The organism is Novacetimonas hansenii, from assembly GCF_014843995.1.
In the GTDB taxonomy this organism is placed as follows: domain Bacteria; phylum Pseudomonadota; class Alphaproteobacteria; order Acetobacterales; family Acetobacteraceae; genus Novacetimonas; species Novacetimonas hansenii.
Genome location: NZ_CP062147.1, coordinates 1,082,501 through 1,140,171, shown reverse-complemented (window position 1 = coordinate 1,140,171; position 57,671 = coordinate 1,082,501). Strand labels below are relative to the sequence as shown.

General features: G+C 60.8%; 49 protein-coding genes, 2 rRNA genes and 1 other RNA gene (2 of these 52 running past the window's edge). 18 read left to right on the top strand and 34 right to left on the bottom strand.

The window, feature by feature from the left end; translation table 11 throughout:
* Positions 1-192, bottom strand: partial view of a serine hydrolase domain-containing protein gene (locus IFJ82_RS04895; RefSeq protein WP_192265793.1) — the beginning only. Its footprint begins 978 nt before the window's first position; 192 of the gene's 1,170 nt are visible here — the first part of the coding sequence; its start codon is at positions 190-192; its stop codon lies off the left edge, out of view.
* A 116-nt stretch (positions 193-308) separates the two neighbouring features.
* Between IFJ82_RS04895 and IFJ82_RS04890 the strand changes: the two genes are divergently transcribed.
* The gene (locus IFJ82_RS04890; RefSeq protein ID WP_408901710.1) at positions 309-3,005 is read left to right on the top strand and encodes a M16 family metallopeptidase; all 2,697 of its coding nucleotides are present in this window, start codon (positions 309-311) and stop codon (positions 3,003-3,005) included.
* Between the two features lie 199 nt (positions 3,006-3,204).
* Here IFJ82_RS04890 and rpsA read toward each other — a convergent pair whose 3' ends face one another.
* Both rpsA and cmk read right to left on the bottom strand, forming a co-directional pair.
* The gene (gene rpsA / locus IFJ82_RS04885; protein ID WP_048858863.1) at positions 3,205-4,920 is read right to left on the bottom strand and encodes a 30S ribosomal protein S1; all 1,716 of its coding nucleotides are present in this window, start codon (positions 4,918-4,920) and stop codon (positions 3,205-3,207) included.
* A 274-nt stretch (positions 4,921-5,194) separates the two neighbouring features.
* On the bottom strand, positions 5,195-5,833 hold the full coding sequence (gene cmk, locus IFJ82_RS04880) for a (d)CMP kinase (RefSeq protein WP_003621210.1): 639 nt from the start codon (positions 5,831-5,833) through the stop codon (positions 5,195-5,197).
* 309 nt (positions 5,834-6,142) lie between these two features.
* On the opposite strand from cmk, the gene IFJ82_RS04875 reads away from it, so the two are divergent.
* Positions 6,143-6,475 (top strand): TIGR02300 family protein, encoded by a 333-nt coding sequence (locus tag IFJ82_RS04875; RefSeq protein ID WP_003621212.1) that lies wholly within the window; start codon positions 6,143-6,145, stop codon positions 6,473-6,475.
* A gap of 100 nt (positions 6,476-6,575) precedes the next feature.
* On the opposite strand, the gene IFJ82_RS04870 is transcribed toward IFJ82_RS04875, so the two are convergent.
* The 9 genes from IFJ82_RS04870 to IFJ82_RS04830 form a co-directional block, all read right to left on the bottom strand.
* Positions 6,576-6,983 carry a dihydroneopterin aldolase gene (locus IFJ82_RS04870; RefSeq protein WP_192265789.1) on the bottom strand — a complete coding sequence of 136 codons (408 nt, stop codon included), beginning with the start codon at positions 6,981-6,983 and terminating at the stop codon, positions 6,576-6,578.
* Between the two features lie 5 nt (positions 6,984-6,988).
* Positions 6,989-7,804 carry an SDR family oxidoreductase gene (locus tag IFJ82_RS04865; protein ID WP_003621217.1) on the bottom strand — a complete coding sequence of 272 codons (816 nt, stop codon included), beginning with the start codon at positions 7,802-7,804 and terminating at the stop codon, positions 6,989-6,991.
* Entirely contained in the window at positions 7,801-8,397 is a 597-nt protein-coding gene (recR, locus tag IFJ82_RS04860) for a recombination mediator RecR (protein ID WP_003621218.1), read from the bottom strand. The genes IFJ82_RS04865 and recR overlap by 4 nt, the downstream gene beginning before the upstream one ends.
* Before the next feature lie 19 nt (positions 8,398-8,416).
* Positions 8,417-8,740: a YbaB/EbfC family nucleoid-associated protein gene (locus IFJ82_RS04855; protein WP_003621220.1), complete on the bottom strand. Its 324-nt coding sequence runs from the start codon at positions 8,738-8,740 to the stop codon at positions 8,417-8,419.
* 22 nt (positions 8,741-8,762) lie between these two features.
* A complete protein-coding gene (locus IFJ82_RS04850; protein WP_192265787.1) occupies positions 8,763-10,835 on the bottom strand; it encodes a DNA polymerase III subunit gamma/tau in 2,073 nt (690 codons plus the stop codon).
* A gap of 73 nt (positions 10,836-10,908) precedes the next feature.
* An RNA gene (gene ffs, locus IFJ82_RS04845) (signal recognition particle sRNA small type) lies at positions 10,909-11,005 on the bottom strand.
* Positions 11,006-11,101: 96 nt separating this feature from the next.
* Positions 11,102-12,847, bottom strand: coding sequence for a gamma-glutamyltransferase (ggt, locus tag IFJ82_RS04840; RefSeq protein ID WP_408901709.1), 1,746 nt, complete (start codon positions 12,845-12,847; stop codon positions 11,102-11,104).
* 100 nt (positions 12,848-12,947) lie between these two features.
* A complete protein-coding gene (map, locus tag IFJ82_RS04835) occupies positions 12,948-13,757 on the bottom strand; it encodes a type I methionyl aminopeptidase (RefSeq protein WP_003621225.1) in 810 nt (269 codons plus the stop codon).
* 163 nt (positions 13,758-13,920) lie between these two features.
* On the bottom strand, positions 13,921-15,069 hold the full coding sequence (locus IFJ82_RS04830; RefSeq protein ID WP_040512541.1) for a D-alanyl-D-alanine carboxypeptidase family protein: 1,149 nt from the start codon (positions 15,067-15,069) through the stop codon (positions 13,921-13,923).
* Positions 15,070-15,359: 290 nt separating this feature from the next.
* Here IFJ82_RS04830 and clpS point away from each other — a divergent pair, with 290 nt between their 5' ends.
* Both clpS and clpA read left to right on the top strand, forming a co-directional pair.
* The gene (gene clpS, locus IFJ82_RS04825; protein WP_225578786.1) at positions 15,360-15,818 is read left to right on the top strand and encodes an ATP-dependent Clp protease adapter ClpS; all 459 of its coding nucleotides are present in this window, start codon (positions 15,360-15,362) and stop codon (positions 15,816-15,818) included.
* Positions 15,819-15,973: 155 nt separating this feature from the next.
* Positions 15,974-18,313, top strand: a complete 2,340-nt coding sequence (gene clpA / locus IFJ82_RS04820; RefSeq protein WP_062809939.1) for an ATP-dependent Clp protease ATP-binding subunit ClpA — start codon at positions 15,974-15,976, stop codon at positions 18,311-18,313.
* Positions 18,314-18,580: 267 nt separating this feature from the next.
* Here the strand turns inward: clpA and IFJ82_RS04815 are convergent, their stop codons facing one another.
* A complete protein-coding gene (locus IFJ82_RS04815) occupies positions 18,581-19,150 on the bottom strand; it encodes a YqgE/AlgH family protein (RefSeq protein ID WP_225578785.1) in 570 nt (189 codons plus the stop codon).
* A 195-nt stretch (positions 19,151-19,345) separates the two neighbouring features.
* Between IFJ82_RS04815 and IFJ82_RS04810 the strand changes: the two genes are divergently transcribed.
* The 3 genes from IFJ82_RS04810 to IFJ82_RS04800 all read left to right on the top strand — a co-directional run bounded on the left by IFJ82_RS04810 (position 19,346) and on the right by IFJ82_RS04800 (position 21,647).
* A complete protein-coding gene (locus tag IFJ82_RS04810) occupies positions 19,346-20,104 on the top strand; it encodes an SDR family NAD(P)-dependent oxidoreductase (RefSeq protein ID WP_003621234.1) in 759 nt (252 codons plus the stop codon).
* A gap of 9 nt (positions 20,105-20,113) precedes the next feature.
* Complete coding sequence (locus tag IFJ82_RS04805) at positions 20,114-21,055, top strand: polyphosphate kinase 2 family protein (RefSeq protein WP_003621236.1); 942 nt, start codon at positions 20,114-20,116, stop codon at positions 21,053-21,055.
* Between the two features lie 94 nt (positions 21,056-21,149).
* Entirely contained in the window at positions 21,150-21,647 is a 498-nt protein-coding gene (locus IFJ82_RS04800; protein WP_003621238.1) for a DUF3465 domain-containing protein, read from the top strand.
* 440 nt (positions 21,648-22,087) lie between these two features.
* On the opposite strand, the gene IFJ82_RS04795 is transcribed toward IFJ82_RS04800, so the two are convergent.
* The 7 genes from IFJ82_RS04795 to IFJ82_RS04765 form a co-directional block, all read right to left on the bottom strand.
* Positions 22,088-22,966, bottom strand: coding sequence for a TIGR01459 family HAD-type hydrolase (locus tag IFJ82_RS04795; RefSeq protein WP_075631660.1), 879 nt, complete (start codon positions 22,964-22,966; stop codon positions 22,088-22,090).
* The gene (locus IFJ82_RS04790) at positions 22,963-24,039 is read right to left on the bottom strand and encodes a quinone-dependent dihydroorotate dehydrogenase (protein WP_040512551.1); all 1,077 of its coding nucleotides are present in this window, start codon (positions 24,037-24,039) and stop codon (positions 22,963-22,965) included. Before IFJ82_RS04790 ends, IFJ82_RS04795 begins: the two co-directional genes overlap by 4 nt.
* A 46-nt stretch (positions 24,040-24,085) precedes the next feature.
* Positions 24,086-25,294 carry an L-dopachrome tautomerase-related protein gene (locus IFJ82_RS04785; RefSeq protein ID WP_192265784.1) on the bottom strand — a complete coding sequence of 403 codons (1,209 nt, stop codon included), beginning with the start codon at positions 25,292-25,294 and terminating at the stop codon, positions 24,086-24,088.
* 310 nt (positions 25,295-25,604) lie between these two features.
* Positions 25,605-26,957, bottom strand: a complete 1,353-nt coding sequence (locus tag IFJ82_RS04780; RefSeq protein ID WP_192265782.1) for a c-type cytochrome — start codon at positions 26,955-26,957, stop codon at positions 25,605-25,607.
* Positions 26,954-28,750, bottom strand: a complete 1,797-nt coding sequence (locus tag IFJ82_RS04775; RefSeq protein WP_225578784.1) for a GMC family oxidoreductase — start codon at positions 28,748-28,750, stop codon at positions 26,954-26,956. Before IFJ82_RS04775 ends, IFJ82_RS04780 begins: the two co-directional genes overlap by 4 nt.
* 1 nt (position 28,751) lies before the next feature.
* Positions 28,752-29,447: a gluconate 2-dehydrogenase subunit 3 family protein gene (locus tag IFJ82_RS04770; protein ID WP_192265781.1), complete on the bottom strand. Its 696-nt coding sequence runs from the start codon at positions 29,445-29,447 to the stop codon at positions 28,752-28,754.
* Between the two features lie 276 nt (positions 29,448-29,723).
* Positions 29,724-30,650 carry a hypothetical protein gene (locus IFJ82_RS04765; protein ID WP_192265779.1) on the bottom strand — a complete coding sequence of 309 codons (927 nt, stop codon included), beginning with the start codon at positions 30,648-30,650 and terminating at the stop codon, positions 29,724-29,726.
* Positions 30,651-30,677: 27 nt separating this feature from the next.
* On the opposite strand from IFJ82_RS04765, the gene IFJ82_RS15880 reads away from it, so the two are divergent.
* Together IFJ82_RS15880 and cbiB are read left to right on the top strand one after the other, a co-directional pair.
* Positions 30,678-30,800, top strand: coding sequence for a hypothetical protein (locus IFJ82_RS15880; RefSeq protein WP_003621260.1), 123 nt, complete (start codon positions 30,678-30,680; stop codon positions 30,798-30,800).
* A gap of 352 nt (positions 30,801-31,152) precedes the next feature.
* A complete protein-coding gene (gene cbiB, locus IFJ82_RS04760) occupies positions 31,153-32,205 on the top strand; it encodes an adenosylcobinamide-phosphate synthase CbiB (protein ID WP_192265777.1) in 1,053 nt (350 codons plus the stop codon).
* On the opposite strand, the gene IFJ82_RS04755 is transcribed toward cbiB, so the two are convergent.
* From IFJ82_RS04755 to cobU, 3 genes are read right to left on the bottom strand one after another with little or no spacing between them, the layout of a single operon-like run.
* Complete coding sequence (locus IFJ82_RS04755; protein ID WP_192265775.1) at positions 32,165-33,628, bottom strand: cobyric acid synthase; 1,464 nt, start codon at positions 33,626-33,628, stop codon at positions 32,165-32,167. The two genes, cbiB and IFJ82_RS04755, sit on opposite strands and share 41 nt — an antisense overlap.
* The gene (gene cobO, locus IFJ82_RS04750; protein WP_192265773.1) at positions 33,628-34,236 is read right to left on the bottom strand and encodes a cob(I)yrinic acid a,c-diamide adenosyltransferase; all 609 of its coding nucleotides are present in this window, start codon (positions 34,234-34,236) and stop codon (positions 33,628-33,630) included. The genes IFJ82_RS04755 and cobO overlap by 1 nt, the downstream gene beginning before the upstream one ends.
* Positions 34,233-34,772 (bottom strand): bifunctional adenosylcobinamide kinase/adenosylcobinamide-phosphate guanylyltransferase, encoded by a 540-nt coding sequence (gene cobU, locus IFJ82_RS04745; protein WP_192265772.1) that lies wholly within the window; start codon positions 34,770-34,772, stop codon positions 34,233-34,235. The genes cobO and cobU overlap by 4 nt, the downstream gene beginning before the upstream one ends.
* Positions 34,773-34,825: 53 nt before the next feature.
* On the opposite strand from cobU, the gene cobT reads away from it, so the two are divergent.
* Both cobT and cobS read left to right on the top strand, forming a co-directional pair.
* Positions 34,826-35,884: a nicotinate-nucleotide--dimethylbenzimidazole phosphoribosyltransferase gene (gene cobT / locus IFJ82_RS04740; protein WP_192265770.1), complete on the top strand. Its 1,059-nt coding sequence runs from the start codon at positions 34,826-34,828 to the stop codon at positions 35,882-35,884.
* Positions 35,881-36,660, top strand: a complete 780-nt coding sequence (gene cobS, locus IFJ82_RS04735; RefSeq protein ID WP_192265768.1) for an adenosylcobinamide-GDP ribazoletransferase — start codon at positions 35,881-35,883, stop codon at positions 36,658-36,660. Before cobT ends, cobS begins: the two co-directional genes overlap by 4 nt.
* 49 nt (positions 36,661-36,709) lie before the next feature.
* Here cobS and IFJ82_RS04730 read toward each other — a convergent pair whose 3' ends face one another.
* Positions 36,710-37,393: a histidine phosphatase family protein gene (locus IFJ82_RS04730; RefSeq protein WP_225578783.1), complete on the bottom strand. Its 684-nt coding sequence runs from the start codon at positions 37,391-37,393 to the stop codon at positions 36,710-36,712.
* Positions 37,394-37,588: 195 nt separating this feature from the next.
* On the opposite strand from IFJ82_RS04730, the gene IFJ82_RS04725 reads away from it, so the two are divergent.
* The gene (locus tag IFJ82_RS04725) at positions 37,589-38,902 is read left to right on the top strand and encodes a restriction endonuclease (RefSeq protein WP_192265766.1); all 1,314 of its coding nucleotides are present in this window, start codon (positions 37,589-37,591) and stop codon (positions 38,900-38,902) included.
* 132 nt (positions 38,903-39,034) lie between these two features.
* Positions 39,035-39,343, top strand: a complete 309-nt coding sequence (locus IFJ82_RS04720) for a putative quinol monooxygenase (RefSeq protein WP_003621278.1) — start codon at positions 39,035-39,037, stop codon at positions 39,341-39,343.
* A 252-nt stretch (positions 39,344-39,595) separates the two neighbouring features.
* On the opposite strand, the gene IFJ82_RS04715 is transcribed toward IFJ82_RS04720, so the two are convergent.
* Complete coding sequence (locus IFJ82_RS04715; RefSeq protein ID WP_040512565.1) at positions 39,596-40,471, bottom strand: hypothetical protein; 876 nt, start codon at positions 40,469-40,471, stop codon at positions 39,596-39,598.
* Between the two features lie 51 nt (positions 40,472-40,522).
* Between IFJ82_RS04715 and IFJ82_RS04710 the strand changes: the two genes are divergently transcribed.
* The 3 genes from IFJ82_RS04710 (at position 40,523) to IFJ82_RS04700 (ending at position 44,189) form a co-directional block, all read left to right on the top strand.
* Positions 40,523-41,446, top strand: a complete 924-nt coding sequence (locus IFJ82_RS04710) for a GntR family transcriptional regulator (protein WP_192265765.1) — start codon at positions 40,523-40,525, stop codon at positions 41,444-41,446.
* A complete protein-coding gene (locus IFJ82_RS04705; RefSeq protein ID WP_003621283.1) occupies positions 41,443-42,849 on the top strand; it encodes an amino acid permease in 1,407 nt (468 codons plus the stop codon). Before IFJ82_RS04710 ends, IFJ82_RS04705 begins: the two co-directional genes overlap by 4 nt.
* Before the next feature lie 347 nt (positions 42,850-43,196).
* Complete coding sequence (locus tag IFJ82_RS04700) at positions 43,197-44,189, top strand: hypothetical protein (RefSeq protein ID WP_408891887.1); 993 nt, start codon at positions 43,197-43,199, stop codon at positions 44,187-44,189.
* Positions 44,190-44,625: 436 nt separating this feature from the next.
* On the opposite strand, the gene IFJ82_RS04695 is transcribed toward IFJ82_RS04700, so the two are convergent.
* The 4 genes from IFJ82_RS04695 to IFJ82_RS04680 all read right to left on the bottom strand — a co-directional run bounded on the left by IFJ82_RS04695 (position 44,626) and on the right by IFJ82_RS04680 (position 49,525).
* On the bottom strand, positions 44,626-45,639 hold the full coding sequence (locus tag IFJ82_RS04695; protein WP_192265763.1) for an asparaginase: 1,014 nt from the start codon (positions 45,637-45,639) through the stop codon (positions 44,626-44,628).
* 38 nt (positions 45,640-45,677) lie between these two features.
* A complete protein-coding gene (locus tag IFJ82_RS04690; RefSeq protein ID WP_040512575.1) occupies positions 45,678-46,766 on the bottom strand; it encodes an anhydro-N-acetylmuramic acid kinase in 1,089 nt (362 codons plus the stop codon).
* Between the two features lie 221 nt (positions 46,767-46,987).
* Positions 46,988-48,253 (bottom strand): acyl-CoA dehydrogenase family protein, encoded by a 1,266-nt coding sequence (locus tag IFJ82_RS04685; RefSeq protein WP_003621291.1) that lies wholly within the window; start codon positions 48,251-48,253, stop codon positions 46,988-46,990.
* Positions 48,254-48,298: 45 nt separating this feature from the next.
* Positions 48,299-49,525, bottom strand: a complete 1,227-nt coding sequence (locus IFJ82_RS04680; protein WP_003621292.1) for an MFS transporter — start codon at positions 49,523-49,525, stop codon at positions 48,299-48,301.
* Between the two features lie 403 nt (positions 49,526-49,928).
* On the opposite strand from IFJ82_RS04680, the gene IFJ82_RS04675 reads away from it, so the two are divergent.
* Positions 49,929-50,333: a DUF4870 family protein gene (locus tag IFJ82_RS04675; protein ID WP_003621294.1), complete on the top strand. Its 405-nt coding sequence runs from the start codon at positions 49,929-49,931 to the stop codon at positions 50,331-50,333.
* Between the two features lie 504 nt (positions 50,334-50,837).
* Here the strand turns inward: IFJ82_RS04675 and IFJ82_RS15875 are convergent.
* The 3 genes from IFJ82_RS15875 to IFJ82_RS04665 form a co-directional block, all read right to left on the bottom strand.
* Complete coding sequence (locus IFJ82_RS15875; protein ID WP_003621297.1) at positions 50,838-50,969, bottom strand: hypothetical protein; 132 nt, start codon at positions 50,967-50,969, stop codon at positions 50,838-50,840.
* A 90-nt stretch (positions 50,970-51,059) separates the two neighbouring features.
* A complete protein-coding gene (locus tag IFJ82_RS04670; RefSeq protein WP_143456069.1) occupies positions 51,060-51,308 on the bottom strand; it encodes a hypothetical protein in 249 nt (82 codons plus the stop codon).
* Positions 51,309-51,430: 122 nt separating this feature from the next.
* Positions 51,431-53,137, bottom strand: coding sequence for an alpha-keto acid decarboxylase family protein (locus IFJ82_RS04665; protein WP_225578781.1), 1,707 nt, complete (start codon positions 53,135-53,137; stop codon positions 51,431-51,433).
* Between the two features lie 910 nt (positions 53,138-54,047).
* On the opposite strand from IFJ82_RS04665, the gene IFJ82_RS04660 reads away from it, so the two are divergent.
* A complete protein-coding gene (locus IFJ82_RS04660; RefSeq protein ID WP_003621304.1) occupies positions 54,048-55,238 on the top strand; it encodes an MFS transporter in 1,191 nt (396 codons plus the stop codon).
* 375 nt (positions 55,239-55,613) lie between these two features.
* On the opposite strand, the gene rrf is transcribed toward IFJ82_RS04660, so the two are convergent.
* Together rrf and IFJ82_RS04650 are read right to left on the bottom strand one after the other, a co-directional pair.
* Positions 55,614-55,729 (bottom strand): 5S ribosomal RNA (rrf, locus tag IFJ82_RS04655).
* A 102-nt stretch (positions 55,730-55,831) separates the two neighbouring features.
* A 23S ribosomal RNA gene (locus IFJ82_RS04650) occupies positions 55,832-57,671 on the bottom strand (it continues 901 nt past the right edge of the window).

Below are 57,671 nucleotides of genomic sequence, written 5' to 3'. Positions count from 1 at the left end.
CAGCCGGAAACAGGTATCCAGATGCATCGGAATGGCGGATTCGCGATCGCGCATTCCTGCCGCATGACGCAGCACGATGCGACCATCCACCGCGACCACCACGACCGCCCCAACCACACGCCCACTGGCGATCGCATCATCCATGACACGCACCACACGTGCGTGCATGGCATCACTCTGCATCTGTGTCATCACGGCGGCCTTTCGCGTCTTTCGGGCACTTCCCTGACATAGGCCATATTCCCCCTGTCACGCAAAGGGCGGGCATGAACTGGTCCCACCGCACAAAGCGGCGTAACCTGTCGTGCATGAACAAACGCCTGTTTCCCACGTTGTTTACCCTCCTCATGGCGGGCAGCAGCCTCCTGTCCACACCCGGATGGACAGCCCCCCCGGCACGGCAGGCCCCTGCCACGCCCATACAGCCCACGGCCGAAGCCCCGGTACGCACGACGCTGCCCAATGGCATGCGCATCATTATCGTGCCTGATCGCCTGGCCCCGGTCGTCACGACGGAAATGAACTACCTTGTCGGTTCCGCCGCTGCGCCGCGCGGATTTCCCGGCACCGCACACGCGCTGGAACACATGATGTTCCGTGGCAGCAAGGGACTGGACAAGGACCAGCTTGCGGCCATCGGCGCGCGGATGGGGGGCAATTACAACGCCGACACCACCGAAAGCACGACGCAGTTTTTCTATACCGCCCCGGCCGAAGACCTCGACATCGCACTGCGGATCGAGGCACTGCGCATGAACGGCCTGACCCTGTCGGACGCGGACTGGAAACATGAACGTGGCGCCATTGAACAGGAAGTCTCACGCGATCTGTCCAGCCCCGGATATCAGTACCTTTCCCGCCTGCAATCCATCCTGTTCGCGCATACACCCTATGAACATGACGCACTGGGGACACGCCCTTCATTCGATCGTACGGATGCGGCGATGCTACGCCGGTTCTATCGTGACTGGTATGCGCCCAACAACGCCATCCTGATCATTACCGGCAATGTCGATGCGGATCAGGCCCTGGCCCACGCACGCGACATCTTCTCCCCTTTGCCCGCGCGTTCCCTGCCCCCCCGCCCAACGATCGAACCGGGCGCGGTGCAGCCGCAACTGCTGCACTTCCCCACCGATTATCCCATCGGGCTGATCGCGATCGCCAGCCGCATGCCCGGACAGCGCGCCCGCGATTACGCCACGGCACAGATCCTGTCCGACGTGCTGTCCAGCCAACGCGGCGCACTTTATGACCTGGTGCCAGAGGGCAAGGCACTGCTGACCGGGTTCGATTACGCGCCCAAGGCGGATGCCGGAATTGGAATCGCACTGGCGGCCTTCCCTGCGGGGCAGGACCCGTCCACCTTGTTGCAGACACTGCGTGACACGCTGGCCTTGTTACAGGCACATGGCGTTCCGTCCGACCTGGTGGATGCCGCGCGGCGCAAGGAACTGGCACAGCTTGGCTATGCCGCCAACAGCATTTCAGGGCTTGCTGAAAGCTGGTCCGAGGCCGTGGCGGTCATGGGCCTTGATTCCCCCGACGCGTTGGCAAGTGCCTATTCCTCGGTCACACCAGAGGACGTGAACCGTCTGGCCCGGCAGGTACTGGACCCTGCACAGGCCGTGACGGCCATCCTGACACCGCGCAGTTCCGGCCATCCGGTGGCGGGCAAGGGGTTTGGTGGCTCTGAATCCTTTGCTGCCCCGCCTGACCATCCGGTGGTCCTGCCGCAATGGGCACAAAAGGAGCTGATGACGCTGTCGCCCCCCACCCCGATTCCCGCCCCCTTCAGTTATGTGCTGCCCAATGGGCTGCACCTGATCGTGCGACCCGCCCATGTCAGCCATACCGTCAGCCTGTATGGCATGGTGCGCCAGAACTCCGACATGCAGGAACCCGCGGGGCAGGAGGGGATTGCCGATATTACCGATGAACTGTTCCATTACGGCACCACGACCCATGACCGCGTCAGCTTCCAAAAGGCGCTTGACGATATTGCCGCAACCGAAAGTGCCGGGTCGGATTTCAGCCTGAACGTGCTGGCACAGGATTTCGACAAGGGCCTGCGCCTGTTGGCCGACAATGAACTGCATCCTGCCTTCCCCGAAAAATCGTTTGCGGTGGTACGCATGAATACGGCCTCCTCCCTGGCGGGGATGCTGCAATCACCGGATTACCTGCTGGGACGCGCGGTGAAAGCCGCAATTTCCCCCCCGCATGACCCGTCATTGCGCCAGGCGGACCCGGCACGGGTCATGAAGCTGACGCTCAAGGATTGCCGGGCTTTTTATAATGCGGCCTATCGCCCGGACCTGACGACCATCATCATCACCGGCGACATCACCCCGCAAAAAGCGTTGCAGGCGGTGCGCGCGACATTTGGCGCATGGCATGCAACAGGCCCCACCCCCACGGTGGACCTGCCACCACGCCCGGACAGCCATGCCTCCGTCGCCCGCGTGCCGGACGAATCCAGCCTGCAGGACAGCGTGACCCTTGCCGAAAGCCTTGGGCTGACGGCGCGTGATCCAGATCATTTCGCCCTTACATTGGGGAATGAGGCGCTTGGCGATGGTTTCTCCTCGCGGCTCTATCGTGATCTGCGGGTGCGCACGGGATACGTTTATACCGTGCGCAGCCATCTTGCATGGAACCGGCAACGCGCGGCCTATACCATCACTTTCGGTGCAGACCCGTCGAAGGTCGCCCCCGCCCGCGATGCCGCAATCCATGATGTGGCCGACATGCAGGCCCATCCGCTGGGCGAAGATGAGCTGACGATGGCCAAGGCCAGCCTGCTGCATGGCCTGTCGCTGCAACAGGCCAGCCTGGATTCGATTGCCGCAACCTATCTGCACCTCAGCAATCTTGGCCTGCCACTTGATAACGGGAATATGGCTGCCAGCGCTTATTACAACATGACGGCGCAGGATGTGCAGAAGGCCTTTGCCCGCTGGCTGCGGCCCGCCGACATGGCCGAGATCATCAAGGGGCCGTAAGTAACTGATAACGCCAAAAGTTTTTGGGTGCCGCCTTTTTCCAAAAAGGCGGCATCGTTGAAGCTTTTTGAAAAAGCTTCACCAGAAACTTATTTATGATCCAGGTCTGTCGAACGTGACGGACAATAAAAAAGGGCGGTACCAGAAGGTACCGCCCTTTTCGCATTCCCTACCCCGAAGGGCAGGGAACGGACCGATATCAGTTCTCGGCGTTACGACGACGGATCGCAGCACCCAGAATATCGCCCAGCGACGCGCCGCTGTCGGACGAGCCGTATTCATTGATCGCCTGCTTGTCTTCCTCGACCTCACGGCCGCGGATCGTCAGCGCCAGCTTGCGGGCCGCACGATCAACAGACACGATCTTCGCATCGACGCGTTCGCCAACCGCGAAACGCTCCGGACGCTGATCCGCCTTGTCACGGGCCAGCTCGGCGCGACGGATGAAGCCGGTCAGCACGTCGTCAACCTTGACTTCGATGCCGTTGGACTGAACCGCCGTGACGATGCAGGTCACGATCGCGCCCTTCTGCACCTTGCTCAGGGTGTCGGCCGCCGGATCTTCATGCAACTGCTTGATACCAAGCGAGATGCGTTCCTTTTCCACATCCACGTCCAGGACCTTGGCCTTGACGACCTGACCCTTTTCGTAATGCGTCATGGCGACTTCGCCCGTCTCGTCCCAGGACAGGTCGGACATGTGAACCATGCCGTCGATGTCCGCGGACAGGCCGATGAACAGGCCGAATTCCGTGATGTTGCGGATTTCGCCCTCGACCACGGAACCGACCTTGTGCTCCTCGGCGAACTGCTCCCACGGATTGCGCTGGACCTGCTTCAGGCCAAGCGAAATGCGACGCTTCGCGCTGTCCACATCAAGGACCATGACGTCGACTTCCTGCGAAGTGGCGACGATCTTGCCCGGATGGACGTTCTTCTTCGTCCAGGACATTTCGGACACATGCACCAGACCTTCGACGCCCGGCTCAAGCTCAACGAACGCACCGTAATCGGTGATGTTCGTGACGCGACCGGTATAGCGGGCACCCGGCGGATACTTGATCGCCACGTTCTCCCACGGATCGGCCTCAAGCTGCTTCATGCCCAGCGAGATACGCTGCGTGTCGGGGTTGAAGCGGATGACCTGCACGCGGACCGGCTGACCGATCTGCAGGGCCTCGGACGGGTGGTTGATACGCTTCCACGCGATGTCCGTGACATGCAGCAGGCCGTCAACGCCGCCGAGGTCAACGAACGCACCGTAATCGGTGATGTTCTTGACCACACCGTCGAGGATCATGCCTTCCTTCAGGCCCTGGATCAGCTCGCTGCGCTGTTCGGCGCGCGTCTCTTCGAGGACGGCGCGGCGCGACACGACGATGTTGCCACGCGCACGGTCCATCTTCAGGATCTGGAACGGCTGCGGCACACCCATCAGCGGGGTGACGTCACGCACGGGGCGAATGTCCACCTGGCTGCCGGGCAGGAACGCCATCGCACCGCCAAGATCGACCGTAAAGCCACCCTTGACGCGGCCATAGATCGTGCCGTTGACGCGCTGGTTGCTTTCGAACGCCTTTTCAAGGTTCGTCCACGCTTCCTCGCGCCGCGCCTTTTCACGCGACAGCACGATGGAACCGTCACGGTCCTCGTAACGCTCGACAAACAGTTCGATGACATCGCCCGGCTTCACGTCGGGGGTCACGCCCGGCGGGCCGAATTCCTTAAGGGCGACGCGCCCTTCGCTCTTGAGCCCGACATCGACGATCGCGAATTCATCCGTCAGGCGGACGACGCGACCGGTAACGACGGAACCGTCAAATGCGCTGTCGCGGCCCAGGGTCTCTTCGAGAAGGGCTGCGAAGTCCTCGCCACCCGCGTATTCGGCGGTAGGCTGTGTTGTGGCTGAAGCCATGAGTTACTTGTAAATCCCGTATCCGGTCGGCCCCAGCGGGAAGGACCGGAAAATCCTGCGCCCCGCCTCATGATCCTGTATGACCCTGATCGGAACGTCTTGCCCGGCTGCGATCCATGACACGGTCATGGCATGCCTGACGGCCAACACGAAAACACGCCCCACACCGCCACGGATGACGGCACGGCAACATTTCCAAGCACAGACACCCTATGACCCGTCCGTGTCAATAAAAACGTAAGGGGCGCGCAGAAATACCGCCCACAAATGCGTGTCAGCGCGTCATGCGCGCCACGATGCGCAGCGCCTCGGCCAGGACTTCGTCCGCGCTCATGCTGTCGGTTTCGATATGGACCGCGTCAGGGGCCGCACGCAATGGCGCCGCCGCGCGCGAGGAATCGGCCGCGTCACGGTCCTCAAGCTCCCGCGCGACGCGGGCGATCTGTTCCTCCCGATCGGGGGCATTGGGGTCGGTGGCCATCTGTTCCCACCGTCGCCGGGCACGCGCGTCCAGCGATGCGGTCACAAACAGTTTTACCCGCGCATCGGGAAAGATCACGGTTCCGATGTCACGCCCGTCCAGCACCGCGCCATGGCGGGCCGCGAAATCACGCTGTATCCCCACAAGGATGCGCCGCACCGCAGGTTGCGCCGCGACAAGGCTTGCCGCGCGATCCACCGGCGGGACACGCAGGTCGGTACGCGACAGATCCGCCAGCGTGACGCGGCGGGCCTGATCATCGGCAGGGGCGGTGGGGTCAAGTCCGGCATCGAGCATGCGCCGCCCCGTCGCACGGTACAGCAGCCCGGTATCGAGGTATGGCAGGTCGAGCGCGCGCGCCAGCCGCAACGCCAGCGTGCCCTTGCCCGCCGCCGCGGGACCATCAACGGCAATGACCAGCGGCGCGGTCATACCATCATTCCCACGTCATGCCCACGCCCGCCCCGGGGCGACAGGAACGGGGAACAGGACGGCGGACGGCCACAAACAGGGGGCGTCACACCCCGAAGCGGTAACATCTGGGCTGTTTTCATACCCTTCCAATTCCGAATTCCTGCGTCGGGTGTCAATCCGATATTGACACAAAAACGTCCCCTCCCCCATTGCATGGGGCGCATCGTTTGACATACGCCAAACAAACTGGCATGGGGCTGCGCCCTTTTGCCACATCGCGACGGTGGCTTTAATTCCTTTGCACAGAACAGGATCGACAGGTTCAAGATGGCCCAGCCCAACCTCGGCACCAAGCGCGTCTGTGTCTCCTGCAGCGCCCGCTTTTATGACCTGAACAAAAACCCGGCAGTCTGCCCGAAATGCGGCGCGGAACAGCCCGTTGAACTGCCGCGCGTGCGGCGTCCCGTGGAACCGGCCACGCCCGATTCCGCAAAGAAGTCGGCCCCCGATGACCTCGATTCCGATACGGATCTGGACACCGACGCCGATGCCGACGCGGATGACGTGATGGAAGACGAAGTCGGCCTTGACGACGATGACGACGATATCAGCAGCGCCGACATCGACCTGAAGACCGACAAGGAAGACCACGACAACTGATCCCCGCCCTGACGGCGGCGGTGGCGCCACCGGCACGACATGCCGGTGGCCAGCCCCATGGCGGCGATGCGCGCGACATGACGGCCGCGCATCGCCGCGTTTACGGTGCGTGAAGCGGGTTGCGGCGTTCGATTTCGACCCCCACGGCCCGCGCATCGTCAAAGATATCCAATTTTTCCACGCGAATCCGTGCGACGCGAATCCGTGCATCCCGCAACATCCCTGCCGCGATCCGCTCGGCCAGCGTTTCCACAAGCTGTACATGGCCCTGTCGCACAAGATCGTGCACAAGCAGCACCACGTCTTCGTAAGAGACCGTGCGGTGCAGTTCATCCGCCCCCACATCCAGTCCCGGAATATCCGCCACGCCAAAGGCGACATTGACGCAGATACGCTGTGTCACACCCTGCTCATGCGCAAAAACACCGATATTGGCATCAAGCAGCAGGTCACGCACGAAAACACAGCGCAACGGCGGCTGGTCCGGCCATGGCGGAAAAACCGACATATCTGTCAGGCTCCTGTTTCAGGGGGACGCCGTGCGCCCGATGGTGCGGCGGGCGACCACTGAAGATGCTGCCCCCCATCAAGGGCGAGCATCTGCCCCGTGACGGATGGCATACACAGCAAAGAAAGCGCGGCGTGAGCGACTTCATCCACCCCCGCCCCGTATCCCAGCGGCAGGGACGCGCATTGCCGGGCGAACTGTGCGGCACTCTGCCGTGGCGTGGGCAGGACAGGTCCCGGCCCGATGGCGTTGACCCGGATTCCATGCGGCGCCAGCGCCAGCGCCATGCTTTGCGTCAGGGACCATAATGCCGCCTTGGAGACGGTATAGCTGACAAAATGCGGTGTAAGCGACCAGACCCGTTCATCGAGCATGTTCAGCACCATCCCCTGCCGCCCCGCGGGCATCTGCCGCGCAAAAGCCTGCATCAGGACGAAAGGCGCGCGCAGGTTGGGCTCCATGTGGATATCCCATGCTTCGCGCGTTGCGCTATCCCACTCATCCCGTTCAAAGACGCTGGCGTTATTGACCAGAACCCCCAGCGGGCCAAGGGCATCACCGGCCCGTGGCAGCAGCGAACGGACCTCGTCCTCGCACGACAGGTCAGCACGCAGGATGCATCCCCTTCGGCCAAGCGCGATGATATCGGACAGCGTACGCCGCGCCGCGTCCGCGCTGTGGTTATAATGGATGGCCACGTCAAAGCCGTTTCGCGCCAGTTCCAGTGCGATGGCGCGCCCAAGGCGTGCGGCCCCGCCGGTCACCAGCGCGACGCGCGCGATACCGGGCGGAACGGGCCAGCGCATCACGGGTGCGGTCATGCCGGGCGCCGCGCCATCAGGGCGGCGGCAAGCGTGCCGTCATCCAGCACATCAAGCGCACCACCAACAGGCACGCCCTGCCCCACCCGGCTGATGGGAATATTGAAACGCAGCAGGCTGTCATGCAGCCAGTGCATGGTCGTCGCGCCATCGACCGTGGTGCCCAGCGCAAGGATCACCTCGCGCACGCCCCCGGCCTCCAGCCGTGCATAAAGCGGTGCGACATTCAGGTCATCCGGCCCGACACCATCAAGCGCCGACAGGGTTCCCCCCAACACCTGATAGACGCCGCGATGGACACAGGCGCGTTCCAGCGCCCACAGATCGCCCACATTTTCCACCACACAGACCAGCCCATGGTCACGGGCCGGGTCCGCGCAGATCGAACACGGATCACAGGTATCAAGGTTGCCGCATGACGAACAGGTCCGCACCGCACGTGCCGCCTGTTCCATCGCGTGCGCCAGCGGCAGCATGCGGGTCTGTGGCTGGCGCAGCATGGCAAGGGCGGCACGACGGGCCGAACGGGGACCAAAGCCCGGCAATCGTCCCAGCAGGGTAATCAGCCGCTCGATCTCGGCACCGCCCATCATACAGGTTCCCGGTGCGGGATCAGAACGGGAACTTCATGCCACCGGGCAGGTTCAGGCCGCCGGTGACCTTCTTCATCTCCTCGCTCGCCGTAGCGTCGAGCTTCGCACGCGCATCACTGCATGCCGCAAGGATCAGGTCCTGCAGCATGTCCATCTCCTCCGGGTCGGCCAGCTTGGGGTCGATGCGGATCGCCTTCATGTCCCCCTTGCCGTTCAGGGTGATCTGCACCATTCCCGCGCCGGAGCTTCCCTCGATCACCATGGCTTCAAGCTTGGCCTGCATTTCTTCCATACGGGCCTGCATCTGCGTGGCCTGCTTCATCAGGCCGGCAAGGTTCTTCATATTGTGTCTTCTCCTTTGGGCGTCAGTCGTCGGTCGGCAGATCGTCTTCATCCACCAGTTCGGCATCCAGTGGCGCGAATTCCAGATCCGGGGCCAACATGGCTGGGATGATCTCTTCGGGCGGAAGGCCGTAATCGTCAAGCGCGTGGTCCGTCACCTGTCCCAGACGGGCGGATGGAAATGCCGCCATGACCGCTTTTACCAGCGGATGGGATGCGGCATCCGCACGATGGAGCTGAATGATCTCCGCCCCCTGCTCCGCCAGGGTGGCTTCGCCCTCGTCTTCACATGTGCGGATTTTCCATGACGGATCGCCCGTTTCGGCACGCAGCAGGGTTTCCAGCCGTCGCGCAAGCCCGGCCATCGCCGCGGCCTCCACCCGGATACGGATTTCGGGGGCCGCAAACGCCACCAGATGTGTTGAATGGCGCAGATGCCCATGCAGCATCGCATCGCGCCCTGACACAAAGGCCACGACCTCGCGCCATGTACGCAACTGCGGCGCTGCCGGGATGGCTGGCACCGGCGTCGCGGGGGCGGCAGTCATGGGATCGGCGGGATCGGCGGCAACAGCATCAACGCGCACACCGCCATTGGCCACCATGCGCAGGCTCGCACCACCTGTCGGCCCCCCCTGTAGCGGCCCACCTGAGGTTGCGCCCCCTGTGATGCCGCCCGTTACGTCCTGTGCGACAGCAGGCCGTGGGGCAGCCGCCTGCGTGCCACCCGCCGATGGCTGCGGCAAAGACGCGGGGGCCGTAACCTGCGCCGTCGCGCCCCCCGTCCCACCATCAAGCACATGCCGCACCAGATCGCCTGGCGGCGGCAGGTCCGCCACATAACACATGCGGATCAGCACCATTTCGGCCGCCTGCCTGCGATCGGGGGCGTGTTCGACCTCGCCCTGCCCCTTGAGCAGCATCTGCCATGTCCGTCCCAGCACGGGAACGGACACGCGCTCTGCTATGGCAAGGCAGCGTTCGCGCTCCATCTGCGGCATATCGGCACTATCACGCAGGTTCGGCACCGCCTTGAGCCGTGAAACCGAATGGATCAGGTCCAGCACATCGGCCAGCATCACCCCAAGATCCGCCCCACGGGCAAACACCTCGTCCGTGATCGTCAGGGCCTGGTCCGGCCGACCCGCCAGCACGGCGTCAAGCAGGTCAAACACCATACCCCGGTCCGCCTGCCCCAGCATGCCGCTGACCAATGTGGCGTCGATCGGCGCGGCATCGCCCTGCCCCTCACCATCCAGCGTCCCCTGCGCGATGGCCTGATCCAGCAGTGACAGCCCATCGCGCACCGACCCATCCGCCGCACGGGCGATCAACGCCAGCGCATCGGGCGCGAAGGCCACGCCTTCCGCCGCCGCGACCCGCCCGAAATGCGCGGCCAGCATATCCTGTGGCACACGGCGCAGGTCGAATGTCTGACAGCGCGACAGCACCGTCACCGGCACCTTGCGCAATTCAGTGGTGGCAAAGATGAACGTGACCTGGGACGGCGGTTCCTCAAGCGTCTTGAGCAACGCATTGAACGCGTTGCGCGACAGCATGTGGACCTCATCGATGATGAAGACCTTCATTCGACCCTGAATCGGGCGGAAACGTGTGGAGTCGATGATCTCGCGCACATCGTCCACACCTGTGCGCGAAGCGGCGTCCATTTCCATGACGTCGGGATGGCGGTCGGCCAGGATCGCGACACAGTTGGGACACACGCCGCACGGATCGGCGGTCGGGCCGCCCTGCCCGTCCGGGCCGGTGCAGTTCAGGGCGCGCGCGATGATCCGCGCCGTCGTCGTCTTGCCCACCCCCCGCACACCGGTCAGCATGAAGGCATGCGCGACCCGGCCCAGTGCAAAGGCATTGCGCAGGATACGCACCGTGGTGTCCTGCCCGATCAGGTCATCAAATGTGGTGGGACGATATTTACGGGCCAGCACGCGATAGGGTGCGGCCTTCTCCATCAGGGCGGACGGATTCGACACAACGGGGGAAGGCGCGTCGCCAAACAGGCCGGGGCCATCATCCGCAGGCGGGGACGGCAGGGCTTCCTCCCCGGAACGATCCTGATCCGAAGAAGCGTTCATTGATGCATCCGGCCTTGGTGAATGGTGCGCGCTGCATCCTGCGACACAGGACGGCAGGAACATATATTCAGGGGTGGAAGACCGGACACATAACCCGAGTGAAACTCACTGCGGCTGCTTCCTTCCGGATCTGACCGGGTTGGCAAGGCACCCGTCTACGGCCGATCTTCCACGGGCTTCATAACACATACACCCCGGTGCGGCACAAGGGGCTTTGTTCGAAAAAATCCCCCAGATGCCATTCCCCCTGTCATCATCCGTTGCCGTTATTCCCCGACGGCCGCGCTGGTGCTGTGACGACGGTCGGCCCCACCGTAATAACGGTCAGCCCCCGGCGCGCCCAGGCTTGGCCCACCGACAAGTATCCCCTCCGCCACGCCCCAGTGGGGATAGACCTTGAAGCTGTAGCCTTCATGCTGAAGCTTTGCGATGACACCGGGCGTCAGCGCACCAGCTTCCATCTGCACCGGTTCGGGCTGCCATTGTTCATGCAGCCGTGGCAGGTCAACAGCGTGCTGGATGTCCAGCCCGTAATCAATCACACCCAGCACGACCGACAGGACAATGGTGGGAATGCGCGATCCACCGGGGCTGCCGATCACCATCACCGGCTTTCCATCACGCGAAATGACGGTTGGCGTCATGGAAGAAAGCGGCGTCTTGCCCGGCGCGATCTCGTTCGCCTTGCTGCCGATGATCCCGAACATGTTGGGCGAACCCGGACGGGTGGAAAAATCGTCCATCTCGTCATTCATGAACACGCCCGTACGCCCCGCGACCATGCCCGCCCCGAACCATCCATTCAGCGTATAGGTCACTGCAACCGCATTGCCATCACGGTCCATTACGGAATAATGGGTCGTCTCCTGCCCCTCGGTCGCGGCAATGCCAGGCCTTACGCTGGCCGATGGCACCGCACGGGCGTTGGGGATGGCGGCACGGATCTGGCGCGCGTAATTCACATCAAGCAGATGATCGACCGGGTTGGACACGAATGCCGGGTCCCCCAGATCCTGCCGGTCAGCATAGGCATGGCGCATGGCCTCGACCTCACGCTGCACGGCAGGCACGGTATAAAGCCCGAGGCGATGCATGTCATAGCCCGACAGGATGTTCAGCATTTCACACAATGCAACGCCACCGCCGCTGGGCGGGGGGGCGGTGTCGATATGATAGCCACGGTAATCGCACGTCAGTGTCGGCAGGATACGCGGCTTGTATCCTGACAGGTCAGCACGCGTCAGCAATCCGCCGCCGCGACGGCTGGCACGCACGATCTCACGCGCGGTGCGGCCTTCGTAAAACCCATCGGTACCCTTGCGCGAAATCCGTTCAAGAACACGGGCAAGTTCGGGCTGCACCAGGCGATCCCCCACCCGAAGGCCACTGCCGTCACTGTGCAGGAACGACCGCCGCGCCACGGGATCACGGCGGAAATCATCATTGCCATGCGAAATCAGTTCGACATCACCGGGCACAAGGACGAACCCGTCACGCGCCAGCGCGATGGCGGGCGCCATCACCTGCTTGCGCGGCAGGTGGCCCCAGCGCTGCCGCGCAAGTTCCAGCCCGGCGACGGTGCCGGGAATCGCCACGGCCTTCCACCCCTTGGTCGAAAGGCCGGCAATGACGTTGCCGTGCCGGTCCTGGAACATTGTAGCAGTCGCGGCACCGGGCGCATGCTCACGGAAATCAAGGAAAATCGCGGGACCATTCGCCGGGCGAAGGGTCATGAACCCGCCACCACCAAGGTTGCCCGCCGCCGGATAGACAACGGCAAGGGCATACCCCACGGCCACGGCGGCATCGACGGCGTTCCCGCCCTCGTGCAGGATACGCGCGCCAACCTGCGACGCCAGGGTCTGGGCGGAGACGACCATCCCCTCGTGCCCGCCCACGGGCGGAGGCGATGCCACCGGCACGGACGCGCCACCAAATGCAAGCGGGTCATCCTGCACCACGGGGGCGGAAGCGGTGGCGGCACAGGCCACCCCGTCCGACAGCAGCAACATACCCGCAAGCAGCAGGCCACCCGCCCGGCGTGAAGGGGAAAGACGCAGACCTGCGACCATTTTCATATTCCTGACAGACAGTGACATGCCGTGATCCCGCTTAACCGGCAGTCTTGTAAGGCGGCTTGTTCAGACCGGCGGGGGAATAGGTAAAGACCTCGCAACCGTCTTCGGTCACACCCATCATATGTTCGAACTGGGCCGACAGCGAACGGTCGCGCGTCACGGCGGTCCAGCCATCGCCCAGGATCTTTACATCCGGGCGACCGATATTAAGCATCGGCTCAATCGTGAAGAACATGCCAGGGCGCAGGACGACCCCATGCCCCGGACGGCCATAATGCAGCACATTCGGTGCGGCATGGAACGTCCGGCCGATGCCATGGCCACAGAAATCGCGCACCACGGAAAAACGCCGCTCTTCCGCATAGGTCTGGATCACATGACCCACATCCCCAAGCGTAGCCCCCGGACGCACCGCCTTGATGGCCAGCATCAGCGATTCATAGGTGGCATCAATCAGGTTCTGCGCCTTTATCGACGGCGTGCCGACCGTGTACATACGGCTGGTATCGCCAAACCAGCCATCAAGGATGACAGTCACGTCGATATTGAGGATATCGCCGTCCTTCAGCGCCTTGTCACCGGGAATGCCATGGCAGACGACGTGGTTGATGGAAATGCAGCTTGCCTTTTCATACCCGCGATAACCGATCGTGGCGGACACCCCACCCTGCGCGACCATGAAGGCATGGATGCGGTCATCAAGTTCGCCAGTCGTCACCCCCGCCTGCACATACGGCGTAATCATGTCGAGCGTCCGCGCTGCAAGCTGCCCCGCCGCGCGCATGCCAACAAAATCCTCGGGGGAGTGCAGGACGATCGCGCCCTCGTTCATGTCGCCATCCATGCCGATATCCCTTCGTCGCTAATCATCGCGTGATCACACCCGTGCCGCATGGACCATCGGGGCATGATCCCGACGCCATGATATGGTGGGTGCGATGCCATCCCATGAACGGCGACAGGTTCTATACCCCCATCGACGCGCCGTGTCAGCGGCAGAGGACGAGCTAGCTGCGCGTCTTGGCGTGGGCGGTGGCGACATGGTGCGCCTGCCCCATCCCGACAAGATGCACATGCGCACGCGCGGCGGGATGGGCATGCGATGTATGCGAGACCACATGCACGGCGGCAGGATGCGCCCCACGCCGCAGCCGGGCATACGAAAGCGGAATCGACGCATCGGCGACCTGCTCGGGGCCATCGGCGCGATAACGTGAACTGGCCAGCACCACACCACCATGCCCGAACGCCGCACGACGCCGTGCAGCGACCGTGTTGCGGGCCAGGACAAGCGGACGCTGGACGGGGGCGATTCCCTCCGCACGGAAACTGTCGTCGAGCAGGTCCGCCATCACGGCGTTGCGCGTCTCGTTCGACGGGGCCCCCAGAACCACCCCGATCAGGCGCACATTGTCACGTACGGCGGAGGTAACGAGGTTATGCCCGGCAACGGCGGTATATCCGGTCTTGAGACCATCCGCACCCGGATAGGATTTGAGCATTGGATCATGGTTGGGCACATAGCGGCCGCGGAAATAGAATGCAGGAACCGCGAAATAATGATAATATTCGCCGAAATCCAGTGCGATATGGCGCGCAAGCGTCGCAAGGTCGCGCGCGGAGGTCATCTGTTCCTCGTTCGGCAGGCCCGATGCATTGCGGAAGGATGTATCGTTCATCGACAGGCGCGCGGCCTGCTGCGTCATGATCTGCGCGAAGGTGCTTTCGCTTCCGGCGCCAAGGAATTCACCCAATGCACAGGCCGCGTCATTGGCCGATTTCGTCACAAGGGCAAGGATCGCCTCTTCCACCGTAAGATAGCTGCCGGGACGCAGGCCAAGCTTCGACGGTTCCATGGAGGCGGCATGCGCACTGACGGGCACCACCTGGTCGAGCGTGATGCGCCCCGCCCTGAGCGCCTTGAACGTCAGGTAAAGGGTCATCAGCTTCGTCAGGCTGGCGGGAAAGCGGCGCAGGTCGGCATTGGACTGCGACAGGACGGTGCCGGTACGGGCATCCATGACGATGGAGCTGATCTGCCCCACATATTGGGCGCGGGCCTGTCCCGCCCCGCCAAACAGCCCCGCGACCAGTCCACCCGCCACCAGCAGTGAAACCTTCACCCTGGTGCCGCGTGCAGTGAAAAGGCGTGTCATACGGCGGGGAAAAGGGGACATGCGGCGATCATCATCCAGTGCGGAACCGGGCGAGGACATTCCCGGCCTCCATCATATGACAATTAATTCTGTGACCATCCTAGACATCAGAAAGCACGGACGTCCAGAGCGGAATCGCAAAAATGGCCGAAACCCAAGGCAACTTTGTATTGCAGCGCCCCATGACCCGCCCCCTTCGCCACACGAAATCGCGAGGAGACGAAAAAATCATGCCCGATAATGGCACCAGCCCCTTCCAACGGGGAACAGAGTTCCAATATGGTAGGATCATGTCCGTCAGAAGCCTGCATTCCCCTGCTGCCACTATCTTGGTCGCCACTACATTGGCCGCCAAGACCCTGCATGATCGCGGGACATCCCCGCGTGTACGCGCACATGGCGGCAACACCCCGCCGCGCAGGCCGGATGGCACGGGCGAAAATGGGAATGATGACGGGATGGCGGGCGTCGTCATCCGCACCCGGCCACAAACCCGCAAGCCGGCAATGTACAAGGTGCTGATGCTGAACGACGATTACACCCCGATGGAGTTCGTCGTCCACGTCCTGGAACGGTTTTTCCAGAAATCGCGTGAGGAGGCGACCGACATCATGCTGCATGTCCACAAGCGCGGCGTCGGCGTATGCGGTGTCTTTACCTACGAAGTTGCCGAAACAAAGGTCACGCAGGTCATGGACCTTGCACGGCAGAACCAGCACCCCTTGCAATGCACGATCGAAAAGGACTGAGGCCACGATCAGGCATTTTTCCACCTTTGCATTCTTTCATGCGGATTTATGCAAATTTCCTCTGGCATTCCCCCCTCAACGGGTCAAAGATCATGATCGTCCGGTCATGATCCCCGGGGTCGCAATGGCCCCCTTTGGAAAAGGAGCGTCTCGGCATGTTGTCACGTAATCTGGAACAGACGCTTCATCGTGCGCTGACACTCGCCAGCGAACGGCGGCATGAATATGCCACCCTCGAACATCTTCTCCTCTCCCTTATCGATGACCCCGATGCGGTCACGGTCTTTCGCGCCTGCGGGGTGGACCTTGACAAGCTGCGTCACGACCTGACGGAATTCCTCGACAAGGACCTTGCCGGGCTTGCGTCAGACCGCACCGTTGACCCAAAGCCGACGGCGGCGTTCCAGCGCGTGATCCAGCGCGCCGCGATCCATGTGCAGTCCACTGGCCGCGACGAGGTGACGGGCGCGAACGTGCTGGTCGCCCTGTTCGCCGAACGCGAAAGCCATGCCGTCTATTTCCTGCAGTTGCAGGACATGACGCGCCTTGATGCCGTCAACTTCATCTCCCACGGGATTGCCAAGGCCCCGGAACGTTCGACGCGCCGCCCGGTCGCGGGCACGCCGTCCGAAGGGCCCGACCCCGAGCGTGAGGAAACCGGCAAGAGCCGGCAGAAAAACCAGGATGCGCTGTCGACCTATTGCACCAACCTCAATGACAAGGCGAGCGAAGGGAAGATCGACCCGCTGATCGGGCGCGATTCGGAAATCGAACGCACGATCCAGATCCTGTGCCGTCGCACGAAGAACAACCCGCTTTATGTGGGGGATCCGGGCGTGGGCAAGACCGCGATTGCCGAAGGACTGGCCAAGCGCATCGTCGAAGGCGACGTGCCCGAAGTGCTGCTTCACTCCACCATCTATTCTCTGGATATGGGGGCGCTGCTTGCGGGGACACGGTATCGTGGTGATTTCGAGGAACGGCTGAAGGCGGTCGTGACCGAACTCGATAACAATCCGGGCAGCATCCTGTTCATCGACGAAATCCACACCGTAATCGGCGCGGGCGCGACGTCGGGCGGGGCGATGGATGCGTCCAACCTGCTGAAACCCGCACTGGCGGCGGGGACACTGCGCTGCATCGGGTCAACCACGTACAAGGAATACCGCCAGCATTTCGAAAAGGATCGGGCGCTGGTGCGCCGGTTCCAGAAAATCGATGTGGCCGAACCCTCCATCGACGATGCGGTGAAGATCCTGCGTGGCCTGAAGGTCAATTACGAAAAGCACCACAAGGTCCGTTATACCGATGATGCGATCCGTGGCGCGGTCGAACTGGCGGCGAAATACATCCATGACCGCAAGCTGCCGGACAAGGCCATCGACGTCATTGACGAGGTGGGCGCGTCACGCATGCTGGTGCCTGAAAACCGCCGCCGCAAGACTGTCACCCTGAAGGATGTGGAAGACATCGTCGCCAAGATCGCCCGCATCCCGCCCAAGAGCGTGTCGTCGGACGACAAGGAGACGCTGCGCTCGCTCGAACGCGACCTCAAGGGCATGGTCTATGGGCAGGACAAGGCGATTGAGGCCCTGACGGCGGCAATCAAGCTGTCGCGTGCCGGGCTGCGGGATGCGGAAAAGCCGATCGGGAACTATCTGTTCTCCGGCCCGACGGGCGTGGGCAAGACCGAGGTGGCAAAGCAGCTTGCCAGCACGCTGGGGATTGAACTGATCCGCTTTGACATGTCCGAATATATGGAACGTCATTCGATTTCGCGCCTGATTGGCGCACCGCCGGGTTATGTCGGGTTTGATCAGGGCGGGTTGCTGACCGACGCCATCGACCAGCACCCGCATGCGGTCCTGCTGCTTGATGAAATCGAGAAGGCACATCCTGACCTGTATAACGTGCTGTTGCAGGTGATGGATCATGGTCGCCTGACGGATCACAATGGCAAGACGGTTGATTTCCGCAATGTCATGCTGATCATGACGACAAATGCAGGTGCTGCCGACCTGAGCAAGGAATCCATCGGCTTTGCCCGTAACGGGCGGGAGGGGGAGGATGAAGAGGCCATCAAGCGCATCTTCACCCCTGAATTCCGCAACCGTCTCGATGCAATCATTCCCTTTGCGCACCTGCCGCCCGAAGTGGTGGACCGCGTGGTGGAGAAATTCATCTTCCAGCTTGAAGCCCAGTTGGCGGATCGCAATGTGATGATCGAGATTTCGTCGGCGGCGAAGGAATGGCTGGCGGAACGCGGGTATGACCGCCTGTATGGCGCACGTCCGCTGGGACGCGTCATTCAGGAAAACATCAAGAAGCCACTGGCCGAAGAACTGCTGTTCGGCAAGCTGGTCAAGGGTGGCGTTGTCAAGATCTCGCTGAAGGACGGCAAGCTGGACTTCGACTACATCTCCCACGATCCCGCGGCCTCGGCGGCGGAAGGGGATGAAGGCGACAATGAAAAAGAGTCCGAAGCAGCGGACTGAAACACAAGCTGACCTGAAGGTCGGTTGATATGGAACAGGGGTCGGTAACGGCCCCTGTTTTCATATGGGCACCTTAACATCATGCCATCACCAGCAGCCTGGCCCGCCTGAAAAGGCCGTGGACACGCCGCGCACCCAGTCAATAAAATTTCTGCCTGCTCTCCCTTGCTGGAGCAAAGCGGCAACTTTGTTTACCCACGCCGAGGCACACACGCAGGTATCAGCCAGACGCCGGCCATGCCCCATATCGTGGGGCATGATGACCGGTTACGCGTTCCCGCTACAGGAACTGAACCATGCGGGGTCGAGATTTATGCTGGCCAGTGCCTGCCGCCACTTGCCCGCATGATCTGGGCTGAAGACGATCTGCTGCGTTGCCGGGGCACAGACCCATGCGTTGTGGCGCAGGATTTCATCTTCGAGTTGCCCGGCCTTCCAGCTTGCATGCCCCATTGCCAGCAGGGCATGCTGCGGTCCGGCGCCATCGGCAATGACCCGCAATATATCAAGACTGGCGGTCAGGACGGTGCTGTCATTGACGGCCATGCTGCCATTGCCTTCCCAATCGGCGGAATGCAGGACAAAGCCACGTGAACTGTCCACCGGGCCGCCGGCACACAGGCCGATCCGCCGCCGTGGCGGCACCGGCGCCACGCCAAGCTGTTCCAGCACATCATCAAGGACAGGCTGTGCCAGACGGCGGTTGACCACCAGCCCCATCGCCCCGTCTTCGGCCGAATGGGCACACAGGTAAATGACGCTACGCTCAAAGGGCGTATCCATCAGTGCCGGGGTCGCCACCAGCAAATGTCCGGTCAGGTCATGGCCTGCTGTCATGGATATTTTTGGCATGGCCTGAGGATAGAACCACATCCCCCCCCTTTTGCAACCGTTTCATGCAATACCTGTCCACATGGACGGAGCCTGGCACATGCGGGTTGCGAATTTGAATATGTCGCCCAACACCGCCACACTGTCTGGCCAGACATCCTTTACAACCCGATACCCTGCATAAAACGAAAGGATCGCCACATGTCGAAGATCGCCCTTGTCACCGGTGCCACCGCCGGATTTGGAAAGGCCATTGCCGAACGGCTGGTACGCGACGGATATCGCGTGATCGCGACAGGCCGACGACAGGAACGACTTGACGCACTGGCGGGCCAACTGGGCTCGGCGCTGCTTCCTTTCCGCCTCGACATGATGGACAAGGCGGCCATCGCGTCCCTGCCCGATGCACTGCCGGCACAATGGCGTGCGATTGATGTTCTGGTGAATAATGCCGGCCTTGCCCTTGGTATCGCCAAGGCACAGGACAGCGATATCAGTGACTGGGAACGCATGATCGCAACGAATGTCACGGGCATGGCGGAACTGACACGTGTGCTGCTGCCGGGCATGATTGCGCGTGATCGCGGGCATATTGTCGCGTTGGGCAGCACGGCAGGGATCTATCCCTATGTCGGTGGCAACGTCTATGGCGCGACCAAGGCATTCGTGGAACAGTTCATGCGTAACCTGCGCTGCGACCTGCTGGGCAAGAATGTCCGCGTCACCAATATCGCGCCCGGCCTGTGCGGTGGCAGCGAATTCAGCAATGTGCGCCTGCGCGACGATGCAAAGGCGGCAGCCGTGTATGAAGGTACGCATCCCCTGCAACCCGATGACATTGCGGAAACGGTGTCCTGGGTCGTGAACCTGCCCGCCCATGTCAACATCAACCAGATTGAAATGATGCCGACCTGCCAGGCTGCGGGCGGTCTTGCCGTCGTCAAGGGCATGAAGGACTGAGTCATATCCATGCAGGACAAGACCAAAAGCAACACCGCATCCCAATCCGATGCCGCCACCATTGCAAAGCAGGTCGAACTGGCGACACGTTTTCGTATCACTGACGGGACGGATTTCAGGCTGTCCGCCCACCCGACACGTGCGGCGCAGGATTGCGGGCTGGCAAAAAAGGTTGGCAAGCGGCGACTGTATGAACGGATCGGCCACCTGTCGGAACTTCAGGCACGGCTATATGCCAATGGGCAATGGTCGATGCTGATGGTGTTGCAGGCGCTGGATGCGGCGGGCAAGGATGGCGTCATCAAACATGTGATGTCCGGCATCAATCCCGAAGGGGTCAATGTGACCTCCTTCAAGCAACCCGGCCCCGTTGAACTGGCCCATGACTATCTGTGGCGCGAACATCTGGCCCTGCCGCAGGGTGGGCATATCGGCATCTTCAATCGCAGTTATTACGAAGAAGTTCTGGTCACACGGGTGCATCCCGAAATCCTTGAAAACCAGAAAATTCCCCCACAACTGCGCAAATCCCCCACATTGTGGGATGACCGTTACCGCGATATCCGCCATTTCGAGGAATACTTGGCACGACAGGGCACGGTAGTCGTCAAATTCTTCCTGCACCTATCCAAGGATGAACAGCGCAAGCGTTTCCTGTCGCGCATCAACCATCCTGACAAGAACTGGAAATTTTCATCTGCCGATATCCATGAACGTGGATACTGGGATAGCTATCAGGAGGCGTATGAACAGGCGATCCGCAACACGGCAAGCCCACATGCCCCGTGGTTCATCGTCCCGGCGGACCAGAAATGGTTTGCCCGCCTTGTGGTGATCGAGGCGCTGATCGCAGCACTTGAACAACTCGACCTCCAGACACCCAAACTGGACGCCACGGCACGGGCGGAGATGAAAAAGGCACGCCAGCAATTGATGGCGGAAAAGCCATAGGCCCCATCTGCATATAACGCATGCGTGCGCGGGTCATTGACGCGCGCACGCATCATACGCATGGAAGACATGAAGTAACAGAATGAGGACTGTAATGTCGGCACGCCTGACCCTGCTGCGATCCGCCTGCGCGGGCGCCATGTTGATGACCGTCGCACAGGTGATGACCAGTGCGACCGCATGGGCATGGGGAGAGTCCGTTTCCGTTTCCCCCACCTGCGACAACCACAGGTTCCTTGAGGATCAGCGCAAGTTCGAGAACGAGGAACGCCATACCCGCAATGCCGACCTGGCCGAACATGTCTGCGGTCGGGTCATTGCCGTTTCCCGCGCACGCCGGACGCGCAGTGGCTGGCACGGTTATTTCTATGTCGATGTAGGGTCGGGTATTTCCATCCGTATCGTTTCGGATCTTGACCGCATGCAGGCACCACAATGGCCATGGGTGGCCAAGGGTGATGATGTGGATGTTGTCGGGCGCTATTACTTCGACAATATGCGCAGTCAGGGCATCGACTGGACCCACCACGGCACAGGCCGGAACTGGCCCATCGCGGGATATGTAACGGTCAACGGGCACCGGTACGAATAATAGCCACACTGGGAACAGTCACACTGGGGATCTCTTCTCTTTTCAAGTAATCCCCTGAAAAGAGAAGAGATCCATGTTAAAAAAGACTGTCTGAAAAACAGGACAACCCACCATAATCCCAAGAATTTTTATGGTGAAACTTTTCCCAAAAAAGCTTTGAAAACCATTGCATTTCTGAAAAAAGACAACGCTCAGACGCTTTTATCATTGCCGATACAGTGGTTTGTTTTAGAGGCCATCTGAAAAGTCAGGCTCAATAACATCCTGAAATTATAAAGTTTTTTGGTGAAGCTTTTTCCAAAAAGCTTCGAAAGACGCCGCCTTTTTGAAAAAAGGCGGCACCCAAAAACTTTTCTTGTTTTTTATCAATGATTTGTTTTCAAACACTCTTTATACAGCACGGTAAAGCGCCATCACGCGTGTTGCGGGCCTTATCCTCCCTACCACCGGAAGGAAGGCACACATACCGCCGGATCAAGTCCCGCGCCACGCGCCTCTTCAAGCGCAAGGGCGTAATCGGCGTCCTTCCCCTCAGCCCAGCTTCCGCCCAGCATTTCCTGGTGGATACCCCCCAGCACCCAGCACCCGTCCACGCCCGCCCCTTTTGCGCCGCGCATATCGGTGGCGAGGGAATCCCCCACGGCAAGAATGCGCGACAGGGGCAGGTCCATCATCCCTGCCACCAGGTCATAGACCTCAGGGTGGGGCTTGCCGATCCAGCGCACGTCGGCGCCATGGCTTTCCTCATACCTGCTGGCCAGCGCGCCTGCGCATAACAGGCGACGGCTGCCCCGGATAACCTGCTGGTCAGGGTTGGCGCAGATCATCTTCAGCCCATGTTGGGCGCATTGCTCCAACACCGGAAGATAGGGGGTAATATCCTCCTCCCCCCGGTCGGCGTCAGGTCCGGTATTCAGGACGAAATCAGCCTGCGCCGCGTCCTCGACCACCTCAAGGTCAAGTCCGGCGAACAGGTCGATATCCTTTTGCGGCCCAAGATGCAGCATCCGGCGCCCAAGTTGGGCAAACCACGGGTCGGCGCGCGCACGCAGCATCCGGCGGGTGCATTCACCGCTGGTCATCAGCCCTTCATACAGGTCATCGCCAATGCCCATTGTCCGCAGGCCAACCTGCACCGTATCGGCCCGGCGTGGCGCGTTCGACAGCAAGATCACCCGCTTTCCGGCCTGCCGTAACTGCCGCAGGCATTCCGGCGCCCCGGGATATGGGGCCACACCATTATGGATGACCCCCCACAGGTCCACGATATACCCGTCATACTGGCCCGATACCGGGGCGATTCCGCTGGCTTCCTTCACGACAGGGCTGTTCCTTTCGCATCAGACAGCGTCTCGAACCCCTGCAGGCGCAATGCCGTCAGCGTCTCGCGCTTCAGCCGCGACACGATTGCCGGTCCTTCATAGGCATAGGCGGTATAAAGCTGCACAAGGTCGGCCCCCATGCGCACGCGTTCGACGATGTCCGCACCGCTTTCGATACCGCCACACGCCACCAGCGTCAGGCGACGGTTCGCCGCACGCGCCACATGCGCCAGCGTATCGCATGCCAGCGGTGTCAGCGGGCGTCCCGACAGGCCGCCCGTTTCGTTGGCATCGGCGCTGCGCAGGCTGCGTGGGCGCGAAATCGTGGTGTTGGTGACAATCAACCCCTGTGCGCCACCTGCAATCGCGGCCTCCACCACATCGGGGATATCATCACGCGCCATGTCGGGCGACAACTTCACCAGCAACGGCGGGCGTTCGGGGTGGGCGGCGGCAATCGCATCGAGGATGGATTTCAGGCGCGCGGATTCCAGCAGGTCACGCAGGCCCGGCGTATTGGGCGACGACAGGTTGATGACGATGTAATCGACATAATTCTTGATACGCCCCACCAGCAACGGATAATCCCGTTCCGGGTCCGCACCGGTCTTGTTGATACCAAGGTTCGCCCCTACCGGCACCTTTGCCCCCACATGGCGGCCCGATGCGCTGACACGATGCAGGCGCGCCATACGCACGGCAAAGCGGTCAATGCCCTGATTGTTAAACCCCATACGGTTGATGATCGCGCGATCTTCGTTCAGGCGGAACAGCCGTGGGCGCGGGTTGCCTGGCTGCGGGCGGGGCGTGACGGTCCCGGCCTCCACAAAGCCAAAGCCCGAACGTGACAGCGGACGCACCACCAGCGCGTTTTTGTCAAACCCGGCCCCGATGCCGATCGGGTTCGGAAACCGCAGGCCCATAGCGCGAATCGACAGGGCAGGATCGTCCCGGGCCGGGTCCGACACACCACCCAATCCCAGTTGCAGGGCGTTGAGGGCAAGCTGATGGGCGTCCTCGGGATCAAGGCGCCGGATCAGGGGCATCATCATGCGCGACAGAATATTCATGGCCGGGATTTTTGCCGCAATTCGCCCCAAAGGGAAAGGGGCGCGCCTATTTCACATGCAATGCATCCACCGCCGCCGCCGGGTCGGTCGGAAAGCGGATCAGGTAATAGGGGGGCACCCGCAGGTCATGCCCACCGTTAAGCCCGCCAAGCCGGTTCCATTGCCCCAGCGTGCAATAGACATCACCCCCATCAACAAAGATCCCGTCCGGCGACAGCACGCGCGGGTCGCGCACCATGGTATCGAACGACCCGTCAACATTACGCCGGAAAATCGCGTCATGTTCGAAATTGGTGGTATAGATCCGCCCCTGCCCATCGGTGGCAAGCCCGTCGGCCACGCCCTTTTCCCCTTCGTCACGTACGGCCTGTCCCAACTGCGCCTCGGTCACTGAAAAATCCGACAGAAGCGCGGTGGGAATACTATAGAGCCGCCTGCTGGTCAGGGGACAGAAATACAGGGTGCCGCTGTCGGGGGACAATGTAATCCCGTCGGCCCCGCCCCAGACAAAGGATGGCTTCTGCCGGGGGGGATCGAACACCAGGGGACGCCCCTCCACCACGGCCATGAAACCACGTTCCGCCTGCGTGGCGGGATGCTGTGCCAGTACCCTGCGCTGCCGTCCGGTGGCGATGTCGATCACCACCAGCGCAGGTGACATTCCGAACGAGGAATCCGTGACATACACCGTCCCCGCCGCCCCATGCGTCAGGTCCACACGCAGGTCGTTCATATGGCTGTCAGGCAGGACAATGCCGGGACGCAGGACGATATTTGAAAAAACAGCATTGGTGGCAGGATCAATCCCGATGACCTTTGCCGCGCCCGCCGCCAGAGGCAGCCCCGCCAGCTTGCCATCATCAATGCACCATAACCGCCCGCGCGTATCGGTGGTCATGCCATGGACCGACATCAGGCGCTGCGCCACGGGACGGTCGGACGGCCTGCTCCATTGCGCATCGGGATAGGCATGCAGCCCGTCGTCACGCAGTTCCGCAAGTGTCGCGCCCGGATGGTTGATGGCATGGCGGGGAAAGCCGACGAAAATGCGCCGTCCCGGTGTCACCGCAATGCCTGACGGGCCGGGGCCATCAAAACGCGCCACGATTTCAAACGGGCCTGCGGAATTGATGCCATGGTCGCGGTTGATGCCCTGCGTCGCGGGTAATGCCGCATGGGCGCTGCCCCCCGTCCGCGCCAGTGCTGCGACAACCCCCACGGGAACTGCCGCCCCCAGCAATGAACGACGTTTCATGGGTGTTCCTTTCGTGCCGGTTGCCAGAACATGGTTTTGGCTTTCTATGAAAAATCCTGAAAATTCAAAGAATTTTCTGGCTGAATATTCCCCGCAAAGCTTCGCCTGCCTGCCCTCCCCTTTGACCAAGCTCCAGCAGAAACTTTTATGCTTCCAGTTGATGACTGTATTTTATCTTCCCCAAAAATCCCTCAGCGGAGGCACCTGCAACTTTTATAAGGGCCTCAAGAAGCTCTCAAGCAGCTGCCCGCGCGATGCCGACAGAGTGACGGAGCCACACGGCAAGAACAACCGCCCGCCTCCTTCACGATCAGTTCAGGGGCTGATGCGCAGGGGGCGCATCCCCGTCATCGCTGATGGAACGCCGCACTTCCGCAACCTGCGCCGCACTGACCGGGGATGCCTCATTGCCCCATGACTGGCGAATGAAACTGACCACGTCGGCCACAGCACGATCATCCATGCGCGCCGCGAAACCGGGCATGACAAAGGCGGATGGTGCCTGCCGGGTGGCGCGCAGCACACTGCCGGTCAGCACGATGCGGATCAGCGACGTGGCGGAAGCATCCATGACCACCGGATTGCCTGCAAGCGGCGGGAACGTGGTGGGATAACCACGCCCGTCCGTCCGGTGACACGCCGCACAGTTATCGACATACGCACGCGCACCCCGCGCCGACAGGTTCCCATCGTGCAGGCTGTGCCCGGCTGTTGCATCATACCGCCATGCCCGCGCCAGTGGCTGCGCAGGCGACAGCGATTTCAGGTAATGGGCAATCGCGTGCAGGTCGTCCGCCGTCAGGTGCTGCGTGCCGTGGCGGATCGCATCGGTCATCCCGCCAAATGCCGCGGCATGGGTGACACGCCCGGTCTGGAGGAAGGCCACGATATCTTCCTCACTCCATCGGCCAAGGCCTTCACGCGCTTCACCACGCAGGCTGACAGGGTTCCACCCATCGACCGCACTCCCCCCCGACAGATATAGCGGGCCATCCGCCGCCGTCAGGGCCTTTTCCTGCATCGCCACACCACGGGGCGTATGACAGGCCCCGCAATGACCCGGCCCCTCCACCAGATAGGCCCCACGTGCCAGTTGCGGATCGGTGCCCCCTTGCCCCGCCCGCGCGCCCGATGGGGCGAACAGCATCCGCCACCCCACCAGCGGCCAGCGCATTGATAATGGCCAGACGATGTCATTCGCCGCGACCGGCACCGCCACCGGCGCGACACCTTTCATGAAATACACATACAGCGCATGCACATCCGCATCCGTCATATGCGCATAGGATGGATAAGGCATGGCCGGATACAGTGTCGCGCCATCACGACGTACACCCTGTCGCACCGCACGGGCGAATTCCGCCTCGCTATACCCGCCAATCCCTGCCTTTGGATCGGGGGTGATATTGGATGCCCGGATCGTGCCCATCGGCAGGCGGAACACCATCCCCCCGGCAAAGGGACGACCGCCGGGCATAGTATGGCATGCGGAACAGTCCGCCGCGCGCGCCATATATTCGCCCGCCGCGATATCGGCCTGCAGCGTCGCTGCATCCTCCGCGCCCCCCACTGCACCGACCACCGCCCCATTCGCGGCCCCGGCGCCACCCGTGCCCCAGATGACAAGCCCGAACAGCAGGGCCAGGAGATGCCCCCCCTTCATGGCGACACCAACGGGCCGGGATTTTTCAGGTAGGTCGTGCGGATATGATGCGCCGACCAGTAGGCAAGGGCCGCGACCATGCCGGTCGGGTTATATCCCGTCCCCTGCGGAAACGCGTTCGCGCCAATGACAAACACATTGGGCACATCCCATACCTGCAGGTAACGGTTCAGCGCGCTGGTGGTCGGGTCCATCCCCATCACCGCGCCACCGCCAAGGTGGGTGGTCTGATATTTGCGGGTATCGAAGGGCACGCCGAATTCCCGCTTTGTCAACTGCACCTGACGCGCGCCCATTGCACGGGCCACATCGCCGATACGGTCCACCACATACCGGTTCATGCGGATGTCGTTATCTTTCCAATCGAACGTCATGCGCAGCAGCGGCAGGCCATAGGCATCCTTCCATGTCGGGTCGAGGTCAAGGAACACATCGCGATAGGCCATGTTCGCCCCATGCGCATCAATACGCAGGGAATGACGATAGGTATCGACCAGCCCCTTTTTCCACGCACTGCCCCAGCGCGGCGTCCCCGGCGGGCCGCCCGCCTGTGCCGCGGCAATGGCCTTCACCCCCGCCTGATTCACCCAGACCGGCGATCCACCGACAAAGCCCAGCGGCCCATGGTCGAAGTTTTCACTGTTGAAATCATCGAATGCAACGCCACCGCCACCGGTTCCGATGAACTGTTCGGTCTCGATCCCCTTGTCGAGCCAGACCATGCTGGTCGTAACGTTCTGATAGACGAAGTTGCGCCCCACCACCCCTTCATTGGCAACAGGGTCATAGGGCCTGCCGATACCCGACAGCAGCATCAGCCGGACATTATGGAACTGAAACGCACTCAATATCACCAGCTCGGCGGGCTGGGTCCATGTCCGCCCCTGCTGATCGATATAGGTCACGCCCGTGGCGCGGGTTTTCGTGCTGTCCATCTCCACGCGCAGGACATGGGCATGCGTGCGCAGTTCGAACAAAGGATCGCGCCGCAGGACCGGCAGGATATTCACGTTGGGCGATGCCTTGGAATACATGTAACAGGCATAACCACTGCAATATCCACAGAAATTGCACGGCCCCATCTGCGCGCCATAGGGGTTGGTATATTGCGCAGACGCATTGGCCGCAGGCATGGAATAGGGATGGAACCCCGCCTCCGTCGCGGCCTTGCGAAACAGGTGCGCGCTATACACATCCTTGAGCGCGGGCAGAGGGAACGGGCCCGAACGTGATGGGGAAAAGACATTTCCCTTCCCCACAACTTCGCCATTGATCCTGTACGGTTCCCCCGACGTGCCGAACACCTTTTCCGCACGATCGAAAAAAGGTTCCAGATCCTCATAGGTCACGCCATAATCCTGAAGATTCATGCCTTCGGGAATAAAGGATTTTCCATACCGTTCGATCACCTTCGACCGCAGGACCAGGTCATCGGGCGGCATGCGGAAATGGACCCCGGACCAGTGCAGGCCCGCACCGCCCACCCCTTCCCCCGGCAGGAACGCCGCCATGCGCCGGTATGGCAGGGCGCGCTGATGGATATTGTTCCTGATGGTAACGGTGCTTTTCGAAAGGTCCTGAAACAGGCGATAGCGGAAATTTCCTTCCAGCTCGTCGATCGAGCCGGGATAGACCCCATCGACGGCGGTGCTGCGGTCTGGACCACGTTCCAGCATGACCACCTTCTGCCCGGCCTCGGTCATTTCCTTGGCCATGATCGAACCGGCCCACCCTCCGCCAACGATAACGACATCGACGGGCTTGCATCGTGTTGCATCCATGCTTGCCTCCATGTCAGGCGCTCTCCCCGGAAATGGATACCGTGCCAAGCGGATATTTCATCCCGTACTGATCCACCCAGTCCATGAAATCGGCGCGCGCACCCGGAAAGCCGATCATCGTCCATGCCCGCAGCCCGGCATTGCCACCGTGAATGGGATCGGCAAATGCGCCCTCCATCGTATTGGACAGCAACTGTTCAAAAAACTGTGCGGCAGGCAGGTTTCCGAATGTCATCTCTCCCCTTTCCATCATGGCCAGCACCTCGTCCTGGCGCGCGGGCAGAAGGGCGGCGAACGCCGATCCTTCGTGATTGTGGCACCAGGCATTGGCACCCGCGATCCCCACGCGATAGATGTCGCGCGGGGCATAGGGCAACTGGTACCCAAGGTTGGCCGGCCCCTCTGCAAAGGGGGCATGCATGTACCATGACTGTCCCCGGCCATAGGGGGTATCCATCTGCAGGTCGATGAAGCGCGGCACCCCAAGCGTCACGGCATCCGGTCCCAGCGCATCACGCGGGATCAGGCGCGCGCATGCGGCATTGAGGAAACGCCATTCATCAGCATCGAAAAATACCGGGGCATGGGCCACCATGGGTGCGCCCCCATCAGGACGTGCCGCCCCACATGGCGTCGCCACCAGCGCGGTGGCCCCCGCCATGACCTGCATGAACGTGCGACGGGTGGGAACTGCATGCAGCCTGTTCATCGGGATGTCATGTCTCCATCGTTACGGTTGGGACGCCACCAGGCATCGCCTTAGCATGGACAACCGGTATGGACGGACATCCATGCCTGACCTGCCCCATGACCATATTCATGGCCACACCCATGGCAGAAAACCATTGTCATATCCTGAACCATTTATCCCGGAAATGAAACGACCCGCCACAGGGGCGGGTCGCGTCATCAGGCACGCCGTCTTGTGCCCATGCGCAGACCTTGCGCAATGCACACGGAAAACGGCGGATCAGGATGGCGGTAATTACCGCCCCTTGCGCTCCGCAGCCAGCCGTTCAAGGCGCACCTGCTTGCGCAGGGCACGCGCTTCGCGCCATGCGTCCACGGCGGAACGCTTCACCTTCGGCGCACGCTCTGCCGTACGGCCGCGACGTGCGGGCGCTTCGGCGGGTTCGGCTTTGGCGGTTGTTTTTTTCGTTGAAACCTTGGCCGTGCGGGCCTTTGCCGGGGCCTTGGCGGCCTTGCGCGCAGGGGCCGCAGCCTTCGTTTCCTCTGCAACGGCCACCTTTTTGGCGCGGCGTGCCGGACGGCCCGCCTTTGGCGCGGGGGCCGGTTCCTCGATCACAGCGTCCACGACCGCCTTCTTCCGGCGACCCGCACGCTTGGGCGCGGGGGCAGACACGGGTTCCGGCGCGGCAGACTTCGCCTTGCGGGTACGACGGGCCGGGGTGGTCACTTCCACTTCCGCCACCTCGATTTCGGCTTCCACCGGCGTGGGGGCGGTTGCGGCGGCCGCGCGACGTTTACGGACCTTGCTGACCGGTGCGGCAGGTTCCTCAACCGGCGCAGGGGCGGCCGCACGACGGCGGCGCGGCGTCACGGCTGCCGGGGCCTCCGCCACCGGGGCGGGGGTTGCACGCTTGCGGCGGGTGGCGGCCTTCTTTTCCACCGGGGCCTCTGCCACCGGGGCGGCGGCAACGGCCTTGCGACGGCCCCTGCGTGCCGGGGCGGGCACGGTTTCCACCACGTCCTCGATCAATTCGATCTGGACCGGGGCTTCCATCTTTTTCTTTTGCGCAGGACGCTTTTTCGAAACTGACACCTTTTTTCCCACCACTTCAGCTTCCTCGGCGCCCTTGGCGCGAGAGGACGGCGTCGCCGTGCCACGGGATGCGCCGGCACCTGCCGCGCGCCGTCCCTTGCGAACGGTTGCCTTTTTGTTGTCTGCCATACACTCCACCTTTAAGAATATAAATGTATGTATCCCATCATTAACCCGGCGCATGACATCGCAATCGGCATTGCCCGCGCCGTTCCCGACCGGATGACAGATAACGCCCCGACGATGCTATTCATCGCTGGTCATCTGCTATTGGGCTGACATTACAAAACACGCAACTGGGACATTATGGATATACCAGAATGTCCCTTCATTGCGACGCGAAACCTGACGATGTCAAGCGAATGTCGAATAATCTTGCCGTTTTTCTTAATATCAAGCGTAACAATCTGAATCGGAAATGCATGACATGACATCGTCATTCATAAATAATTACGATATTGATTTTAAATATATCTTTATATAATCTTATATTTTCTAATATTACATGGATATATTCATTCCCGTCCGGCATTGCCGCCCCACGCTGGGAACAGACAAGCCATGTGTACAGTGTGGGGTATATTCATTCCCATGCCTTGACCGTCTTCATATGGCACAATATTGCGCGCCCATGAAGATCGCTCTTTTCCTTGCCCGCAACATCTCCACCACCGCCGTCGCGGCCACGTGCGATGTCCTTGCGGGATATCCGCAGCGGCTGGTGCGCCGGATCGGCCATCCCGTCATGTGGATGGGTCGCCTGACGGATATTCTGGACACGCGGATGAACCGCGACACCGATGCGGATCATACAAGATACAGGAACGGTTTTTTGGCAATGTCGGTCATCGCGACCGTCCCGTGCGCGACTGTCGCCCTGGCGCAGGGGGTGATCGCGCGCCGGCTGTCCCCATCGCTGGCGATCGTAACGGGGGGGATCATCGGCAGTTCACTCAGCGCACAGCGCTCGTTATGGGAACATGTCCGTGCGGTCTCCCTTGCCGCACGACAGGGGCTTGCACCAGCACGCATGGCGGTTTCACATATCGTCGGACGTGATCCCGCACAGCTTGACGAGGCGGCGGTCATGCGCGCGGCGGTGGAAACACTGGCCGAAAATTTCTCCGACGGTGTGGTCGCACCCCTGCTGTGGATGTCGCTGGGTGGTCCGGCGGGGGCCGCGTTCTATAAATCGGTCAATACCGCCGACAGCATGATCGGCCACCGCACGCCGCGCCATGACCGTTTCGGCTATGCCGCGGCACGGCTGGATGACCTTGTGAACCTGCCGGCGTCACGGCTGTCGGCGATATGGATCATCCTTGCGGCCGTGACGATGCGCAACATGGATGCGCGTGGGGCGTGGCGCATCCTGCGCCGTGACGCCCGATATCACCGCTCCCCCAATGCCGGATGGCCGGAGGCGGCTATGGCGGGTGCATTGGGCGTCCGCCTGTCGGGGCCGCGTTCCTATAACGGCGTGATCTCGCACGAACCCTGGGTGGGGGACGGACGCGCCGACCTGACGCCGCGTGACCTCGACCGGGCACTGGCCCTTTACCGTCGCGCCTGCCTGGTACAGGGCGGTGTGCTTGTCGCGCTGTCAATCATGCTGCGCCATGGGGCATGGCGGACGCACCGCGTCACACGCACACAGGCCGGGCAAGCGCCAGAAGCGCGGTGATATCGACATGACGTTCCAGATGATCGGCCAGCGCGTCGAGCGCATCTTCCACCGTTTCATCATGGTCGCGTCCCACCGACCCCGCGCCCAGCCGTGCCAGCAGCGCGCGCCGCGCCGCACCATCGGACAGCAGCCCATGCACGTAACTGCCCCACACGCGCCCAGACGGCGCAACCGCGCCATCACCATGGGTCCGCAGGTCGATCAGGGGACGCAGCACATGGTCCGGCCCATCGGTCACGCCCATGTGCATTTCGTATCCACGCACCGCCACCCGTTCAGGCAACAGGGTGCCCGACACATTTTCCAGCCGCTTTTCCCCTGACAGCACCGTTTCCACATCCAGCAGGCCAAGTCCCGCAACGCGACCGGCCGGTCCCTCCACACCATGCGGGTCAGCCACATGACGGCCCAGCATCTGATAGCCGCCACAGATCCCCAGGACATGCCCGCCACGGCGCACATGGGCAAGGATGTCGATATCCCATCCTTCGGCACGCAGGACGGCAAGATCGGATATCGTCGCCTTTGACCCCGGCAGCACCACAAGGTCGCATGGCGGCAGCGGTTGCCCGCGCGCAACCATCGTCAATGCAACATCACGTTCGGCACGCAGCGGGTCGAGGTCATCGAAATTGGCGATCATCGGCAACCATGGCACGGCCACGCGCAAGGCCCCCTGCCCCGTGCGTCCGGCGCGCAGGTCGGCCGCGTCCTCCGCCGGGAGGTCGCGCACACGATCAAGGAACGGCACAAGGCCAAGCGCCGCCCATCCGGTATGTTGCGCGATGGCGGTCATGCCATCGGCGAACAGGGAGGGCACGCCGCGCATCCGGTTGACGATAAAGCCGCGGATGCGCGCCGCATCACGCCGGTCCAGCACGGCCTGCGTGCCGACAAGGCTTGCGATCACGCCACCGCGGTCGATATCGCCGATCATCACGACGTCAATATCCGCCGCCTGTGCAAAGCCCATGTTCGCGATGTCATCATCACGCAGGTTGACCTCCGACGCGGAACCCGCCCCTTCGACCAGCACAAGGTCACATGCCCCGGCCAGACGGCCAAAAGAGTGCATGACTTCGGGCATCAGGCCGCGCTTGAAGGACTGGAAATCGCGTGCATGGACCTGCCCGCGCACCTGCCCGCACACCACAAGCTGCGATCCCGCCATGCCCTGCGGCTTGAGCAGGACAGGGTTCATGTCCACATCAGGCGCCACCCCGCAGGCGCGTGCCTGCAGCGCCTGCGCGCGCCCGATTTCGCCACCACCGGCGGTAACGGCGGCATTGTTGGACATGTTCTGCGGCTTGAACGGCCGGACCTGCAACCCGCGCCGCACGCAGGCCCGCGCAAGGCCCGCGACCAGCACCGATTTCCCGACGCTGGACCCTGTGCCCTGGAACATCAGCGCACGCGCCATCAGAATTCGATCCCGGCCTGCGCCTTCACACCGTCCTTGAAATGATGCTTCACCAACGACATTTCCGTCACGAGATCGGCCGCCGCGATCATGGCCGGGCGTGCATTGCGCCCCGTCACGACGACATGCTGCATCACAGGACGTGCGGCGATGTCGGCAATGACATCTTCGAGCGGCAGATAATCATAACGCAGCGCGATATTGAGTTCATCAAGGATCACAAGCGCCACATCCGTGCGCCGCAACGCCGCGCGCGCCTGTTCCCATGCCCGTTCGCACGCGGCAATGTCACGTGCGCGGTCCTGCGTGTTCCATGTGAACCCCTCGCCCAGCGCATGCCATTCCACAAGGTCGTCGAATTTTTCCAGCGCGATGCGTTCCCCCGTGTTCCACGCCCCCTTGATGAACTGGATCACCACGACACGGCCGCCATGCGCCACCGTGCGCAACGCCATGCCGAACGCCGCCGTGGACTTGCCCTTGCCAGGGCCGGTATGGACCGCCAGCAGTCCCTTCTCCACCGCCTTGGCCGCGACCTCGTTATCCTGCACTTCCTTGCGCTTGCGCATTTTTTCGCGGTGGCGTTCCGCGTCGGGCAAATCGGTCATTTCATCTCCATCGGCAAACCTGCCGCCACAAACACCACGCGCCCGGCCTCCCGCGCAATGGCCTGATGCAACAGACCTGCCTCGTCACGGAAACGACGCGCCAGCGCATTGTCGGGCACGATGCCCAATCCGACTTCGTTCCCCACCAGAACCGTGGGAGCAGCCCTGCGCCGCAGGGCGGAAAGCAGCCCGTCACGCGCCTGCGCGATGTCACAACCATCAAGCAGCAGGTTCGTCAGCCACAATGTCAGACAATCCACCAGCACCGGCCGCACACCCGCCGCATCAAGCACCGGCCCGATGTCATGCGGTTCCTCCACCGTGTCCCATCCCTCTGCCCGGCCCGCACGGTGATGGGCGACACGATCGCGCATTTCCGCGTCATAGACCCGCGATGTCGCGACATAGATCCATGGACGCGGCCAGCGCGTGACGATCCCTTCGGCAAAACTGCTCTTCCCCGAACGCGCACCGCCCAGCACCAGCACGGCGCCTGCCATGCCCGTCATGCCTGCCGTTCCCTCCGAAGCCTGCATTTAACTCCTCCGCCATCTTGCATCGCGCGGCATAAGACCACACAACTGCGCCCATGCCATCCCGTGTATCCCGCACTGCCCCGGCAGTTCCCCTTCCGCGCAGCCTGACGTCCATGGCGCAGTTACGCGCCGCATGCCGCGACATGCCGCCGCCCGATGACAGTATCGACGCCCGCATCGCCGAACGCGACCTGACCCTGACAAAGCCACCAGGCAGCCTGGGCCGGCTGGAACATCTGACGGCATGGCTGGGCCGGTGGCAGGGGCGCGCATGCCCGGCGCTGGATCATGTGCGCATTATCGTCTTTGCGGGAAACCATGGTGTCGTGGCGCAGGGCATCTCCCCCTGGCCCGCCAGCGTCACGGCCCAGATGGTGGCGAATTTCGAATCCGGCGGCGCTGCAATCAACCAGATCGCCCGTGTCGGGCAGGCGGAGCTTCGCGTGGTGCCCCTGATGGAATTGCGCCCCACGGCGGATTTCACACACGCCCCGGCGATGGAGGAGGCCGCATTCCTCGACGCCATCAATGCCGGCATGCACGCCGTGGGGGAAGAGACAGACCTTCTGTGCCTTGGCGAGATGGGAATCGGCAACACCACCGCCGCGTCAGCCATCGCGGCGGCCCTGTTCGGCGGGCATGGGGGGCAGTGGGCCGGGCGCGGCACCGGCCTTGATGCGGCAGGCGTGGCGCACAAGGGCGCCGTAATCGACCGGGCGCTGGCGCGGCATGAAGGCATGCTGGATGATCCGCTTTCGGTGGCGCGGATACTGGGTGGGTATGAACTCGCGGCGATCATGGGGGCGGTCCTTGCCGCGCGGTGGCGGGGAATTCCCGTCGTGCTGGACGGATTTGTCTGCACCGCCGCCGCCGCCCCGCTGGCACGCATGCACCCGCATGGGCTGGACCATGCCGTGCTGTCGCACTGCTCCGCCGAAAACGGTCATGCCGTGCTGGCACGAACGCTCGGGCTGTCGCCGCTGCTCGATTTCGGCCTGCGCCTTGGCGAGGCATCGGGCGCGGCACTGGTGATCCCGTTATTGCGCAGCGCGGTGGCGTGTCATACCGGCATGGCGACATTCGTGCAGGCACAGGTCAGCGGCCGCGCATGACCAACCTGCCGGCATGCCTGCGCGCGGATATCGTCTGCGGGGTGGGCCTGCTGACACGCCTGCCGATGGGATGGCTGGCGCGCGACGGGTTGCCCTATTCCATGACGCGTTGCGTATGGACATGGCCGATCATCGGCGCATTGTGCGGAATGATGGGCGCGGGGGTGGTCGTTGCGCTGTCCCACCTGCGGATTGCGCCATTACCCGCCGCCACGATCGCGGTGGCGGTGCAACTGCTGCTGACGGGCGGGCTGCACGAAGACGGGCTGGCGGACATGGCGGACGGGTTTGGCGGCGGGGCGACACGTGCGCGCAAGCTGGAGATCATGCGCGACAGCCGCATCGGCAGTTACGGGATGATGGCGCTCGCGCTGGCGCTACTGGCACGCGTGGGGGCCATCAGTGCCCTTCCGACCGGGCTGGCGATCATGGTGCTGCCTGTCACCGGGGCACTGGCGCGTGCGGCGATGGCCGGGCTGCTGGTCATGCTGCCCCCCGCACGCAGTGATGGCGTGGCCGCCACGATGGGGCACATCCCCTGGCCCGCGCTGCTGGCATGCGTCCTGCCGCCGGTCATGCTGGCACCGTGGCTTCTGGGTACGTGGGCGGGAACGGTGGCCATCTGTGCAACACTCGCTCTGGGTGGCGGCATGGCGCTGCTTGCACATCGGCAGATCGGCGGCCACACGGGCGATGTGCTGGGGGCGACGGCATGCCTTGGGGAATGCGTGCTGCTGGCGGTCGTGCCTGCCGCCCTTGGCTGCGTGGCCGGTTGAACGCCCCCTGTTGACACGAAATTTCTGGCTGTGCGGGTCCGGATATCCTTCAGCCCACGGCCGGCACCGCCATGCCGCGGGCATCCGCATGGGCGCATTCGCGGAACGTGCGGGCCTGCATGACATGGACAGTGCCCATCGGTGGTGCCTCAGCAAGGAGCGAGGCCACATCCCCCCGCGCCAGTGCGCGCATCAACCGCAACGGCCCCCCATGCGTGACCACCGCGCACGAACGCCCCTGCCGCATGACATCCCCCCAGAACGCACCGATGCGGGCGCGCAACGCACGACCATTCTCCCCCTCGGGAAAGGTATATCCCTCCACATCACGTGCCCATGCCTCAAGGTCGGAGCGGGGCACATCACGCCACAGCATTCCCTCCCACCTGCCAAAATCCAGTTCGTGCAGACGCCCGTCAACATGCATTTCCAACCCTAGCGCGGTCGCGATCCGCTGGGCCACAAGCCGACAGCGCGTGGCGGGAGATGTAAAGATGACTTCGCACCCGATGCCACGCATGACCGCCTTCATGCCGTCGGCCACCTGTTCCCAGCCAGCCTCCAGCATCATGTCGGCGCGTCCGTAACACCGCCCCAACGCATCGCGGACCGCAGGATGCCGCGCGAGCGCCACCAGAAATTGATTATCCATAACGCCCTGTCCCGCCTGCACCCGCCAAAAACCGCCCGCAGGTTCCGACAGGAACACCCCGCGCACCATCCCCATCGGCATGGGGCAGATATCCGGTGAACACATGCCCACCGTGCGAACGGCATGGATCGGGCCGGAACGGCGCATTCCTCGCTTAAATGTTATGCGCGCGACATGGGGTGGCTGGCCTTAAACGGAGCCTGCCTCAACTTTACAGACGTAGATATCTTCTGCATATCTGCATTGTTTTCGCACAAATCTTCAGGAATCATCTATATGCTGGCCACCGTGCCCTGCGGTGGACGGGGCAATACGGAGAAAAACATGCGGATATGGGCCTATGCCTGTCTGCTTCTGTGCCTGCCTGTCCACGCCCAGGCCGGAAGTGCCTATAAGGTGAAGCACCAGACCGTCGCCTGTGGCGACGATGCCGCCCTGAAGGCCCTGAACGACCGGACCAACCCGCGTGCAGCCGATCCCGCATGGCGACATGCCATGATGGCGCAGGGGCAATGCTATACCATTACACCCGACATGCGCTGGGAAAAAATCGCCAACCGCAACGGGCTGCCGCTGCTGCGCCACAATCCGCCGGTGGCGGGCATGCCGCCACTATATTTCATGTCGTCCGACATTGCCGACCTCACCGCCCCAGCCATCACCAGTGGCAGAGCGATTGATGCCCCCGCCACAACACCCTCCCCCACACCGCCCGCAAACGGCACGGACCCGCAGGACGCCAGTACACAGGCCCAGGCACCATCGCCATCCGAACCTGTCATCATCGCCCGCACGGACCCGCCCGCACCCACTGACCTGTTTTCCATCACCGGTGGCTTCCAGAAACTCGGGTCAATGCTTCTCTCCGCTTTGCTTGCCCTTGGGGCGGGCTGGCTGCTGTGGGTTCTTTATCGCGTGATCATGGCATTCATGGGGCGACGTGGCGCCCTGCGGCAGGCCACGACACTGGTGGATCGCAATGCCGGGCTGCTGATCCAACGCCGCCTGCATGCGCACGAAGGCCAGGCGGCCCACGGCCATGCCCCGGCCCAGCAATGGCAGCGCGAGGTCACCCGTTTCTGCCGCACCACTTTGTTGCCCGCCCTTGCCGGGGATGGGCGGGAGCGGTACTGGTGCGACATCGAACGCAAGGTCCACGCGCATATCGATGCCGTATCCACCCGCGCCCGACCACGCCCCGACCTGCGCCTTGTCACGCCCCCGCCCTATCGGGCGGACATGACATGCACGCAGTATGTGGCCTATTGCATGGGGCTGCTTGAAAAAGCAGGCTGGGATACCCGCATGTCAGGCAATGCAGGACAGGCCGCCACGGTCATCGTGGCGACGAAGGACGGACTGTCCATGGTTGTGCAATGCTGGACCGAACGCAGGCCGGTGGAGGAAGAAACCGTGCGCCAGTGCATCGCCGCGCGTTCCGGCCTGTCGGCGCGGATCGCGGTGGTTGTCTCCAGCGCCCCTTATACGCAACAGGCGTTACAGATGGGAAAAAGCAGCCGCGTCTTCGTCCTGCATCACGAAGAGCTGCAGAAATTCGCAAGCCAGGTCGAAGCCCCGCAGGTCGCCTGACCCCACCGCCGCCATCATCGGGGCACATGGCATTGAACTTTCCCGCCCGCCGGGACATAGGGCACACAGGCCCACATATTTCCGGGCCTGCATGCGGGGCACCATGTCCCGATATTTTGTGGAGAGTCGTGCATGAGCAAGCAAATCACTGTCGTCGCCATCGCGGAAGCCAGGCCCGGATGCGAAGCCCAGGTCGAAGCCGCGATCGCCGCCTGCGTGCCGCCATCCCGTGCGGAAGCCAGCAATGGCGGATATGTCCCCCACCGGGATGAGGCCAACCCGTCACGGTTCGTGTTCGTCGAACGCTGGGCCAGCCGCGAGGCCCTGGCGGAGCATGAAAAAACCCCGCATTTCCAGGCCATGGCCAAAAGCTTTGCCCCACTGCTGGCAAAACCGCTTGAAGTCATGATCCTGGACCCGATCGACCAAGAAGCTGTCTGAAAACAAATCATTGATAAAAAATACGAAAAGTTTCTGGGTGCCGCCTTTTTGAAAAAAGGCGGCGTCTTCTGAAGCTTTTGTAATTTCAGTATGTTATTGAGCCTGACTTTTCAAACAGTCTCTTAAAAAAAGGGGCTGTTTGAGACAGCAACCCTGACAATACGTTAAGCGAACGCGACGTCTGGCAAATCCCCAAAAGCAAATGATCGCCGCAAGCCTTTATTGACCGCCCCTGCCACAGGGCCTGTCAGGTCAATTATGGCCCTGCCGGGCGGCCAGCGCGTTGAAACACACGGAAATCCCATGCGCCTGCTCGGGCTGCGCATCCCAGAATGTCGTATCGCTGGCGCGTTTCTGCCCCGTGATCCGCATCGCGCAGTAATCGAACACCGCACGGCTGTCACGCAGCCCCAGACAATGCTGGATGCTGACAAAGCTGACATCATCGCCCTGCGTATGCGATGCACGCGCCGTCACATAGGAACCACAGCGTTTGAGGGCGTCAGACGGTGCCTTGAGAAGCAGGATCTGGCGATAGGCTTCCTCCTCGCGCTGTATGCACACCTGTTCGCCGGAGATACCGGGGGGATGGGTTGCCCTGCAATGGGCCTCCACCTCCCCACGCACATACCCCCCTTCATCCGAGGAGTTGGCCCAGTTGCTGTCCGTTGTCCGGCGATAGGTCAGCACCGCTGCGCGCCGCGCCGGGTCCACCAGCGCGAAATCCAATGCCCGCGACCCACAGAACAACGTCATCTGATAGGTATCGGAACGCGGCTGTTCCTGTGTCGCATGGGCATCCGCACTGCCAAAGACCAGATAGAGAGGATGCAGCGGCGCGGGGCAGAGCGGGCGACCTGAGGGCATGAGGGGATTTTCTTCGTCCAGCACACGATAGACAAGCCCATCTTCCACATTCGTATCGACGGGCTGTACGTCCATCCTGCTGCCGTTGGTGAAATCCAGTGCCGTTTCCGACATCCGCACGTCGCCGGTCATGCGCGTGGTCCGGGCATCGGTCGCACGCAGCACGAAATAATGGGGGGCGCCGGACGCCAGTTCATCGGCGTCAAAACGCTCATCCTCCGCCCGGGCTGCGCACAGCGTCCCGAAAAGGAACAGAAACATAAAAAGCAGTCCGCGCACCACCATCGCACCCCATGATCCACGCCGTCGCGCATGCCACGCCCTGAACCGTCCCCGGCGGGGATGGCGTCGCGCTGGCCCCGTCTCGATACCGTACCCCACCGGGGGGCACAATTTGTTGTCGCGGCCCACGCCGCCCCCGATCGAAAGCTCCCCTTGTCAGACATGAAGATGTCTGACAAGTTCGAGCGCAACCCGGAACAACACGCCAGGACAATGAACGAAGTTTTTCCCGTGTATATCGAGCGCGTTATGCTGCGTGCCATCATGGCGCGCCGCCTTGTGCCCGGTACCTGCCTGAGCGAGGGGCGACTTGCCTTCGCCTTCGGGGCGTCACGCGCGACCGTGCGCGAGGCCCTCGTCAGGCTGGAGGCACGCGGGCTTGTCAACGTGGTGGCAAAGCGCGGATGGTTCATCCCCGAACAGGGATGCGACGAAATCCACGCAACATGTGAGGCACGGCGGATCATTCAGGCGGGTATCCTGCACCTGACGGTTCCCCTGTCGGCACAGGCTGCGGGCTTTGTGCGCCATCACCTGGCGCAGCAGCAGGCCGCGCTGGAGGATGGCGACATCAGCCATGTGTGCTTCATGCTGGCGGATTTCCATGTCTGCCTGACACGCCTGATCTGCAACCCGGCCATGACCGAGACCATGCGTTCGCTGATGGCGCGTTCAAGCCTTGCGCACGGGACGCCCACGATACAGGCGGCCCGCATCGTGTATGCGGCGCATGTCGCGATCGTGGAGGCGATGTGCGCAGGCGATACGACCCGTGCGCGCGACCTCCTGCTGGAACGGATCGCAGCGACCGCACCCCCGCCACCACCGCGCAACAGCCATCATCCCCCGGACCTGAAGGCCGCGCTGGCCCCTGTCCTTTATCGTATCGCAAGGGAAAAAAACCTTTCGTCCCCTGCCCTCACCCCATATCGGCAATCGGAAACAAACGCATGATCCCTCCCGGAACCGCCCCCGAAGACGACGTACATATCCTGCCGGATGGGGATGATGAAGGATATCACAAAGGGCTTGGCAAACGTCAGATCCAGATGATCGCCATTGGTGGGGCGATCGGCACCGGCCTCTTTCTGGGTGCGGGATCACGCCTGCAGATCGCAGGCCCGTCGCTTGCGATCGTCTATCTGGTGTGCGGGTTCTTTTCGTTCCTGATCCTGCGCGCCCTGGGTGAACTGGTGATGTATCGCCCCACTTGCGGCAGCTTCGTCTCCTACACGCGCGAATTTCTGGGCGAGAAGGCCTCCTTCGTCGCAGGATGGCTGTCATTCCTGAACTGGGCCATGACGGGCATTGTCGATATCACCGCCGTTGCACTGTACATGCATTTCTGGGGCACGTTCGAACATGTGCCGCAATGGGTGTTCGCCCTTGGCGCGCTGGGTATCGTCACCAGTATGAACATGATCGGCGTCAAATGGTTCGGGGAAATGGAATTCTGGTTCTCCCTTATCAAGGTGGTGGCGCTGTCGCTGTTCCTGATCGTGGGGGCGGCCGTGCTGGGCCTGCGCATGCCTGTCGGCGGGCATGGGACCGGACTGCACCTAATTTCGGAAAATGGCGGACTGTTTCCCCATGGGCTGATCCCCGCGCTGATCCTGATGCAGGGGGTTGTCTTTGCCTATTCCGGCATTGAACTGATCGGTACTGCCGCAGGCGAATGCGAAGACGTGCGCACCTTCCTGCCCCGCAGCATCAACAGCGTGATCTGGCGGATTGGCCTGTTTTATGTCGGTTCGGTCATCCTGCTGGTCTGCCTGTTGCCATGGACGGCATATCATGCGGGCACCAGCCCGTTCGTCACGTTTTTTCAGGCGCTGGGCATTCCGGGCATTGACACGGTCATGAACATCGTCGTGCTGACCGCCGCCCTGTCGAGCCTGAATTCCGGCCTGTATTCCACCGGCCGTGTGTTGCGCGCCATGTCGCTTGGCGGCACGGCGCCGCGTTTCCTGTCCTATATGAACGGTAATTCCGTACCGGCGGCGGGGATCGGGCTGACGGTTGCAATCTACCTTGTGGGGGTGGTGCTGAATTACGTGGTTCCCAGCCAGGTCTTTGAAATCGTCCTTAACTTCGCCTCGGTCGGCATCATCAGCACCTGGGGCTTCATCCTGCTCAGCCAGATCAGGTTGCGACAGGCCATCAACCGTGGCGAAATCGCGCCCACCGGCTTTCCCATGCCCGGTGCGCCGCTTACCGCGTGGCTTTCTCTTGGCTTTCTGGGCTGTGTGCTGTTCCTGATGCTCTGCGATTATCCTGCGGGCACAAGCACGATCGCGGCCATTCCGGTCATTGGCGTCATCCTCGTGCTGGGCTGGTGCATGCTGCGACGCAAATAAAATCAGCATGCAGGGGCAAATGGCAGCCATACCTTTTTAAACTCTTGTTCCATTGCGTATTTTATCTTTTCCTCCCCGCCATGCCGGGGAGGATCGCGGATATGTGGCACGGGGCAAGACAGATCATGATGCCGTAAAACCGACACAATACCGCAGCCCCCTCATGCCCCCCGGATATGCCCGCCCTGTTTTCCGCACGGGCTCCAATGCCAGCCCGGCGAACCCGAGTCAGCCTATTGCCTGCCCACACGTCCCATGGCGCGAGCCATGGAAAGACACACCACCGAGTTGCCCCAACGCCGCACGCAGGATGCCGCCCCCGCCCGGGTGCCCCCTGTCGGCCTGCGCTGTGCGCGTGCCTTGTGCTCCTGTGCGGTGTGCTGCCGGCATTGCCCCTGCACGCGGCCGGCACGGGCAATGGTTCGGCAGGCGGATCACAGGTGCCCTCCCCTGCCTATGAACAATGGTATACCGGCTCCCTCATCTCCCCCTCCGGCGCATTGACGCAGAAGGGGGTTTTCGCGTGGGAACCCTATTTCTCCTACAGCACACCGACGGGATTCCTCGACAGCGGGGGGCATGGGCAGCCGATCCATGACGGGATGCACGAAATTTCGAATTTCACGCTGTACAAATACGCCATCACCAATGCGATCAGCATCCAGACCACCCCTACCCTCAGTTACGGGTGGCGAAAGCATGGCGACACCACCAGCGGCGCGAAAATAGGGGATGTGCCCGTCGATGTGATGTGGCGCTACCTTGACGCTGATCCACGCCGCCTCATCCCGGCACTCAGCATCTTTGCCGGTGTGGCCTTTCCCACCGGGGATTACCGCAACCTTGGCCGCAGCGAGGATGGCGTGGGCAGTGGGGCCTATACGTTCCGTCTTGCCCTGACGGAACAATCGACTTACGTGCTGCCCGGTCATCATGCCCTGCGGTTGCGGGTATGGGGCACATGGCGCCGCGCGCTGGGTGCCGCACGCATCACCAACACCAGCAGTTACGGCACGACGTCAGGTTTCCGGGGCGCGGCGCATCCCGGCATGTATGGCGAAAGCGGATTTTCACTGGAATATGGCATCAATCAGAAATGGGTCCTTGCAATGGACCTTGCACGGGACTGGGCCGATGGGGCGTATATCCATGGCCGCAATGCACAGGGCCGCCTGATACGCACCACCGGCGACGGGTCAGGGGACTGGATGGTCGCCCCGGCCATTGAATATAACTGGTCACCGCGTTTTGGCATCATCGCCGGTGTGTCCGCGCTGTTCGCCGGGCACAACACGGCACGCGTCCTGTGCCCGCAATTCGCGTTTAACAGTGTCTTCTGAAGGTAGGTCCCGGCAAGAGACCGTTTGAAAAATCAGGGCCAGCGCCCCACTGGGGGCACATATTACAAAACCATGCCTGCGCAATGTCTTTGGGCGCAGCATCACCAGAAACCTTGTTATGGAAAGGCGATGCTGGTCAGGCAGGCTTTCAGAAAACTTTCAATATGCCTGATTGATTTTTGAAAAATCCATTCAATGCCAGAAACTGCGGTTGCCGGATTTTTCTGCTCCGCCGTTGACAAAGCGCTTCATCCACAAGACGGCGTGTAAACATCACGCTGGCAACCAATTTGAATAACATGAGATTTTTTCAAATATTTTTGAAAAATACTCGCCAATGACTTTTATTGTACCGTGGGATGCTGGCTTTTCAAAGCGTCTCCAAGACCACCACGCATTCACACCATCTTTCGCAATCGGGCATTTACCGTTCCCATCAGGGAATATCGAACAGTTCCTGTATACGCACCACCGACAGGTCAAGCGCAAGGCACAATGCCAGCATGATCCGCGCCTGACGCGGGCGCAGGCGCCCTGCCGCCATGATGCCACGCTGGCGCAGGTCATGGCGTGCCAGCGTGGCACCCGACGATCCCTGACTGGACATGACGATGGCGACACCCTGTGCGCACACCGCGTCGATTTGTGCATTTTCCGCAGGCGCGCACATTCCCGGCAGCATGCTGGCCACCACGATCCCCCGTGCGCCTGCGGCATGGAACGCCGCGATTGCCGCCCCATCACCACCGGAATAGCTGTAGCAGATATCCACACGCGGCACGCCATGCCTAAGACGTGCCAGAACATCGCCGTCAATATGCCTGCGCGCAACACTCTGGCGTGCGAAACAGACCACATCCCCCTCAATCACGCCAAGCGGGCCGAAATCAGGGGAACGGAACGTATCCAGGCGATAGGTCGAAGCCTTGGTCACGCTGCTGGCGGCATGGATTTCATTATCCGAAACCACCAGAACCCCCTTGCCCCGTGCCTGCGCACTCGCCGCGACAAGGAGTGCCGCATGCAGGTTCGCCGGCCCATCCGCACTGATGGCGCTGGCGGGACGCTGCGCACCGACCAGCACGACAGGACGTTCCCCATCCAGAACAAGGTCAAGGAAAAACGCAGCCTCCTCCAACGTGGTGGTTCCGTGCGTCACCACCACGCCCGCCATGTCAGGACTGTCACGCAGCAGGTCGCGGATACATTGCGCAAGCACAGCCCATTGCGACATATCCATATGGCTGCTGTCTTTTTGTGAAAACGCGATTTCACGAACACGAAAACGCGCCCGCACCACATCAGGCAGCGCCGACAGCAGGTGGCCGCCCCCAAGGTCATGCCCGATTTCCGCATAATCAACGGTATCGCACGGATTATCCGAATGGCGGGCAATTGTCCCGCCGGTGGAAATGACCGTGACGAAAGGCAGGGAGGCAGCATCAGGCATGGAAAGGAACAATCCGTTATGAACGCAGGATGCTTTACTTACGCGCGGGTACGCGCGCCGACAATGCGTCCCCCCGTCAACGGATGGCCGACCCCTGTTGTTTCAGGCGCAGAGATCGGCAGGCCCAGCAACGAACGCACGGCCAGAAAGCCGAAACATTCCGCCTCCAACGCATCACCGTCCCACCCCAGTCCGGAAACGGGGGCCACGATACCAGGCAGGGTTTCACGCAACCCACGCATAATGACCGGGTTATGCACCCCACCGCCACAGATGTACCACGCACGCGGCGTCTGTGGCAGGGGAACGGAGGCAATACCCGCCACGGTAAAGGCCGCAAGCGTCGCCGCCCCATCCTGCGCCGACAGGTGCGACACCATCGACAATGCGCGGTGAAAGGATTGCCGGTCCAGCGATTTTGGCGCGGGTCGTGAAAAGAACGGGTCAGACAGCAGCGCATGCAGCACATCCGCATCCACCTGCCCCCCACTGGCAAGACGCCCGTCAATATCGCACGGATGGCCGGTATGAAGGCGCGCCCAGTCATCAAGCAAGGCATTGCCCGGCCCCGTATCGCAGGCATGCACGCGCCCATCCGTATCCAGCAGGGTCACATTCGCCACCCCGCCGATATTGACGATGGCCACCGGTCGCTCCTGCCCCAGCAGCAGGGCGGCATGGTAAAAGGGGGCCAGTGGCGCACCTTCCCCACCATGCGCGACATCCGCACTGCGAAAGTCATGGACAACCGGAATGCCGGTTTCCCGATACAGCAGGTCTGCATCCCCCACCTGCCATGTCCGGTGCGCCAGCGGTTGATGCAGCAGGGTCTGCCCATGAAACCCGATGACATCGACATGCGGGTTTCCAGCTTTGTCCCGCAGGGCCTGCACGGCTTCGGCATGGCGCAGGGTCAGGGCATGTTCCACCTCGCGCACTTCGGGCGCATCCGCCGACAGGTTCGGCGCACGGTCCAGCAGATCGCGCATCCGCTCCCGCAGGGCCGGGGCATAAGGCAGCGAAAGCGACGGCCCACGGGCACCGACCCTGTGTCCGTCCGTCTCGATCAGGGCCGCGTCAACCCCGTCAAGGGATGTGCCACTCATCAACCCAATCGCATGCAACATGCCCATCAATCCTTTTTCCCATCATAGTGCGGACATGCCATGTCACGCGCAATCATGGCCCATGCCTATACAGCAAGGTGGTTATATATTCGAAATGACACCCAAGGGGCCATCACCTTCGTATCGGCGACACTATATGACAGGAGAACGGACGGAGCAGGATTCATGAAAGGTCTTTATGATGACAATATGATAGCAAAAACACCCTGCCCGGTCCCCCGTTACTGATATGGCCCGGGTTCCGGGGTCCAGCCCGTCAGGAGATGCCGCCCGATTTCCGCATTTTTCCAGTCCACCGGGTCATGCAGCGATAATGTACGCGCATCGCGCCAGTACCGGTCGAACCCATGCAGGGCATCAGTCCCCCGTGCGCCAGTCGCGGCAAGGATGTCCGATGTCGCGCGTAACGCCGCACGTGTCGCAACGGAACGCGCGGCACTGACCGGCATGGCAAGCGCCGCACGCGACAGGCCACCACGTTCATAAAGGTCCAGCAGCTCTCCACATTGTCGCACGGCGCAGTACGCCACCGACAGGTCCGCCCCCATTTCGCCCACCATGCGCTGCACATATGGATCATCCGTCGCATGTTCGACCTGCGCCGCGCCCCACGGGCGGCTGTGATGCGCGACAAAGGCGCATCCGGCCCGCAGCGCACCGATGCCGATCCCGACCAGGATCGCGCTGAACCCCGCCTGATGGCGCAGGGATGTATGGACCGGCAGCACGCTTTGTGGTGCAAGGGCATTGGACGCCGCGCTGACCCGGACATCATCGAGGATGACGGTGCCTGAATCCGTCGCACGCTGTCCCATCCGGTCCCAGTCGCGCAGGATACGCAGGCCCGGCGCCGAACGCGGCACAAGATCAAAACGCAGGCCCGCGCGTGGATCGCCCTGATGTTGCGCCGCCTGTGGATCGAACGAACTGATGGCGATCAGGTCCGCGCCAGCCGCGCCGGTGGCATAGATCTTGCGCCCACGCAAAACCCATTGCCCGTCGGATTGCCCAATCGCCAGTGTTTGCAGGAAACTGTCGGCCGTGCGCCCATTTTCGGCAACAGCCATGCCAATGATCGCGTGTTCCGACATGATATGTTGGGCAAGGTGATGACAGAATGCCGGCGTGGCATAGGAAAATATCTCCCGCACCAGGTCGTCATGCACCTTGTATATCTGCGCCACGGCGGGGTCGGCCGCCGCGATCCTGACCATTACCTCCAACGAGAGGGCCTGTGTCGCGCCCATCCCGCCATAGGCACGCGGAACCGGCAACATCAGCAGCCCCGCCTGTTTCAGCAACGAAACCGCATGCACCGGATAGCGCCCGTTGCGGTCATGGTCCGCCGCATGCGGTGCAATATCGGCATCCAATATCCCCTGCACCCGCAACAGCAATGCTGCATCCGCGCGTGAAAGGGCATAGGGAGGGAAAAGGTCGCCCAGCAGGGGTGGCAACATCACCCCGTCAGGAAAAAAAGAGGTCATGTCCAAAGGTTACAGGCTATGGTCATGACCGTTCAATAGCGTAACCTAGCCACCAGCCTTGCGCCGGGTTGCCGCGCGCTCATCACTGAGCGAAAGCATCCACATCGTAAATCCCCCCATCGCCAGCGCACACCCGACCCAGCCAACCGATCCCCACCCCCAGCCTGCGGCAATCGCAAGACCGCCAAGCCAGGGACCAATGGCGTTTGCAAGGTTGAAGGCACTCTGGTTCATGGCGGCGGCAAGGGCCTGCGCATTCACCGCGACACCAAGCAGCCGCGACTGGATCACGGTACCCAGCCCCCCGCCACAGCCGATCATGAACACGATGGGCATCATGCCCCACACACTGTGAATTGATCCGGGAAACCCCGCCAGGGCCGCCGCATTCACCAGCAGGGTTCCACCGATGGTCGGCATCATCTTGCGATCAGCCGCCCATGCGCATGCCATCGTCCCCACCGTCATCCCCACGCCAAAGACCGCCAGCATGACCGGGACCATGAACGGCTGTGCATGCGTGACCTCCTGCAAGATGGAGGCAAGATAGGTATAGACGCAGAAAATGCCGCCAAACCCGATGACACCAATCCCCAATGTCAGCCAGACCTGGCGGCTGCGCATGGCACGCAGTTCCGTCAGGGCATTGGCCTCGGGGCGCGCCGGGTCGGCCGGAACAAACAGGATGACCAGCAGCATGGTGGAAAATGCCAGCGCCGCAATCAGGACAAAGGCCCAGCGCCACCCCAGCAGCAGACCCAGCCCATTCGCCAACGGCACCCCCGCAATCGTCGCAATCGTCAGGCCCAGCACCACGCGGGCCACCGCCTGCGTCCGCTGACGTTCAGGGACAAGGGAGGCGGCGACAATACCCGCCGTGCCGAAATAGGCCCCGTGCGGCAGGCCACTGATGAAACGAAACAGCAGCAGCCATGAAAATGACGGCGCGACAGCCGTCAATGCGCTGCCCAGCACATAAAGCGCGGTCATGCCAATCAGCATCAGCTTGCGGCTGGCCTTTGCCCCAAGCAGGGCAATCAGCGGCGCACCGACACACACACCCACCGCATAGGCAATGATCGCATGCCCCGCCTGCGGCACGGTGACATGCATGTCACGCGAAATCATCGGCACGAGGCTCATCGCCGCGAATTCGGCGGTGCCAATGGCAAATCCCCCCATCGCCAGGATGAAGAATATCCATGTGGGATGTATGGACGCACGCCCGGCCTCGGACGTCCCCACAGCCTGGACGGTCGGTTTTTCGGTCATGTATCTGCTCTGTATGGAAATAAAATAAGTAATGAACCGGCTTTGCGGTTGTCTTTCGCACCGCCGATACACCCACGTCCCCGACCGAAGCAAGCCCCATCCGGCTTCATGGGAAATATTCATCACCCCCCACGAAAAAGATGCAGCCCACCGACATGCCCACAGCACAAGACGGGCCTGATGGCATGTTTCTGTCATATCATAATTTTATTTGTTTCGATAATATCTTACCTTGCCGTACAACAGGACTGACACAAGACTGTCTGACATAGGGTCGTCAGGAAGATTTCATGGCATCATCCATACACATTCCCACTGCCCGGCATGCTACGATAGGCGCAGGCCCCACCCTGACCTGAAGCAAGCAACCGCGGTACAGCCGTGACAGCAAGAAAGGCACGCCATGGCGTTCAATCACCATGACAGCATGGGCACACCGCCCTCCCCTACCGGGGAAAGTGGAAATGCCATGGTCAACATTATCTATATTTTATATCTGATCGGATTTTTCATTCCCGGCACCAGCGCGCTGGGAATCATACTGGCCTATATCAACAAGAACAGTTCCGTACAGCCCTATACTTCGCACTTCCAGTTCCAGATCACCCTGTTCCTTAAGGGGCTGCTCTATGCAGTTGCCGGGCTGATCCTTTATCTGTCGAGCATGGTGGCCGCCGCTGTAACAGGCGGGATCGGGCTGATATTGGTGATTTTTCCGGCCATGCTGCTGCTATGGTGGGCGGTATGGACGATATATTGCATCATACGCGGCATGCAGGCGATCAACCGCAACCAACCCATAAGCTGAATAACCAGCCCCAAAAACGTCAGGACCTCACACGGCCTCTGGCTGGAAAACCTGTTTCCCAAAAGCCTGACTGATGATCTTAAGGCAACAGGGCCTTCTTGGCGCAGCTTTCTTGAGCAAGCCTCAAGTAAAGATTTTAAAAAAGAGGGTGCCCAGACTCTTATTATCTGGCTTGGCGGGGTCTATCCTCGCCCGACATCAGGCAGGCAGTCGTGCGGACGGTTCAGATGACCTGTCACACGCCGCAGCCATTTTCATGATATCGCCATAACCATCATACCCGGCGAATACTGGCATCTTTACATGCCAGATTGCCGGAGAGCGATCGTCTTCCATCCGGCCGATTACAGACCTTCAGGCATCTCCAGATCGCGACCTACAGGGATGGAGATCATGCCTGCCGAACACTGCGTGCAGCAAAAGGCAACATCTCCCGAACCGCCGCAGGGGTGCCCGCATCAATGATGTCAGGGCAGGGTCAAGGAAAGGGCAGAAACCCCCGCCTTATGCAACGCGATCGGAAACCAGGGTCGCGATCATCAGCGCAGCAATCATGGGCAGGAAAGAAACCATCGTCAGCGACGACATGGCATGAACGGAATTGGCAAGCAGGATGCTCAGGTTCTGGATCAGCATTTTTTTGTCCTTCATTTTCTCGGTTGCGAGTGACGCGGTAAAAACACGAAATACCGACGCGCCGCAACGGGAAATAATGGGGAACTATTTTCATGACATTTTCATAAGGAATCCGTCATTATTATTTGACCACAAAACAAACATGCGACTGAATCCGCCACCAGAAGACGAAAATACCATTTGAATATTTATGTCGAAAATAAAGGCAATATGCATTCCGCAACCCATCGCGGCATATTGCGGCGCACAAAAAACAAGCGATTTGCCTATTTTTAAAGCAGGATGTTCACGTTTTCGTGATAATTTTGGGAATGTAGAAGATGCATATTTTTGCGTCATACGCAGACTGCGATGCAAAAATATGCAGGCAAACCAGATTGCCGCCCTTTTCAATAGGATAGCGACATCGGCAGGAAGCGCAATGCAAAATTGCCTCCTGCCGTTGCAGAACGGGACAAAAATCAGCCGCCGTCAAACGCACCATAGTCATAGTGACGCACCGCGCCACCAAAGTTGGAAATCCCGACCGGACCATCCATGGGACCGAATCCAAGCTCGATAAAGACCAGGCGTTGTGGATCCTGCGCCTGTTTCAACGCATCCTCCAGTTCCGGCATACTGTTAACCCGCAGGCATAGCGCCGCATCCTGTTGCGCCATCACCCCCGGCAGGCCCGCATAGTCCCAGTTGGCGATATCATTATACGCCGCCGTTTCCCCCAAAATCATGCGCTCGATTGTATAGCCACGGTTATTAAGCAGAAAAATCACCGGCTTGTGCCCTGCACGCAGGACACTGGACAATTCCTGTGCCGTCATCTGGAACGAACCGTCACCGATGAACAGCAGGTGCCGCCGGTCAGGGCTGGCGTTCAGCGACCCCAGCAAGGCCGGCAGCGTATAGCCGATTGCAGCCCAGACAGGTTGGGAGATGAAATGGCATTCCGCCGGCAGGCGCATATGGGTCAATGCAACCAGCGACGTGCCATTATCCGCCAGCACGACATCTCCCTGCCGCAGGAATGCCTGTATCCGTGCCCAGAACGCGGGTTGCCCCCATGAGGTAACCTCCTGTCCAACCGGGAGCGGCACCGGAACCGGGACCTGCCCCGACGCTGCGTCTGCCACGGATGATGGATGCACATCGCGACGGTCCTTTATCGTCGCGATTATGGCATCGAGCAGATCAGCGACAACCACCCCAAGGAACGTATCCATGCCACAACGCGTGTCAAAGGCCTGGATATTGATAAAGGCGTCAGGATCAAACGCATATGAGAAGTAGCCCGACGTCGCATCCACAAAACGCACGCCAAGCCCGATGATACAGTCCGCAGTCCGTACACGTTCGTATAATTCCGGGGCCGAAGCCTTACCCCCGTAAATACCCAGATAATTCGGGCTTGTTTCACATAACGCCCCCTTACCTGTGGCAAGCGTGGCAAATGGAATGTCCAGCAACCGGGACAATTCGCCCACCCGTTCGCGCAGGTCAAAGCGCCGCACCAGTGCATCCAGAAAAAAGACCGGCTGTGTGGCCTTTGCCAGCCGCTCCATGATGTTCGCAACGGCAGCCTGCAACTGTATCGGATCACTGCCACAAGGCGCGGGAACATCCTGTTCGACCGGAACCTGAACCGAGACACAGCAAGTATCTGAAGGCAGTTGCAGATAAACCGGCCGCTTTTCCCGCCATGCGGCCCCCAGCACGCGGTCAATCTCCCCCGCGGCATCCTGCGGCAGCAAGCGCGCCTGCGCTACGGTGAACTGGGCATAGCAGGCCATGACATTTTCATAATTTCCGTCAGCCAGCGTATGATGCAAAAGTGCCCGCTGCGTGATGGCATGCTGCGGTGGCACGCCAGAAATCATGATGACCGCCACCCCTTCGGCATAGGACCCGGCAACGGCGGACAGGGCGCTGAGATCGCCCACACCATAAGTGGTCAAAACCGCGGAAATACCTGACAGGCGCGCATCACCATCTGCCGCATAGGCCGCATTGAGTTCGTTACAGTTCCCGATAAAGGCAATGCCCTCGGTCCGTTCAATCAGTTCGAGGAATTCAAGGTTATAATCCCCCGGCACCCCATAGATCCGCCGAACCCCCAGTTTCATAAGGCGTTCAAGCAGATAGGTTCCCACCGATTTACGCGTCGTCATTTTCATGCCTTGTCCAGATGATTCAAGATGTGATGTATCGAGAGCATCACCTTCGACGGAACGGCGCAACCTTTTTGCCTACATAAAAAAATAATATGTGCGGGTTATTTATTTAATAATTTAAATAAACATTCTTCAAAGAAAATATTTGAAAATAACAGAAGGTTTCAGAGGCCATCTTTTTTCGAAAACTCGATTTCCTTCCAAGTTTTTAAAACAATCTTCAACAAACATTTTTTGAAAATTATTCCGAACCTGTTGGAGATTATCGTGAATTGATGAAAGTGGCCGCGAGATGGATCATGACACAAAAAGATCTGTCAGCCTGCTCGCTCCGCATGGCGATGCGCTTGAACTCCTTGAGCGTGTAAAAGGAGTTCTCATGAGATGGCCTGCTTTGAACAGGACCTGAACGAACTGGTGCTTATCGGGGCGTTTTTTGCGCTAGGGGATAACCACACGGGCGGCATGCTTACATATGGTATCCACGCGCCCGTGGACGTCGAACGCCTGGCCGGCGAGATGCCTTTGAAATCCGTTCGTTCAAGAAGGGGGGCTATCAGGTACAACGACCCCATTTTCGTTCATTTGGCATCCGTCAGTATGAAGACGAGTCATATGAATACTGAAATATATTCAAACATCATAAAAAATAACAATTACCAATAGGAGCAAAAATACTTCTTTATGATTTATCTGCATAATAATTAATAGTTAAAAACCAAAAATATTTATTATATTCCCAATTATTAACAGTCTGACTGAAATCTGCGTTCACAGTCCGGCATTGTTCCCGATCATTAATGAGTGCCATCACAGGTGCGTGGTATCGTTTGCCGACCTTATTGAAATACCATAAAACATCCTATGAATTTATTCAGCTTTCTTTCCTCACTCGTAGGATCACAGGCATCCCATGGATACTTCCACCACTGATGATAATGCCCCCCGCCTGCTGATGCGGCTGACAGTCGCGCTGTTCCTTGGATATATGGCCGTGGCGTTATCGCTGCCGGTCATCGCGGTCTATGTCACGCAATGGCCCGGATATGGCAATATGCTTGCAGGGCTTGCGGTTGGGATTGCCTTTGCCTCCACCATCATAAGCCGTAACCATGCAGGACAACTGGCGGATGGACGCGGGGGGCGCGCCTGCATGCGGCTGGGCCTGGCAGGGTATATCCTTGGTGGCGTGATCTGCGCGGGTGCTGGCCTGCCGATACTGCCGTACCTGACCCGCTACCTTATACTGATGGTGGGACGACTGGTTCTTGGCGTGGGGGAAAGCCTGACAGTCGTGGGCATGCTGGGGTGGGGCATCGGCCTGATGGGGCATGCACGCGCCGGAAAAGTCATGGCCTGGACCGGTATGGCCATGTATGGCGCATTTGCCGTGGGAGCTCCATTAGGGCTTGCACTCTTTCATATGGTGGGATTTGGCGGCGTTATGATGGGGTGCGCCATTTTACCGGCCATCGGGTTGATAATATCCAAAGGAATCACGGCGCCTCCCGTACATGCAGGACGGCGCGAACCGTTCTGGCGCATACTGGGCCGGATCTGGCAGCCGGGATGTGCATTGGGGTTACAGGGGGTTGGCTTTGCCGCGCTGGGAACATTCATTTCGGTGTATTTCATACATCGACACTGGCCGTATGCAGGGCTGGGCCTAAGCTGTTTTGGTTTGGCATTTGTTGCCATGCGCCTGTTATGCGGGCACCTGCCGGACCGGATTGGTGGCGTACGGGTCGCTCTTGTATCACTGGGGGTAGAAGCCGTCGGGCAATATCTCCTGTGGTGTGCCCCCTCTCCTGTCATGGCACTGACCGGAGCGGTTTTGACAGGGGCAGGCTGCTCCATGGTTTATCCCGCACTGGGGGTGGAAGTGGTGCGTATCATGCCGCCACATCTACGAGGAACCGCGCTTGGAGGATTTGCCGCATTTCAGGATCTGGCCTATGGCGCGACAGGACCGCTGACTGGCCTGCTGGCGGATCGCACCGGATATGCCTCAGTCTTTCTTGTAGGGGGGCTCTGTGCCACGATGGCGTTCATTATGACCCTGCATATGGCGGCACGACGCCAGCAAGAGACTATTTTGGAATGACATATTCCCGACAGGCCCTGAAATATTCGGCACATTTATGAAAAAAACATGGGTATGATTTTGATTATGTTCTGATTTACTCCGAAACCGTACCCACTATGCAGCCTGAGCAATATCTTCTGGTGTTTTTCTGTAATGCCCATGACGCGTATTTTACGCGGTTTGCTTAGAGAGTGTTTGAAAGCAAATCGTTCTTTTTTCAAAGAGGTGTCGTCTTCTGAAGCTTTTTAGAAAAAGCTTCACCAAAAACCTTTATGATTTTGGTTTGTTATTGGGGCTGAGTTCTCAAACAGGTTTTTAATATTCCCCATCACAACAAAAAAACCCTTTCCATAAAATATGGAAAGGGTTTTTTCATTCAGGGCTGACTGGAAGATCTGGCGGCGACCGACTTTCCCGTGCCTTAAGGCACAGTATCATAGGCGCTGGGTTTTTTCACGTCCGAGTTCGGGATGGGATCGGGTGGAGCACGTCCCGCCATGGCCACCAGATCATCCAGTCAGTCCTGAGGGACTGTGTGGGAGGTTGGTGCTGAGAGGATAGAGTGGGTGGATGACTGCTGTGCATGTATGTTTTCCACGTTGAGTGGCTGTGTGAATGAGCCTATTGGGCGATTAGGACCAGTCAGCTGCACGCATTACTGCGCTTCCACACCTGGCCTATTGACGTGATGGTCTATCACGGCCCTTGGGGAGACCTTGTTTTGAGGTGGGTTTCCCGCTTAGATGCTTTCAGCGGTTATCCCTTCCATACTTAGCTACCCGGCTGTGCCGCTGGCGCGACAACCGGTGCACCAGAGGTATGTTCATCCCGGTCCTCTCGTACTAGGGACAAATCCTCTCAAGTCTCCAACACCCACGGCAGATAGGGACCGAACTGTCTCACGACGTTCTAAACCCAGCTCACGTACCACTTTAATCGGCGAACAGCCGAACCCTTGGGACCTGCTCCAGCCCCAGGATGTGATGAGCCGACATCGAGGTGCCAAACCTCCCCGTCGATGTGGACTCTTGGGGGAGATCAGCCTGTTATCCCTAGAGTACCTTTTATCCGTTGAGCGATGGCCCTTCCACGCGGGACCACCGGATCACTATGGCCGACTTTCGTCTCTGATCGAGCTGTCACTCTCACAGTCAGGCGGGCTTATGCCATTGCACTCAACAGTCGATGTCCGACCGACCTGAGCCCACCATCGCGCGCCTCCGTTACACTTTGGGAGGCGACCGCCCCAGTCAAACTGCCCACCATGCAGGGTCCCGGACCAGGCTTACTGGTCTCGGTTAGACATCAGAAACAGTCAGGGTGGTATTTCAAGGATGGCTCCACCGGAACTGGCGCCCCGGTTTCAAAGCCTCCCACCTATCCTACACAGAATGTCTCTGATGCCACTGCAAAGCTGCAGTAAAGGTTCATAGGGTCTTTCCGTCTGACCGCGGGTACCCCGCATCTTCACGGGGAATTCAATTTCGCTGAGCCGATGCTGGAGACAGCGGGGAAGTCGTTACGCCATTCGTGCAGGTCGGAACTTACCCGACAAGGAATTTCGCTACCTTAGGACCGTTATAGTTACGGCCGCCGTTTACCGGGGCTTCAATTCGGTGCTTGCACACCTCCTCTTAACCTTCCGGCACCGGGCAGGCGTCAGGCCGTATACGTCGTCTCTCGACTTCGCACAGCCCTGTGTTTTTACTAAACAGTCGCTACCCCCTGGTTTGTGCCACCCGCCTGTGGTTGCCCACGGACGGGTCTTGCTTATCCCGAAGTTACGCAAGTAATTTGCCTAGTTCCTTCAGCATCGTTCTCTCAAGCGCCTTGGTATTCTCTACCAGTCCACCTGTGTCGGTTTCGGGTACGGTCTATATGCCAGAGCTATTTCCTGGAATGCTCCAAAAGCCGGGTCAATCCGATAAGACCCGACAACATATTGCATTCGTCACTTCTGGCAGGCCCGGGAATATTCACCCGGTTTCCATCGACTACGGCTTTCGCCCTCGCCTTAGGGGCCGGCTCACCCTGCGCGGATTAACCTTGCGCAGGAACCCTTGGACTTTCGGCGACAGTGTTTCTCGCACTGTTTATCGCTACTCATGTCAGCATTCGCACTTCCGATATCTCCAGGGAGGGTCACCCCGTCCCCTTCACAGACTTACGGAACGCTCCGCTACCGCGCATACAAAGTATGCACCCACAGCTTCGGCACGTGGCTTGAGCCCCGTTACATTTTCGGCGCAGGGTTTCTATTAGACCAGTGAGCTATTACGCTTTCTTTAAAGGATGGCTGCTTCTAAGCCAACCTCCTGGTTGTTTTGGAATCCCCACATCCTTTCCCACTTAGCCACGATTTAGGGGCCTTAGCTGGTGGTCTGGGCTGTTTCCCTCTCGACAATGGACCTTAGCACCCACTGTCTGTCTGCCTGGCTCATACTTCCGGGT

Bases quoted from the DNA above. Each gene is read 5' to 3' on its own strand.
- recR (WP_003621218.1), bottom strand. From the start codon at position 8,397: ATGATGGGCGGTGCCGAGATCGAGCGGCTGATTACCCTGCTGGGACGA.
- IFJ82_RS04715 (WP_040512565.1), bottom strand. From the start codon at position 40,471: ATGTTTCTGTTCCTTTTCGGGACGCTGTGCGCAGCCCGGGCGGAGGAT.
- IFJ82_RS04780 (WP_192265782.1), bottom strand. From the start codon at position 26,957: ATGAAGGGGGGGCATCTCCTGGCCCTGCTGTTCGGGCTTGTCATCTGG.
- IFJ82_RS04785 (WP_192265784.1), bottom strand. From the start codon at position 25,294: ATGAAACGTCGTTCATTGCTGGGGGCGGCAGTTCCCGTGGGGGTTGTC.
- IFJ82_RS04790 (WP_040512551.1), bottom strand. From the start codon at position 24,039: ATGAATATTCTGTCGCGCATGATGATGCCCCTGATCCGGCGCCTTGAT.
- IFJ82_RS04775 (WP_225578784.1), bottom strand. From the start codon at position 28,750: ATGGAGGCAAGCATGGATGCAACACGATGCAAGCCCGTCGATGTCGTT.
- IFJ82_RS04770 (WP_192265781.1), bottom strand. From the start codon at position 29,447: ATGAACAGGCTGCATGCAGTTCCCACCCGTCGCACGTTCATGCAGGTC.
- ggt (WP_408901709.1), bottom strand. From the start codon at position 12,847: ATGTTGCTGCTGTCGGACGGGGTGGCCTGTGCCGCCACCGCTTCCGCC.
- clpS (WP_225578786.1), top strand. From the start codon at position 15,360: ATGTCCGTCAGAAGCCTGCATTCCCCTGCTGCCACTATCTTGGTCGCC.
- IFJ82_RS04830 (WP_040512541.1), bottom strand. From the start codon at position 15,069: ATGACACGCCTTTTCACTGCACGCGGCACCAGGGTGAAGGTTTCACTG.
- cbiB (WP_192265777.1), top strand. From the start codon at position 31,153: ATGAAGATCGCTCTTTTCCTTGCCCGCAACATCTCCACCACCGCCGTC.
- cmk (WP_003621210.1), bottom strand. From the start codon at position 5,833: ATGACCGCGCCGCTGGTCATTGCCGTTGATGGTCCCGCGGCGGCGGGC.
- IFJ82_RS04690 (WP_040512575.1), bottom strand. From the start codon at position 46,766: ATGTTGCATGCGATTGGGTTGATGAGTGGCACATCCCTTGACGGGGTT.
- IFJ82_RS04855 (WP_003621220.1), bottom strand. From the start codon at position 8,740: ATGAAGAACCTTGCCGGCCTGATGAAGCAGGCCACGCAGATGCAGGCC.
- IFJ82_RS04685 (WP_003621291.1), bottom strand. From the start codon at position 48,253: ATGACCTCTTTTTTTCCTGACGGGGTGATGTTGCCACCCCTGCTGGGC.
- IFJ82_RS04705 (WP_003621283.1), top strand. From the start codon at position 41,443: ATGATCCCTCCCGGAACCGCCCCCGAAGACGACGTACATATCCTGCCG.
- IFJ82_RS04730 (WP_225578783.1), bottom strand. From the start codon at position 37,393: ATGCCGATGGGGATGGTGCGCGGGGTGTTCCTGTCGGAACCTGCGGGC.
- clpA (WP_062809939.1), top strand. From the start codon at position 15,974: ATGTTGTCACGTAATCTGGAACAGACGCTTCATCGTGCGCTGACACTC.
- IFJ82_RS04665 (WP_225578781.1), bottom strand. From the start codon at position 53,137: ATGAAAATGACGACGCGTAAATCGGTGGGAACCTATCTGCTTGAACGC.
- IFJ82_RS04670 (WP_143456069.1), bottom strand. From the start codon at position 51,308: ATGACGCAAAAATATGCATCTTCTACATTCCCAAAATTATCACGAAAA.
- IFJ82_RS04890 (WP_408901710.1), top strand. From the start codon at position 309: ATGAACAAACGCCTGTTTCCCACGTTGTTTACCCTCCTCATGGCGGGC.
- cobT (WP_192265770.1), top strand. From the start codon at position 34,826: ATGCCATCCCGTGTATCCCGCACTGCCCCGGCAGTTCCCCTTCCGCGC.
- cobS (WP_192265768.1), top strand. From the start codon at position 35,881: ATGACCAACCTGCCGGCATGCCTGCGCGCGGATATCGTCTGCGGGGTG.
- cobO (WP_192265773.1), bottom strand. From the start codon at position 34,236: ATGACCGATTTGCCCGACGCGGAACGCCACCGCGAAAAAATGCGCAAG.
- rpsA (WP_048858863.1), bottom strand. From the start codon at position 4,920: ATGGCTTCAGCCACAACACAGCCTACCGCCGAATACGCGGGTGGCGAG.
- IFJ82_RS04755 (WP_192265775.1), bottom strand. From the start codon at position 33,628: ATGGCGCGTGCGCTGATGTTCCAGGGCACAGGGTCCAGCGTCGGGAAA.
- IFJ82_RS15875 (WP_003621297.1), bottom strand. From the start codon at position 50,969: ATGCTGATCCAGAACCTGAGCATCCTGCTTGCCAATTCCGTTCATGCC.
- IFJ82_RS04725 (WP_192265766.1), top strand. From the start codon at position 37,589: ATGCTGGCCACCGTGCCCTGCGGTGGACGGGGCAATACGGAGAAAAAC.
- IFJ82_RS04720 (WP_003621278.1), top strand. From the start codon at position 39,035: ATGAGCAAGCAAATCACTGTCGTCGCCATCGCGGAAGCCAGGCCCGGA.
- IFJ82_RS04660 (WP_003621304.1), top strand. From the start codon at position 54,048: ATGGATACTTCCACCACTGATGATAATGCCCCCCGCCTGCTGATGCGG.
- IFJ82_RS04815 (WP_225578785.1), bottom strand. From the start codon at position 19,150: ATGACAGCAGGCCATGACCTGACCGGACATTTGCTGGTGGCGACCCCG.
- IFJ82_RS04710 (WP_192265765.1), top strand. From the start codon at position 40,523: ATGCCACGCCCTGAACCGTCCCCGGCGGGGATGGCGTCGCGCTGGCCC.
- IFJ82_RS04765 (WP_192265779.1), bottom strand. From the start codon at position 30,650: ATGGCAGACAACAAAAAGGCAACCGTTCGCAAGGGACGGCGCGCGGCA.
- IFJ82_RS04850 (WP_192265787.1), bottom strand. From the start codon at position 10,835: ATGAACGCTTCTTCGGATCAGGATCGTTCCGGGGAGGAAGCCCTGCCG.
- IFJ82_RS04810 (WP_003621234.1), top strand. From the start codon at position 19,346: ATGTCGAAGATCGCCCTTGTCACCGGTGCCACCGCCGGATTTGGAAAG.
- IFJ82_RS04675 (WP_003621294.1), top strand. From the start codon at position 49,929: ATGGCGTTCAATCACCATGACAGCATGGGCACACCGCCCTCCCCTACC.
- IFJ82_RS04695 (WP_192265763.1), bottom strand. From the start codon at position 45,639: ATGCCTGATGCTGCCTCCCTGCCTTTCGTCACGGTCATTTCCACCGGC.
- IFJ82_RS04680 (WP_003621292.1), bottom strand. From the start codon at position 49,525: ATGACCGAAAAACCGACCGTCCAGGCTGTGGGGACGTCCGAGGCCGGG.
- IFJ82_RS04870 (WP_192265789.1), bottom strand. From the start codon at position 6,983: ATGTCGGTTTTTCCGCCATGGCCGGACCAGCCGCCGTTGCGCTGTGTT.
- IFJ82_RS04800 (WP_003621238.1), top strand. From the start codon at position 21,150: ATGTCGGCACGCCTGACCCTGCTGCGATCCGCCTGCGCGGGCGCCATG.
- IFJ82_RS15880 (WP_003621260.1), top strand. From the start codon at position 30,678: ATGTATCCCATCATTAACCCGGCGCATGACATCGCAATCGGCATTGCC.
- IFJ82_RS04875 (WP_003621212.1), top strand. From the start codon at position 6,143: ATGGCCCAGCCCAACCTCGGCACCAAGCGCGTCTGTGTCTCCTGCAGC.
- IFJ82_RS04865 (WP_003621217.1), bottom strand. From the start codon at position 7,804: ATGACCGCACCCGTGATGCGCTGGCCCGTTCCGCCCGGTATCGCGCGC.
- cobU (WP_192265772.1), bottom strand. From the start codon at position 34,772: ATGCAGGCTTCGGAGGGAACGGCAGGCATGACGGGCATGGCAGGCGCC.
- IFJ82_RS04805 (WP_003621236.1), top strand. From the start codon at position 20,114: ATGCAGGACAAGACCAAAAGCAACACCGCATCCCAATCCGATGCCGCC.
- map (WP_003621225.1), bottom strand. From the start codon at position 13,757: ATGGATGGCGACATGAACGAGGGCGCGATCGTCCTGCACTCCCCCGAG.